Origin of the sequence: Leptospira chreensis, assembly GCF_016919165.1 — a bacterium.
In the GTDB taxonomy this organism is placed as follows: Bacteria; Spirochaetota; Leptospiria; order Leptospirales; family Leptospiraceae; genus Leptospira_A; species Leptospira_A chreensis.
Map to the genome: position 1 here is coordinate 56,923 of NZ_JAFFPS010000008.1, position 56,212 is coordinate 113,134.

The following is a 56,212-nucleotide window of genomic DNA, read 5'->3' on the forward strand; positions in this document are numbered from 1 at the left end:
AAATGCAGCCATCCTGCACAATACTCGATATCTTTATAGCCACCTAGGTGACCAAGAGATCGTAACTAAACTTTTGAAAGATCTTGCTAATCGTTATGCAGAAAGAGTCGGCGGATATACAAGAATTATCCGTTTGGTAAACCGTCCTTCTGACAACACAGCAATGGGAATTTTGGAACTCGTGGACCGCAAAACTCAAGATGAGTTAAAAGCGGAGACAAAAGCAAAACGCGAAGAAAAGAAACCTGCTAAAAAAGAAGAAAAACCAAAAAAAGCCAAAAAAGAAAAAGTCGCTTCTAAATAAGAAGAATCCCTAATCTAACTTGGACGAAAAGCCTGCTCATCTTGAGTGGGCTTTTTTTTTATTGCATTCGTTTGGTTTTCCTATTAAATTCTACATTCCGAACGAATGACTCCCTCCCTTTCTACATCTAATTCTATTTGGCACACCGCCTTTAGTTCGAGTCCCATTGGGATGGCTCTCACCGATATGGAGAATGGGCTCTATGTCGATGCCAATGATGTGTACTGTTCTTGGCTTGGGCGGACCAGGGAAGAGGTGATTGGTAAATCCACTCTAGATTTAGGGATTTATTCCAACGTCAATGACCGCGAATTCATATTAGTTGGCCTAAAAAAGGATGGTTATGTATCGAATTACGAGGTTCCCCTGATTTCCAAAACCGGAGCCACTGTCACCATTCTTTTTAGCGGGCGTATTGTCGAAAATGGTAAGTATCTTCTTTCTGCCGGGCAAAATATTACGGCCTTAAAAGAGAAGGAATACCTCGCTGCTGTTTTGCAGAATGAACTTGTGATCAGCAAAGAGTTATTCGAAAGTGTTTTCCGTTTGAATCCCGCAGCAGTCAGTCTCTCCAATGCGGAAACAGCTGTTTATGATGATGTCAACGACGCCTATTGCCGACTCATTGGGTATTCTCGGGAAGAAATCATCGGACGAGCTTCCTATGATCTAAACATTTGGATTACTAAATTTGATCGAGAACGATTGTTAGGAGAGATTTTAAAGAAAGGTTGGAGTACCGGAATGGAGGCGAGCATTCGGATGAAATCCGGAGAAATTCGTCACGTAGTATCGGGAAATACTATCTTACATACTAAGGGCCGACCGACACTTCTCGCCATTCTCATCGATGTTACAGAGTCCAAACAAAGCAAAGAAGCTCTTGAATTTGCTGTAAAGGAAAGGACTAAGGAATTAAATCGGATTTTGGAAGACCTCCAAAAAACCCAGGACCAATTGATTCTTTCTGAAAAAATGGCCACCTTGGGACAGTTAGTTGCAAGTGTAGCTCACGAAATCAATAACCCACTTGCTGCCATCGCGGCCTTTAGTGAACAAATCCACAACCGTATGGGAAATTTTGGAAACAGGTTGTTTCAAATCAAAGAATGTTTTTCTAAACATTCAGATACAGAAATCAATGAAACCATATCCTTTGTTATTGAATTATTTACGATCAAACCGAAGTCTTATGCGTTTGCCGAATCAAGAAAGGCCAAAAAAAACTTAGAAGGAATTTTTGTTCAGCTTGGAATCGATTCTGCTTATGATTTGGCGGATCGGATTGTCGATTTAGGTGTTTCCGATTTCTTTTTAGAGAATGAAAGTTTTTTATCACATTTTAAATCTTCCCCCTTACTCGAGTTAGTGCTTTCTGAACTCAATACCTTACGAAGTATTGAATCAATTCGTTTGGCGGTGGAGAGAACTTCCAAAATTGTGTATAGTTTAAAGAATTACGGGCGAGTTGATCGCAATGAAGCAAAATCTCAAATCAACTTGGTGGATACAATTGAGACTGTGCTGACTCTTTACCAAAGTAAAATGAAATCAGGGGTGGAGTGCATCCGATTGTATAACGCAAGTCCTTTGATTGCAGGTTATCCCGATGAACTCATCCAAATTTGGACCAATCTCATTTACAATGCCTTACAAGCGATGGCATTCAAAGGAATTCTCACCATCCAAGTGGACGAGTTAGAAACAGAAATTGTCGTGCGGATTATAGACAATGGACCGGGAATTCCGGTTTCCATTCAAAAGAGAATTTTTGAGCCGTTTTATACAACGAAGGAAAAAGGGGAGGGAACCGGGCTTGGGCTTGGGATTGTGAAACAATCCGTAGAAGAAAGGCACCGTGGCCGGATCCAATTCCAATCGGAACCCGGCAACACAGAGTTTTTGGTTTTTCTTCCTAAAATCTAGCCAACTGCATTTGCAGTTTTTCTGCCACTAAATCAAAGTCTTCGTTTTGGATCACAGTTCGGTAGGCTGCGGTCACAATTGGATGCCTTTTTTCATCTAGTTGGATTAGGTTTGGTAGGACTTTTAATCCATAAAATCCATTGGTGATCTTTTCTGGTCTTGTCCCGTAGGCAAGGTCGTAGCCATACTTTCTATCTCTTGTATCTGAGCCGAAACAAGCCAACATAAAGTCGGTCATTCCCGATAAACCATTGAAGGTCGTTGGATCCCCCCCGAGTAAAACTCCAATGGATACCATTTCATTGAAAAAACGATTGCTCAAATGAAAGAGAGTATTGTCCACATTACCACCTAACTCTCGTTTGAAATACCCTTCCACGAGACCCATAGCAACGGCATAGACTGTTTTTAAAGCACCACCGAGTTGGACTCCTTTGGTGTCACGGGAGTTAATGGCAGCTCTTGTAAACACATAGTTATTACTCAGTAAGTCTTTTAGTTTGGGAATGAGCGAATCTTCAAAAGCTGAGATTTCAAATCCGGAAATTTTTCGTTCCATAATTTGGTCGGGGTAACACGCACCGGATACTACGGCAAGGCGCTCTCTTTCGATCAGTAACAATTCATGTAAGTCCTCTAAAATCAGGCCTTTTTTGGAGCCAGTAAATCCTTTGATCACATTGACCATAGGGGATTTATTTTTTTGGAGGTAGGTTCTGATTTTTGAGTAGATGGTATCAAATTCCCAAGGATTGGTTCCTTGGATGAATAAGGTCGCTGATTCGAGAATTTCTGGTTTGTCCGAAAAATCAATGTTTGGTGGTAATTTGTAAATAGGATAGTGAACCACATCCCGCTTTTCTTCATTACACTGCTGCACCATTTCTGAATCAGGGCTGTAGATGGTCACTTTTACATTTTTATTTGCCATTACACAAGCAAAGGCGACGGACATATTGGAAGAACCGATGATGACAACATGTTCCTCTGGTTTTTTAGCCAGTGTGATGAGTTGGTTAGTTTCCCTCACGTCTCCCTTGTATAAGTTACGATAGGTGCCATGTTTGTGTTTGTTTAGATTACTTCCCACAAGAAGTGCTAAGTTATCGATGATGAACTGTTTTTTGTCTCCAATCCCTGGAAAAGAAATCTGTTCAATATGAGATGGGAAGGTTAACATTTCCTTCTTTGTCAGTTCCCCCACAAGTACTGGTTTCCCGATGACAAGTTTACCAACCGCTTGGTTGAAGAGTAAACCTTCAATGGGGAGAATTTTTTCTGTACCTTCCAGGGAGATGGGGAGGATGACTTTATTGGCAACATAGTGGTACACTGTGTCCACAAAGGGCATAAGCCTTCCATCTCGAGAGCGAGTTCCTTCTGGGAAGATGGAGATCACCTTTCCATCAGCTTGTAATTTCTGCGAATTCCGAAAGGCACGCATATTGATTTTGGTCATCACATCAGAAAGAGATGGATTATCGGCCATATCCTTTTTGGAACAAACAAGAAGGGTTCCAAACATATAGAGTCCAAGCCGAGTAAAGTCTGGTTCAAATGCCAAACGTCCCGCAATGAACACTAGTGATTCAGCAATCTTTCTTCCTTCAGGACCAGCATTGTACAAAAGAGTAAAGATGGCCGGAGCATCTAAATGACTTAAGTGGTTGGAGATGAGAGTGACAGGATATTTGCCAATGACTCCATCCAAAAGTTTTAAGTTTTCTGCCCCTTCCACTTTGAATTTCTTCATAATGGGATCGAGGAACTTCAACATAAAATCGCGAGGTTGGGGGCGAATGTCGGTAAAGACCCCAATTTCTTCCAAACGTTCCGGCTCTTGGAAGATTTCCATGACCTTGGGTTTGGGTGTGCTTTGTGAAAGAACTAAAAACTCTTCTAAAATGGACTTTGCTTCGGATTCAGAAAGACCCGATTTTACAAATAGGTGAATGTTCTCAAAAAATTCTTTATGCCAGCGTCCCAAAGTGGCTTCTTTTTCTGTCATGTATGCCTCTAAACCGACATTAAATTACTGAAAACTTTCGATTTGTCTATTCGATTTTTACAATTGATTGCGTAAATCCAGGATTTCTCTAAGCTGACTTCTTGGGTGATCGAGATCCCGGTATGAATCAAAAAAACAAATCAATTTCCTCGGAACAAAAATGGATTCCGGATGGATTTCACTTTCTAGGCCCCGAAGAAAGCAAAAACCGGCGGATTTTACTACAAAGATTTTCGGATCTCTTTCTCGGCGAAGGGTATTCTGAAATCAACCTACCTTCCTTTGATTATTCTAATTCGTTTCGTTCTCATCTAGAGCAAGGTGTGGAGAGTTTACTTGTCGCCAAAGATTGGGATGGGAATGAACTTTCTCCTGGAGTTGACTTAACCCTACAAGTAGTGAAGGGAATGGCGGCTCGTTCCCATTGGGAAGAGAACCAAAACGTATTTTACTTTGCTCGCAAAATTCGAGACCACAAAAAACGCAATGCTTCCCGAAGAGAGATTTTACAAATCGGGGTGGAGTCTTTAGGAAAGAGCGATACAACTCATATCATTTCACAGATCCAGATTTTAAAAAAACTTTGGAATCTTTCTGTGCCAAAAGTTCCTTTCACCATTGTTTTTGGTCATTCTTCTTTTTTTAGAACGGTTTTGGATATTCTTGGTTGGAATGAGGAACAAACAAAGGTTCTACGCCAACTTCTCTATACAAAGAATGTACAAGAACTGGTATCTCTTGCGGCTCGGGCCAATACAAAAGACTCCCATATGCAGATGATCCAAATCCTTCTGCGACCGATCCCTGTGGCTGAAATTGCTAAGTTCAAAGAATCTCTACACCAAATTTTGGATTCCGCGGAATGGGAAAAACTAAAAGGGGACTTAGAATCCATCACTTCCTTTTTTGCCGAATGGACAAAGGATCGGGATGGAATTCCTAGCATTTGGGATCCCTCTCTTGTCCGAGACCTTTCTTATTATACCGGGTTTATGTTTCAAGGTTATGTGGCCGGGGATCCGGAACCGGTATTTGCCGGTGGTGTTTATAATGAATTGTATGAAAGTTTTACCGGAATCCCAAAAGATGCCTGTGGTTTTGCCCTGCATCTCGATTCCATTGAAGAATTAATAAATAAAGTTAAATGAGGGAATTATGCCTGCAAATTTAGTTGTCGGAGCACAATGGGGTGATGAGGGAAAGGCAAAGGTTATCGATTACCTTTCCAAAGATACAGATATCATTGTTCGATACCAAGGTGGTGCGAACGCAGGTCATACTGTGGTGGTGGGTGGAAAAAAATACATTTTCCATTTAGTGCCATCGGGAATCATCTATGACAATACCACTTGTGTGATTGGAAATGGAGTGGTTCTTGATCCTGAATATTTTTTGAAAGAATGTGCAGACTTGGAATCCCATGGTTTCCGAGTGAAGGAAAAATTACTCATCAGTGATTCTTGTCATATCCTACTTCCTTACCACCGTCTGATCGACGAAGCAAGGGAAGCTGGTTCTTCTCCTGAAAGAAAGATCGGAACCACTAAAAAAGGAATCGGAATGTGTTACGCAGACAAGATGCTTCGTAACGGTGTTCGTGCTGGTGACCTTCTCGACAAAGAAAATCTGAAAAAGAAACTCACACATATCTTGGAAGTAAAAAACCAAGAACTAGTGAAATACTATGATTTGGAACCTGTGAATATCAATGAAATGTATGATTTCCTTTTGGACTTTGCTGACAAAATCGGAAAAAACATCGTAAACACAGTGTACTATTTAAATTCCGAATTGGAAAAGGGCAAACGAGTCCTTCTCGAAGGGGCGCAAGGAACAGGACTTGATATTGATTTTGGAACGTATCCTTATGTAACAAGCTCCAATCCGACCACCGGTGGAGCTCTTGCCGGTTCTGGTGTGAGTTTTCGTTATTTAAAGGATGTCATCGGAATCACGAAGGCTTATGCCACACGAGTGGGAGAGGGTCCTTTCCCTTCTGAAATTTTTGGAGAACCGGGAGACGTGCTACGGAAGTTAGGTGGTGAGTATGGATCTACTACCGGAAGGCCTAGACGTTGTGGTTGGTTTGATGTACAAATGATCAAACATGCTGTGACTGTGAATGGAATCAATTCCCTAGTTCTCACTAAAATTGATGTACTCAGTCATTATGATTCGATTCCTGTTGTCATCGGTTACGAATACAAAGGTAAGAAGTTAGATTTTTTCCCATCCCAAGGATTGGAAGACGTCAAACCGTTGTTTGCTGAGTTCAAAGGTTGGAAGGATGATATTTCGGGAATTAGTTCTTTCTCTAAGTTACCTCCACTTTGCCAATCGTACATTAAGTCCTTACAGGAATTGGTGCATACTAAGATTGGTATTGTTTCGACCGGACCGGATCGTGAGCACACGATCATCATGGATTAAAAAAAACGAGGAGCTTTGAATCTTTTTTTTAAGTAGTTGTTGACCGAGAAAGGTCGTTCGATATTCTTGGCTACAGAACGAGTCGTTAGCTCAGCTGGTAGAGCAATTCCCTTTTAAGGAATGGGTCCGGGGTTCGAATCCCCGACGACTCACATAAGAGTTCCAACAACTCTTTAGAGCGTTCTCCTAAAACGGTGCCATCGTCTAATGGTTAGGACACAAGGTTTTCATCCTTGCAATCGGGGTTCAATTCCCCGTGGCACTACCAAACAAACCTCCTTTAAATAACAATTCTCACAAACTCTTTTCTGATACTCAGCTTTGCATTTTTCTATAATACCCACTCTCGTTAAATAGAAGTCGTATAACAAAGGATCGTCGGGTTTGATTTTCAGAAAAAAATCTTTGATAAGGTATGCCTCTTTCGATCCAAAACTTTTGCGATTGGTGATCCCTAAGATCTGGATTAATTTTTGGATATGAACATCCAAAGGAAAGGGGATTTGGTTTGGTTTTATCTTTTTGTAGATTCCAAAATCAGGATAGGAGGTTCGCACCATCCATCGTAAAAATAAAGAGAGTCTTTTTTTAGGGGACTTGGATGTAGATTTACCAATTAAGAATTGGAGGCCGTAAGAGAGGGGTTTCTTCCCAGTTGTTTTCTTTAGTTCCTCTTCCCAAAAACTCTGAAACTTTTGAAAGGAGACTGTGTCTTTAAATTCTCCGTTTGGACCTAGGAAGAGAGACTCCATTAGAGGGGATTTTTGTTTTGTTTCTCCGACGACTCGTGCCAATGTTTGAAAGAAAACCTGATTGTCCTTTTTGGTTTGGAAGCGGTAGACATTTAAGTCTTTTAGAAAAGAGTGAAATGAGTTCCCGGATTCTTTTAAAGTTTGGTAGGGCGAGGGCCCAAGTGTCGCAAAGATAGGTTTTAAAAATCCTTGGATGCTTTTGACATTCCCATAGGCATAAAGGCAAGCGATTAAGGAAACTACCTCGATATCCAAAGGATCTTTGTATTGTTTGGGAAAACAAATGGGATCGGTATCGAGATAGGTAAGGTTTTGGTATTTGTTTTTTAAGTCTTCTAATTTAGAATGGAGGAGTTCTAAATCAATCGGCATTTTTCATTGCGATATAAGTTCTTGATGTCAGTTTACGTCCTATCCTTTCTTCCATAAACCGACTGGCATGGAGAAGTGAATTGAGGCTAATTCCTGTATCATATCCTTCCTTATGAAGAAAATAGACCAGATCTTCTGTGGCCACATTGCCTGCAGCACCTTTGGCATAAGGGCAACCTCCGAGTCCTCCAGCGGAACTATCAAAACTTCGGATTCCCATACTCAGTGCTTGTTTGATATTGGCAATGGCCATTCCGTAAGTATCATGAAAATGACCTGCGAAGTAATCCTTCGGAATTTTTTTCAAAAGCACTTCTAGGAGGGACTCCACCTCAGAAGGAACAGCAACTCCAATGGTTTCTCCAAGTGAGATTTCATAAGCACCAGCATCTAATAATCGTTCTGCGATCTCGAGAGTTTGTTCCGGTTTGATTTTTCCTTCATAGGGACAGGCAATCACTGTGGAGATGTAACCTCGCACCTTGATTCCATCTGCTTTCGCTTCGGCGAAGATAGGTTTAAAAAAATCCAAACTCTCTTCGATGGACATATTGATATTTTTTTTGGTAAATGTTTCTGAGGTTGCGGTGAAGACGGCAACTTCGGTAAAACCAGATTCTTTGGCTCCTTGATAGCCTTTGGCATTGGGAGTTAGAGATGAGAATTGGACTTGGTTTTGGAACTTAGGAAGGACAAGACCTGCCAGTTCGATCGCATCGCCCATTTGCGGAATCCGATCCTTGCGGACAAAAGAAGTGAGTTCTATATTTTTGATTCCGCTTTCTACTAGACGAGATACGAATTCGAATTTATCCTGAGTGGAGAGAATGGTTTTTTCGTTTTGGAGTCCATCTCTTGGTCCCACTTCTGTGATTTTAATTTGTTCCAATTCCCAAGTCTCCTTCCCTTTCACCTTCCCTTTGGAAATAAGAAACGCAATGATTTTATGGATTGAATCTGATGTTTGCTCTTAAAAATATTTCTGTTAAAATCGGGACTCGTTCGTTGTTAACGGATATTGATCTCTCAGCGGAGTCTAAGCAAATCACGGGCCTTGTGGGAAAGTCCGGTTCGGGAAAGTCTACCTTGTTTCGATTGGCACTAGGACTTTTGGATTCGGCGGACGGGTATGAGTGGACTGGTTCCTTATTATGGAATGGGGAAGGGCTCACGGCAAAACAAAATCCCAAACTCCAACCAGTCTTCCAAGACCCGCATGCTAGTTTTTCTCCCTTTGGCAAAATGAGAGATTTGTTACTGGAACCGGTAAGAATCAAAAATCATTATTTTTTAAGCGATGAAATAAAAGAGAAAGAACGGGAAAGGATCGAATCTTTCTGCGTCCGACTAAACCTTTCTAAAGTTCTGTTAAGTAAAACAAAGCAAGAGTTAAGTGGTGGTCAGTTGCAAAGATTTGCCATCCTTCGAGCTTTACTTATGAATCCCGAATATTTACTTTTGGATGAACCCGTCACTGCTTTGGATGTGCTTGTCCAAAAAAAAATTGCCGAAGAACTGAAACAAATCAACAAAGCAGAAAGTCTCGGAATGTTCATTGTGTCCCATGATTTAGGATTTTTATCTTATATGTGTGATCAGATTTTTGTTTTGGATGAGGGTCGGATCGTCGAGTCGGGTGCGACAGAAAAAATCCTTTCCCATCCTAAATCTCAATTGTTACAAAGTTTACTGAATGCCAGAAATCATTCGTTTGGCGGTGCGGTTTCTTCTTCCGAATCATCCAACTGAGTTCGTTTGGCCTCGGCAAATTTTTTGGCAATGTCTCTTCTTCTTGCGATGACTTTGGAAGAGACGGTGGCAAAGAAGGGATCGTTGGTAAAACTTAACATCTTAGTATACTCTTCTTCTGCCGTTTCATAATCAGTCACTTTCGATGCCGTCTCTGCAAAATAATAATGAAATTTTTTATCGTAAGGTTTGGGTTTCCCTTCGGCCGTTGTGAGTGTGGTTCGGTTGAAGATTTTATAGGCAATATGGAAATTTCCCTTTTCCATTTCCAATCTTGCAAATCCTAATTTGACATTCGGACTTTCTTCTTCTATGGTGAGCGCTTTTTTTAAATAGAGAAGGGCGCGGTTTTTAAGTCCTGTCGCTAGGTAATGATCGGCAAGGCGGATGAGAGCTTCTGTATCATAAGGATTTTTTTCAACCGCCAATTTGTAATTCATGATCGCATAATACACTTGTCTTGTGATCTCCGAAAGGATCGCAATGTGGAGATAGGTTTTGAAATACTCAGGCATTTCTGCTTTGGCATATTCGAATTCCACGAGTGCCTTTTCATACTTCATCTCGAGCGAATACAAGCGTCCTAAATTGTAACGAAAGGGAAAAAACTGGGGATCAAAACGAATCCCGGCTTCTAAGCGTTTGATGACTTCCGCCCGCATGTTTGGTTTTCCATTCAGTAAAATTTCTATGGTATCGTTATTCCACTTTCCGGAATTGGTGATGGTTTCTGCTCCATAAGTAAAACTTCCATTGGATTTGGGTGGGTCTCCTTGGAAGAGTTTTCCCCGCGCCAGAATGAAGTCTTCTTTGTGGTAAATAAAGGAACCATTCGGAAAGTCAGAGGTATCAAACTCCTGGTCTTTTCCCCAGAGGATCTCTGGGTATTCCTGGTTCCCTATGAGTTTTTGTCCCCAAATGATTGTGGGAAATAAAAACAGAAGTGCGAGACTGAAGCTACGGAAGAACATGGTGTAGAATGAACCAAACCCTTTTGGAAACAAAAGCGCTTACTATTACTGTCGGCGAAAAGGTCTTACTGAGAGAGATCAATCTTTCTTTTTTTCAGACCGGTCTTGTCGCAGTCATTGGTGAGAATGGAGCTGGGAAGTCCACCCTTCTGAAAGAAATCTATCACCATTCGTCTTCTTCAGCAAAATGGAAATGGAATCAGGGCAAAAAAAAACTCGCCTACCTTGGGCATGAACTCGGATTCTATGCCTCTCTCAGTTTAGAAGAAAATTTGGACTATTTTTCCAAGTTAGATGGGACCACACCCGATCTTACCAAAAGAACGAAAGGATTAGAAGCTTTCCGATTGCAGAAACGAATTTGGGATCCCATCCATACTTTTTCCCGGGGGATGAAACAGAAAGCGGCAATCCTTCGTGTTTTTCTTTCCTCTGCTGAAATCATTCTCTTTGATGAACCGTATACAGGTCTCGATGCCGATTCCTCAAAAATCCTCACGGACCTTTTGAATGCCGAATCGAAATCCAGACTCATTCTAATTGTCCTCCATTCCATACCGCAGGACCTGCAGTGCACCTCTCAATTAAAGATAGAGAAGGGAGGCGTTTATGTTACTGACCTTACTTAAAAAAGAATTTTATCTGATTGGCCGATCTCTTGGGGGAATTGTCTCTCTTTTCACTTTAAGTGTCTCTGTGGTTTTTATATTTTATACCTCGATCGAAGTGAATGAGATGTTATCCGAAAGAAGCATTCGCGGAATCAAATGGGCGATTATCTTTTTACTCAACTTTGTGATTGTGAGCCAAAGTCTTTGGGAAGAAAGAGAGTCCATGGGATGGGAGGCGAGTCTTTCCTTTGTGAGTCCCATTTCCCTCTATCTGGCAAAATCTTTGGCCATTTGGTTTTGTACCATCATAGTGAACGCAAGCCTTGTCCTCGTCCTTTCTGTTTTTTTTCAAAACATGAGTTTGGATCGGTACTGGGGAGAATGGCTATTTGCTAACTTGGGGAGTGGGTGTTTGGTATTTCTCGGAGTCTCTCTCGGCCTCATAGCCTTTGAAAGCCGCCTCAAAGAAATCATCATTCCTCTCTTGCAACTTCCCTTTTCCATCCCGCTCTTTCTTTTTGGATTGGAGGCGGAACATCGGTATTGGCTGGAACCCGGGTTTTACCTACCTTCGGTCGGCCTCCTTTTGTTTTTTATGTTATTTTATGCAACTCTCGGTTCGGTGATGATTGAGATTCTAAGGAATGAGCATTGAGACCTTGTTTTCTCCTCGAATTTCTGCCAATCTTTGAAAATCTGGAAAAAAATGGAACGTAAGATTCGGATATTCCACCCTGTTTTCGACATCGGTTTTTATCTCGTTGTATGTACGTCACTGGTCTTTGCCGTGATTGTTTCGTTAGTTTATCCGAATGTCATTTTAGAGCAGGGCCTAAGCCACAGAATTTTTTATTTACATGTTCCGGTCGCCTGGGTCGCGTTATATGGCCCTATCCTTTCCTTTCTTTTTTCTTTAATCTTCCTTTTTACGCGAAATATGATTTGGGACAGGCTTGCTTTTACGGCAAACCAACTTGCCTTTTTGTTTGCGCTTGGAGTTTTGTTTTCTGGTCCCATTTGGGCTTACAGTGCTTGGGGAGTCCCTTGGGACAAAACGGATGCTAGGTTGCAGTCCTTTTTCATTCTTTGTATTTCCCTTGTTAGTTATTTTATCTTTCGTTATCTAGTTCCTGCAAAAACAAAAAAAGCCATCCTTTCCGCTTACCTTTCCGTACTTTGTGCGGTGAGCGCCATTCTCACTTGGGGAGCCATTCGTTGGATTGAAAATCCAGGAAACCACCCGGGCAGTGTGCTTGGGAAGGGAGGGATGGACTCGGATATGAAACAAAGTATGTGGCTTGGGGTGATTGCCTTCCACTTCCTGTTTCTTTTTCTTTTTCTTGTATCCAACCGCAGTGAAAAGATCCAAGATATCAGATCGAAACTGAAATCGGAACTGGACTAATCCATGGCAGAAGTCGAATCCATTCATACCATCCTCATTGTGGATGATGTTCCCGAAAACGTGGAACTTTTGAAATACCTTTTGCAACAAGAAGGATTCAAAACCTATACAGCTTATTCTGCAGAAGAGGCACGCCTTGTTCTTTTAAATACTGCCATAGATACACTTTTGTTAGATGTCAATATGCCGGTTCAAGACGGGTTTTCTTTTTGTCGGGAACTGCGCACTATGGACCAGTTCAAACTCCTTCCTATACTTTTTATCACCTCCATTGAAAGAGAAGTGGGATTCCAAGAAGCGATGAAAAATGGTGGGGATGATTTTATCAACAAACCATTCAACAAAAGGGAATTGGTTGCCAAAATCCATTCCGTCATCCGTTTGAAAGACCTACAGGACGAGTTGTACAGACAAAAAAGTAAATACGAAAAAGAATTACAAACGGCAAGACGGGTCCAAGACCAACTCATTCCAGAAAAAAGTTTTATTTGGAATGGAATCAAAGCCCAAACCTTATTCCATCCTTATTTACAAATTGGTGGCGACTTCGTTGATTCCTGGATTGAAGAAAAAAAACTTCATATCGTGATAGCCGACTGCTCGGGACATGGACCGAGTGCGGCCCTCATTGGTGCCATGTTCAAAATGCAATTATTCAACTTGGTATCGACTATGGGCCTACGGGAACGAGTGGAACATTTACGAAAAAACATGGAGCTCGTACTTCCTGAAGACTATGCCATTACTTTTTGTTATGCGATCATTGACCAAGAACTCAAACTTTCTTATATCAATGGGGGTCATCCCGCACCCATTGTTTATATCGATGGCGAAACAAAATTTTTAAAAGGGATGAGTCCGATGATCATGGGGATCAACTTTACAGCTAACGATGAAGTACAAACCGTCCAACTAAAAAATGGATCTTTGTTTTTTATGTACACGGATGGGGCCAGTGAAGCGATGAATTCTAGATCGGAATACATTACCGAAGAAGGAATGAAAGAGATCTTCCACGAGTCAGTAAAATCGGGAACGGACATTTTACCAACAGTGCAGAGTAAAATTTTAGAATTCTGCGGAGCTTCGACTCCGAGTGATGATATGGCTATGGTGTGTATACAGTTATGATTCCGACCCCTACGTATAAAGGTAAAGTCAGAGATGTTTATGATTTGGGAAACTCCCTCCTTCTTGTGGCAACCGATAGAATCTCTGCCTTTGATGTGGTTTTTGAAGAACCAGTTCCCGACAAAGGAAAGATCCTCACTCGTATTTCCACTGCCTGGTTTCATCATTTTCCTGAAATTGCCAACCACTTGATTACCGACAATGTCTCTTTGTTTCCCCCGCCTTTTCAAAATAATCAATCATTGGAAGGTCGCTCGGTGCTTGTCAAAAAAGCAAAGCGAATCGACTTCGAATGTGTGGTGCGTGGGTATTTGACAGGCTCAGCTTGGAAGGAATACAAAGCAGATGGTACCATTGCCCATGTTCCTTACCCCAAAGGAATTTTGGAATCTCACAAGTTCGAAACTCCCATCTTCACCCCGGCTCGTAAAAATGACTCCGGTCACGATGAAAACGTAAGTGAATCCACAATGGAAGCGGAAGTCGGAAAAGAACTTTTTTTGGAACTAAAAAACCTCTCCTTGAATTTATACAACAAAGCCCATGCTCTGATGGCCAAACAAGGAATCCTACTTTGTGATACAAAATTTGAATTTGGTCTTATCGATGGAAAACCCATCTTAATTGATGAAATCCTAACTCCCGATTCTTCTCGGTATTGGGACGGAACTACCTACGAACTCGGAAAAACTCCGGCAAGCTTCGATAAACAAATCCTCAGGAATTGGCTCGAATCTACGGATTGGGACAAAAATCCACCGCCTCCCGCTTTGCCCGAATCCTTGATCCTAGAACTACGTAAAAAATACTTGGAATTGGAAGATAAAATCACGCTATGTTTGTCGCAAAAATAAACGTTACTCTCAAAGAATCCGTTCTTGACCCGCAAGGCCAAACGGTTCTCCGTACCCTTCATGACCAAGGGAAAACTTCTGTCTCTGACCTAAGAGTGGGAAAATACATCGAAATGAAGATAGATGCCAGCTCCCCAGCGGAAGCAGAAAAGTTGGCAAAAGAAATTTGTGAATCAGTGCTTGTGAACCAAGTGATTGAAACTTACCGTTTGGTTGTGGAAAAGATATGAAAGTCCGTGTGGTCACTTTTCCTGGTTCCAATTGTGATAAGGATGTGGGAACGGTTTTCGCATCCGAATTTGGTGCTACGGTTGAGTATACTTGGTATAAAGATTCTTTTTCTGACCTTCCTGACCTTGTAGTTCTTCCCGGTGGCTTTTCTTTTGGTGATTATTTACGCTGTGGTGCTATGGCAAAGTTTTCTAATGCTATGGAGTCCGTTGTTACTTATGCAAACAAAGGTGGAAAGGTTTTAGGAGTTTGTAATGGATTCCAAATTTTAACAGAATCCGGCCTCCTTCCTGGAGCTCTCCTTCACAACAGAACCTTAAAGTATATTTGTAAAGATGTAGATCTCGTTCCTGTTGCAGAAAACAAAATTGCAAAAGGACTAAAGGGAGATTTAAGCATTCCTATCGCTCATGGAGAAGGGGCTTACTTTGCTGATGCAGAAACTTTAGAACGATTAGAAAAAAATGGCCAAGTGGTCTTTCGTTATAAAGAAAATCCGAATGGATCCTTACATGATATCGCAGGCATTTGTAATGAGGCGGGAAATGTTTTAGGAATGATGCCTCATCCGGAACGTGCCATCAATCCCTATACAGGAAAGATGGACGGAAAACAAATCTTAGAAGCTCTATTAAAAAAATAAAAATCTTTTTAACCTTTTCTTGCTTTTTCGTCAAATTCGAATACAAGGGAAGGTATGCGTTTTTTAGAAGACTCCATTGATTGTGTCGACTTCATACTCAAAAAAGATGAAGTATTGACTATCATTTTGGGTGGAGGGAAAGGAACTCGTTTATTACCCCTAACAGAAAAAAGATCCAAACCTGCCGTAAGTTTCGGAGGAAAATACCGACTCATCGACATTCCCATTTCCAATTCGCTTAACAGTGGTTTTGAAAAGATATTCATCCTCACCCAGTTTAACTCCTATTCGCTAAACCGTCATATCAACCGAACTTACGCGAGTAACAATATCCACCAAAAGAGTTTTGTCGAAATCATTGCCGCGGAACAAACGGTATCCAGTGCCAATTGGTTTGAAGGTACTGCCGACGCGGTAAGAAAAGTCCTTCCTTATATCCGAGAACAAAAACCCAAATATGTTCTTATCCTTTCGGGGGACCAACTTTACAATATGGACCTTTCTGATTTTATGCAAAGCCATCTTATGGATCCCGAAACAGAAATCTCTGTGGCAACCAATGCCATTCCCGAAGACCAAGTCTATGGGCTAGGGATTGTGAAAGCGGGAGTGGGTGGGTTCATCCAAGAGTTCATTGAGAAACCACAAGAGATCTCTCAAGTAGAATCCTGTCGGACACAGAATGGATCCTTTCTTGCCAATATGGGAATTTATATTTTCAATACCTCCACTCTGATCGATGTATTGGAAGATCGCAGTATGGCTGACTTTGGAAAGGAGATCCTCCCCAAGGCCATCCGTGAACGAAAGGTAAAGGCTTATACTTACGATGGTTATTGGGAAGATATTGGAACCATCAAAGCATTTTACGAAGCCAATTTGATGTTAACCGATCATATCCCCAAGTTCAATCTCTACTTAGAAAAAACTCCAATCTACACCAGGGCACGGGCTCTACCTCCGTCTAAGATCAATCAGGCGGTGGTCAACCAAGCTCTGATTTCGGAAGGAACCATTCTAAACCAATGTGAGGTGCACCGGTCTATCATTGGGGTGCGCCAACTCATTGATTCGGGAACTAAAATCTACGACTCCATCATTATGGGCCTCGATCATTACGGATACTTTGATCGGAAGTCGGGAAAGATTCCCATTGGGATCGGGCCTAACTGCGAAATACGACGGACAATTGTCGACAAAGACTGCGCGATCGGTGCCAACGTTCGGCTGTTAAACGAACAGAACCTCCAAGAATACGAGGATGAATATGTGCGGATTCGGGAGGGAATTATCGTGGTTCCTCGTCATACGGCCGTTCCGGATGGGTATACAATTTAGGATAAATTGACATATTTAGGTCAAAATTAAGTCAAAATTCCTTGGTATTGTCTCAAATTTAGGGATTTTGACTTGTCAGTTTTGAACTTAGTTCTAAGGTGGACGAAAGGGAACCATGTTCACAACGGAATCAACGGAAGGAAACCAGTTTTGGAACGAGACATATTTTGTCCCTCATTTCCAACCCATAGTCAACGCCATCAATCGCTCCATTTCTGCTTACGAAGTATTGGGCCGGCAGTTCAATCCTAAGGAAAACACTTATGAGTCTCTCGGGAGTCTTTTCCACAATCGGGATCAGGATCCAGTTCCAGTTTATAATATTGACCGCATCCTTAGGGAAAAGGCAGTCCAGACACTAAAGGAAAGTTCTCTTCGCACCAAACTCTTTTTCAATATGATGCCGAACTTCCTCTCCAGGGTGCATCATACCGATTTATTTGCCGAAAACTTCCACATCATCCAACTCATCGAAAAGTATGGAATTGATCGCAACCAAGTAGTCATCGAAATTACAGAAGATGAGTTTGACGGATCCATCGACCGCCTCATCCAAATCGTTCAGATCTTTCGGGATTATGGACTGAAAATTGCCATCGATGATTTGGGAACTGGATTTTCTAATTTAGAGAGAATCGGTTATTTACATCCCGATATCATGAAGGTCGACATTCGGATCATGAGAGAGAGTTTGAATAAAAATTCTTTCAAACAAGTTCTCGGAGCCATTTCTGAAATGTCCCAAAAGCTCGGAAGCCAACTTCTTTTTGAAGGGATTGAAACCGAAGAAGAGGTGAACCTGGCCCTTTCTATGGGAGCCAATCTCTTACAAGGATTCTACTTTTCGACTCCGAATCCTCATTTTCTCAATCGCAATACTTTCTCTGATAAAATGAAAACTGTTTTAGAAAACTTCTCCGGTGTCCGCTCTCGGGAACTTCGGGAAAAGGGAGTTCGGGAACAGAGAATCATTGACCAACTCCAAGACCTTTTCTATGAACTTTCCGATGCCAAAGAAGAGGACTTTTCTTATCGTTTCGGTCAAATCCTGGGTTCCTTACCAAGAGAGATCTTAAAGGTCTTTGTTTGTGATGCAGAAGGGTATCAAATCACTCCTACTTACGACTTGGATCGGCTGAATGGTGGGTATTTGGAACGTTCTCGCCAAATTGGCAACAACTACGCTTGGAAACCATACTTTCTGAAACACAAAGAGGAGTCGGAGCGGTTCCGCAAAAAATGGGGGGTGACCTACCCATTGTATGATATTTCCAACCAAAACCAGTATGTGATTTTTACCTTCTCTCTGATGGACGGAAAGATCCTCATCGCACAGGTAGGTTGGTCGGAATAGAATCTTGTTTTTTTTGAGTGGTGCATTTTCCTGGTAGAAGGGATTCGTCTAAAATATAGAATCATTCTAAATATATACAAAACAGGAAACCACCTTGTCCGCTATTCTCGAAATTAAATCTCTACACGCTAATGTAGGGGACAAAACGATCCTCCGAGGGGTCAATCTGACCATCGGGGCTGGTGAAGTTCACGCCATTATGGGCCCCAATGGATCGGGAAAGAGTACTCTTTCCAACGTAATTCTTGGCCATCCAAAATATACCATTACCTCGGGAGATATCCTCTTTCGAGGCGAATCCATTTTAAATAAATCCACAGATGAAAGGGCAAGACTCGGACTCTTTTTGTCCTTCCAGTATCCCACAGCACTTCCGGGAGTTACGATTGGAAACTTTCTAAAATCCATCCTCAAAGCACATAGAGGAAAGGATGTTCCGGTGAAAGAATTCAAAGCGGAACTAAAACAATCCATGGATCTTTTGGATGTTCCTCAGTCGTTTATTGGCCGTTATGTGAACGATGGGTTTTCTGGTGGTGAAAAAAAACGTGCTGAAATTTTACAAATGAGTTTATTAAAGCCGGTTCTTTCTATTTTGGATGAAACCGATTCTGGGCTTGATATTGATGCTTTACGAATTGTATCGGAAGGAATTAATTCCAATAGAAATCCAGAACGTTCGATTTTACTCATCACTCACTACCAACGGATGTTGAATTATATTGTTCCTGATTTTGTACACGTGTTTGCTGATGGTCGGATTCTAGAAACCGGTGGCAAAGACCTTTCCTTAAAATTAGAAGAAGTCGGTTATGACTGGATTTTGGAGAGAGAAGGAGTCAAATGAATTCTTCACTCACACGCAATCGTTTTGTTCTCTCAAAAGAACGAACCGAAGTGTTTCGTAAATCTCTGCTCGAAGTTTGGAATGAACTAACAATCCCGGCTGACACAAATGAGGCTTGGAGAAAATTTCCCATTGGATCTGTGGATTGGAAAGAATTACAGTTTGATCCCAAATCCATTTCTACGGAAACTAAAGGGGAATGGGAAAGCGAACACTCGTTACCAGAAGAAACCATAAACGGAATCCTCGCTGATATCGTAAAGTTTACTCCTAAAGATTATTTTGCTATTTTAAGTTTGATTGCGGCACCTTATATCGAATTTTTTCTCTTAGAAGAAGGAGAAAGTGAGTTTGATTTTGAAGAGTTGGGTGATGAACCTAAATTTTCAGTTCGTATCTTCTATTTGAAATCGGGACGAACTGCGAAAACCCAAGTGAGAATGGAAAGTATCCATGAAACAGAAGTGCTTCATATGTCGTCATCACTTGACTTTTATATTGCAGAAGATTCTTCCTACTTAGAAATTTTGGACAAGGAAACCAGCGATTTAGATTTATACCGGTTTCGCAATGTTTGTATTCTTTCTCGTTCCGATTCCCATGTGAAATACCATCTTTATCCAATAGGTGGGTTTCGTTCTAAACTGTTTTTACATGCCCACTTGCTTGGTAAAGGTGCTGATGTCATTGTGGATGGTGTTTCGGCCCTTGGCGGACGAAATCTAAAAGATTTGGATATGGGAATGTACCACCATGCGGACCATACCACAAGTAAAATCACTTATAAAGCCATAGTTACAGATAAGTCTCATCATATCTTTACAGGGAATTTGATTATCCCACCAAACTTAAAAAAGGTGACTGCCCACCAAGAATCTTTCAATCTTTCTTTGAATAAAAAAGCTAGAGCGGAAGCCAATCCAAAATTGGAAGTTCTGGCGGAAGATGTATCTTGCACCCATGGCGCCACTGTGGGTGATATTGATGAAGAACAGTATTTTTACCTTCTCTCTCGCGGCCTAACGCCTGCAGAATCCAAGTCCTTACTTGTGACTGCATTTTATGGAGAGACCATCCACTCCATTGGATTTTCGGAAGAAGTGAAATTGTCTTTGGAATCTAGAATCAAAGAGATTCTTGTGGGAGGCAAGTAGTGGCCTTTAAAAAATTGATCTCCGTTTCAGAAGTAGCAGAAGGTAGTCTTGTCGTTGTCAAAACTCGTAACTTCAATGTGGTTGTGACCCGCGTCGAAGGAGACTATTTTGCTTTCGAAGATTCTTGTACCCATGATGGGGAAGAAATCTCTTGCGGAAAATTAGAAGGTTCTGTCATTACTTGTCCTAGACATTTTGCAAAATTTGATATTCGTAGTGGAAAGGTTTTGGCCTTACCGGCAACCGAACCACTTGTGATCTTTCCCGTTCGTGTGGTTGGGGAAGATTTGGAAGTGGATTTGGAGGCGGTATGAGTTTAGATCCTTACCAAATTCGAAAGGACTTCCCGATATTATCTCGGATTTTGCCAAATGGAAAGCCACTTGTGTACTTAGACAATGGTGCCTCCTCTCAAAAACCGCAGTCTGTGATTGATGCCACTAGCGAATATTATGCGAACGACAACGCCAATATTCACAGGGGAGTGTATTACCTTTCTCAACATGCAACAGAGATGTTTGAACGTACAAGAATCAAAACCTCTCATTTTTTTCAGGCACAATGTGCCAAAGCCATTATCTTTACTCGTGGAACTACAGATGCCATCAACTTAGTGGCTCAAGCCTGGGGTAGAACCAATATCAGTGAAGGGGATGAAATTGTTTTATCAGTTCAGGAACACCATTCCAATTTGGTGCCTTGGCAGATGTTGGCCTTAGAAAAAAAAGCCTTCTTAAAATTCATTCCGATCAAAGCGGACACCACTTACGATTTATCGAACTTAAATGAAATCATTACCAAACGAACGAAACTGGTAGCGATTAGCCAAATGTCCAATGTGACAGGAACCATTCACGACCTAACAAAGATTATTGACCGAGTCCGCCAAGTAGGAGCAAAGATCTTAGTTGATGGAGCGCAAGCCGCTTGCCATATGCCGATCCATTTGGTAGATATGGATGTAGACTTTTATGCATTTTCCAGTCACAAGATGCTTGGACCCACAGGAGTGGGAGTTCTTTTTGGAAAGGAAGAAATTCTAGAAGCCATGCCTCCTTGGCTTGGTGGTGGGGATATGATTGAATCAGTGGAATTAGAAAGTTCTACTTATGCGGCCCTTCCTGCCAAACTCGAAGCCGGTACTCCCAACATTGCTGGAGTCATTGGATTTAGTCATGCTTTGGATTATTTACAAAAAGTCGGGATGAAAAATATCAAAGAACACGAACGTATGTTAGTTGAATATGCGTTGGAACGATTGAATCGAATTGGTGGTCTTCAGATTTATGGAACGGAGGATTTGGACAAAAGGGGTGGGGTGGTATCATTCACTATGGACGGAATCCATCCTCATGATGTCGGCTCTATTTTAGATGAAGAAGGTGTCGCAATTCGAGTGGGTCACCACTGTTGCCAACCACTGATGAAACAATTGTCGATTCCGGGAACTTGTCGTGCTTCGTTTTATCTCTACAATACAAAAGAAGATATCGATGCACTCGTCCATTCCATTGATAAAGTAAAATCAATATTCGGTCGTGTCGCAAGAAAGTAACTTTGAAGATTTCCTTCGTTGGAAATCCTTTGCGGTTTGGGAAAAACCATCGGTAGACCACAAAGTAGTGAAGGGTTTAAATCCTCTTTGTGGTGATGAAATTCTTATCTACTATCATATCGATAAAAACCAATCCTTGGAAATTTTAGGACTCGGTGGTGAGTCCTGTTCTATTTGTTCTGCCGCCGCAGGACTTCTTTTTCGAAATAAAACCGCACTGCAGTGGAAAAACTATCAGTCTTATCTGCAAGAGCGGAAAAATTTTTTGGATGGGGTGGATTCTGACTTGTTTCAAGATCCAGAAGAGATATCCTTTTTTAGAACTCTTCGAACACATCCTGGTCGTTATCGTTGTGGACTTTTGCCTTGGCAAACCTTAGTGAAATTGAGTGAGGAAATGAGATGATTCGTGATCCTGAAACAGAGAAAGAATGGGAAGTATTCCATAGTGTCCGTATGGTAGAGGATCCAGAAATTGGAATCTCACTGATCGAACTGGGTTTGATTTATGATATCAAAGTGGAAGGGGAAAAGGCGGACATCACCATGACCTACACTTCTCTTGCCTGCCCGGCCGGTCCACAAATGAAACAAGACATTGAAAACCATGCCCTTCGTGTGGATGGAATCAGTGAGGCTGTTGTGCATGTAGTATGGAATCCCAAATGGGAACCTCGCGCGATGGCCAGTGAAGAAGCCAAAATGCAAATGGGGATCTTCGATTGAAATTCAATTTCCGAACTAGTATTTTACTAGTTCTGTTATTTTCCTTTAACAGTTGTGAGTCGATTCCCTTCTTTCGAGATTCCTTTACCTCAAAGATCACGGAGTTTGGCTCCGTCCCTCAAATTGAAGGTGCCAAAAGCAAACGCGATCGTTATGAATTTTCTGGACGGGAAATCATCATCTCCTCCGACCATCCTCTTGCCTCCCAAGCCGGAATGGAAGTTTGGAAACAAGGGGGGAATGTGGTGGATGTATTTTCTGCGGCAAGTTTTGCCATCTCCGTCCTTCGACCTCATTCCACTAGTCTTTTCGGGGGTGGGTTTGCCGTAGTGTATTTGCCATCGAAGGGTAAGTGGGCTTATGACTTTCGGGAACGTTCTCCGAAAAAAGGAACCGCTTCTTTTTACGTAAATGAAGACGGATCTGTCATTCCTGATAAAACTTTAAAAGGTCCTTATAGTGCTGGGGTTCCAGGAACTGTACAAGGGATTTTACAAATCCAGAAACAACATGGAAAACTTCCGTTAAACGCAATCATAGCACCAGCACTTCGTTATGCGAGAAATGGATATTCCGTATATGGAGATCTCGCGACTGCCATATCCAAAACCTGGCCACAAATGAACCCGGCCATGCAGAAGGTATTTGGGATCGACAACCGGGCCATCAGAGAAGGGGAACTTCTCATCCAAGAGGATTTGGCAAAAACCTTAGAGCGTATCATTGAAAATCCAGAGAATGAATTTTTGGATGGGGAGACGGTTCGATTGGTTTCGGGATATTATTCTGAGTTTCAGGATTTTATCACAACAGAGGACTTTAAAACCTACCAAGTCAAAACCAGTGATCCCTTGGTCAGTTCTGTTTGGGGTCATACCATTTTCACCATGCCACCTCCGAGCTCTGGCGTACACCTTGTCACAATGATGAATTTGTATTCGGAAATGCAAAAACGAAATACTTTTCCGAAAGGGGATGTGGGTGAAATCATTCGCATTACGGAAGCTATGCGAGTTTCCTATCGGGATCGTGCGGAACTTGGTGGTGATCCACTTTTTACAACGGTTCCTGTAACCAAACTTTTGTCCCAAACTTATGCCAAAGAAGAAACGAATGAAATTGAAAAGAAGGTAGTCTCTGGAAGTTGGCCTGCGGTAAAGGAAGAAGAAAAGAAACCGGAATCCTATAATACCACTCATATTTCCATTTTAGATAAAGATGGAAATGCTGTTTCGACAACCCAGTCAGTCAATGGGATCTTTGGTGGGGCAGAGATGGTTCCAGGAACGGGACTTGTACTGAACAATACCATGGACGACTTTGCCGTGGCCCCCGGGGTTCCGAATCTTTACGGCCTTGTTGGATCGAAAGCCAATGCTATTGAACCTGGGAAAACTCCTCTTTCGAGTATGAGTCCGAGTATCCTTCTGGATGCTTTTGGGAAAACGAAAATGGTGATCGGGGCTCCCGGTGGTTCCCAAATCCCCACTTCCATTTTTAATACCCTCTATCGGTATTTGATCCAAAAACAGGACCTTTATGAAAGTGTCTCCTACCCAAGGATCCACCACCAATTCCGGCCCGATCGGATTTTTTTAGATCCTGAAATAAAAGAGAGTTATCCCCAGTCGGATTTACCATTTTATCAAGTCCAATATATTAGGCATCGTGCTAAAGTATTTGCCGTTACGAGAGAGGGCGACCGCTTGATCGGTGTGTCTGATCCCAAAGGGGAAGGAGTCCCTTTAGGTTTTTAAACCATGAAATCAAAGTTATTAACATCAACAAAAAAGAATTCTACACGTAATTTACTATCAGAAGAATATAGAGTTTGTTTACTCAGCGCCAAACATGGATTAGAACGAGAAAGTGTAAGGGTGGATGGGAAATCCCAAATTTCCACAAAACCCCATCCAAAAGCCTTGGGATCTAGTCTCACCCATCCATTGATTAAAACCGATTTTGCCGAAGCTCAAATTGAATATGCCACCAATATCCATAAGTCCATTCCGGATGCGCTAAAAGAACTCACTGAGTTACATGCGTTTACGGCGGGTCAGTTGGATTCGGAATATTTATGGCCCTTCAGCATGCCACCAGTTTTACCTGGGGACAATAAAATCGAAGTGGCCAATTACGGAACCTCGAGCGAAGGAAGAAAAAAAATCATCTATCGCAATGGACTCGGACATCGTTATGGAAAGAAGATGCAAACCATCTCAGGAGTACATTACAATATTTCCTTTGATACCTGTATGTTATCCATTGTTTCTGAAAAGAGGTTCAAAAAACCTTTAAGCCCTGCTACAAAATCACAGATTTATTTTGATACCATTCGTAATTTTTACCGGATCTCACCCGCGCTTTTGTATTTATTTGGATCTTCTAGTTTAACCGATGTTACCTTTACGGAACCAACAAAACAAATCCAGAAATTGGATTCGAAAACACTGAAGGCACCTTATGCCACGACCCTTCGTTTGTCTGGTATTGGTTATACTAGCAAAGTGCAAGGTAAGTATCCCATATCTGTAAATTCACTCGAAGAATATGCTTATGGAATGTGCCAAGTGGTTTCGAAACCCTATGCCACCTACAAACAGTATAATGGGAAATCGACGAACCAATTGAATGATCATATCTTACAATTGGAAAACGAATACTACTCTCTCGTTCGACCCAAACAAGTTCCGAAAGGTGAGGAACGAGTGGTGGATGCCCTTGTGGAACGAGGAGTGGAATATTTAGAAATTCGACTTTTGGATTTGGATCCATTCTCTGCGATTGGAGTCGAAGAAAACCGCCTATATTTTATCCATATGGTTCTACTCTATTGTATGTTGAACGAATCACCTAAATCTGATTTGGTGGAGATGGCAGATTGGAGAAAAAACCAAGAAGTCACCACTTGGTTTGGAAGAAAGGAAGATATAAAGATTAAATTTTTAGGGGAAGAGATGCCTCTTCGGGATATGATTCACCAACTCTTTGTGGAGATCCAACCCATAGCCGATCTATTAGATGAAAATGATGCGAGCGGGCCTTTTAGCAAAGCCTGGGAAGCCCAATGGGAAAAATGGGATGATCCGAGTCATTTGGGTTCTGAGATGTCTGAATTGGATTTAGAAATTCACAAATCTAGTTTCCGTGAATTTGGGCTCACTCTCGCCAAATCTCATAAGGAAGAATTACTCCAATACCCACTTCCACCAAACAAAATCAAATATTACGAAGACCTAAGTGTTCAGTCCATTTATGAACAACAAAAGATAGAAACTTTGGAAGGCAGTCATCTGAAAAAAAACCAAAAGCCAATCCAAATCAAACCCTTAAAACTTTGTAGCGGAACCTAATCGCAGTGCCAGAGACAAAAGCTTTACCTCTCGGATTTGAGGATTTAGAAATCTCTACGCAAATCATCATTCGCGATGCCTTGGCCCGGGGAATCGAAGTTGCGATGGTAGATCGGAAGGAAAACTTCCTTCGTCTAAAACAAGGTAATCATTTTGAATTTGTAAAAGAAGCAAGTAAAACCCGCCTAGATAGTCTTATGACTTACCTTGTGATGGAAAATAAAATTGCCTCCAAATTGGTGTTAGATGAAAAGGAAATCCGAGTTCCTATCGGAAGAAATTATTCTGCGTTAGAAGAGGCAATGGCTGATTATGAATTCTTTTTAGACAAAAAGAAAGTAATCAAACCAGTGACCACAAATTTTGGTCTTGGGATTGGAATCTCTGATCCTGGTGACAAAATCGAAAAATTTGAATCCTTTGTAAAAATTGCACTGGGACTTTCGAACTCCATCATCATTGAAGAGTTTATTGAAGGCCCTGAATATCGTTTTTTGGTATTAGGTGACGAAGTGATCGCCGTTTGTAATCGGGTGCCAGCCAATGTGGTGGGTGATGGAAAAAGTTCCATTAGGCAACTGATTCAAAAAAAGAATGACGACCCGAGACGCGGGGAAGGTCATAAAACGGCCCTTGAAAAAATTCAAATGTCCGAGGTGGAAGCTGCCATTCTCAAAGATCAGGGACTGAATTTTGAATCAATCCCAACGTCCGGAAAACAGATTTTCCTGAGAAAGAATTCGAATATTTCTACGGGAGGGGATTCACTTGATGTTACCGATCTCGTGCATCCGGAATTCAAATCCATCGCGCTTTCTGCGGCAAAAGCAGCAGGTGCTGTCATTTGCGGAATTGATATCATATCATCCCAAATCGAATCGAAACCAGACCCAAAAACTTATGCCATTTTAGAAATTAACTTTAATCCAGTCTTATACATCCATGAATTTCCATATTCCGGCAAACCAAGGTTTGTGGGTGATAAAATTTTGGATTTACTCGGGTTTGATTGATCGTTGGACTTACCGACGGAATGTCTTAAAGATTTTAAAATTTAAAAATTAGAGATATTTTTTGATTCAAGGACTGAAAGCTAAATCGAAAAAGAAAGTCTGCGATTTCCGAGACTCAGGTCGGCAATCGAATAGGAATTTAAGAATATTTAGATCTTAGGTAGGCGATAATGTCTGCTGATTCATACATATGAACCGATCCATCCACAAGAAATGGGACTTGGGATTGTCCTCCAAGTCGAACCACTTCGGCCCGACCGGGAGTCCCTTGAAAAGCCTCTACGTATTCTATGTCTTTCCCTGCGACAAGGCCTAGAGATTCCGCAGCGCGAATCACTCGTTGGCAGTAGGGGCACGTATCATATTGGTAGAGGCGAACCATTGATTATTAACCTGCTTTTTTAGTCAATTCACCCGACTGGGCCATTTGGATGGTGATGTCATGACCACCGACAAATTCACCCTTAACGTAAAGTTGGGGAATGGTGGGCCAGTTGGTGTATTCTTTGATTCCTTCTCGTATTTTCATATCTGAAAGAACATTAAAGGACCCAAAAGGAATTCCTAGTTGTTTGAGTGTGGTCACAACACCTGCAGAGAATCCGCATTGTGGCATTTCCGGCGTACCTTTCATAAATAAAAATACGTTTTCCGATTTGATTAAGGATTCGATTTTATCCTTTAACTCTTGTTCCATGGTTATTCACTCCTAGTTTCCAATGCCAAAGCATGGATTTCTTCTTTTAATTCATCTTTCAAAGTGGCATACACCATTCGGTGTTGCTCAATGAGACCTTTGCCTGAAAATCCGGAAAAGGTCACCACGGCTTTGATATGTACTCCGTCCCGATAGGGATCTAAAATTTCCACTTTGGAGCCAGGAAGGCCCTCTTCAATTTTCTTTTGGATCTCAGGGATTGTCATCCTATAGTATTCCTCCCATCCAGGAATGGTGGGCTTTGATAAATTCAATATATTCTTTAGGCACTTCCGGTAAAACAGAATTCTTTACCGAAGGCAGTGAAAGTAGAGTTTCACTCCATTTTTGAATCTTGGGAAAATCACCGAGTAGATAAAAATCAGAGTTATGGTCAGCCAAGAATTGTTGGCGCATAAAGAAAGGAGCAAAGGCGGTGTCGACTAAATGCATCTGAGAGCCTGCAAAATAGAGTTGGTTTCCGGAAGGAGTGGGAAGTGTGGCTTCCAAAATTTTGAATTTAGAAATTAGTTCTCCCCGTTTTTTATCGGAGTCGGCTTTTTCCTTGGCCATAGTCCAGCCGTATTGGTCGACAAGAAGGGCACTGGCAAATTCTGTCCAAGAGCGGTGTTTGGCTTTTTGGATGGGGTCACTCGGATGAAGGGCAGGTGCATTGGTTTCATCTAGATATTCATTGATGACAGCGGATTCAAAAATAACATCGTCTCCTACTTGTAAGACGGGAACCTTACCAAAGGGAGAGATTTTTAAAAACCAATCTGGTTTGTTGGCAAGATCAACGTATTTGATATCATAATCGACCTTTTTCTCTAAAAGATTGATTACGGAGCGTTGGACAAAAGGGCAGAGTTTAAAACTAACAAGTACGGGTTTGGTCATAATATTTAGACGGTCTTTATGGGGCCGAAAGATCCATTTCCAAGGCATGGAGGCCTTTTTTGAATTCCGGGGCGAGTTCCGAGTAGACCGCTCGGTGGTTTTCCACTGTGGATTTACCGGCAAACTTTGCCGATACCATTTGCAACCGGAAGTGGGTTTCTTTCGAATCCTTAGTCATTCCCGGATGCCCCGCATGTTCTAAGGAGACATCCTTAAGGTTTAGAACCTTTGGTGCAAATTTCTCTGTTAGGACGGATTCCATCCTGGTTTGTCTCGTGGTTTTAGTTTCTGATTCCATAACCGATTTTCATTAACCTCACATTGATCAAAAATAAAATTACAGAAAGTAGGATGATAAATCCAAAGGAAAAAAATAAATTCACATCGGTAACTCCAATAAACCCGTAACGGAATAAATTTACCATATAAAGGATGGGATTGAAATAAGAAACTGTCTGCCAAAACCCAGGTAAATTTTTTACGGAATAAAATACTCCCCCCAGATAAGTGAGAGGGGTTAGGATGAAGGTCGGAATGATGGTGACGTCATCGAATTTTTTAGCGAATAGGGCGTTAAAAAAACCACCGAGAGAAAACAGAATCGCTGTCATGAAAACTGTGAAAAAAATCACTAAAGGGTTATGGAACCGAAGGTTCGTAAAAAATAGAGAAGTGAGAGTAACAAGGATTCCCACAAAAAGCCCACGAACCACACCGCCAAAGGTATAACCAATTACAATCGTATAAGGAGAAGTAGGCGAGACCAGTAACTCTTCAATATTTCTCTGGAACTTACTGGAGAAAAAAGAAGATACCACATTGTTGTAGGAATTGGTAATCACACTCATCATAATGAGGCCAGGGACAATGAATTCAATATAAGTGAATTCACCTACCTTCCCAATTTGGCGACCCACAAGTTCTCCAAAAATCAAAAAGTACAAAGCCATGGTAATGACTGGTGGGATGAGAGTTTGTACCCAAATGCGGATGATTCGAATCCATTCCCTTTTCACGATTGTTTGTAAGGCAGTAAAGTTACGTTTCCACATATTTAATTTTTCCCTGTAAGAGATAAAAAGAGTTCTTCCAAACGATTGGATTTGTTCCGAAGGCTTAAGACTTCTAAGCCAAGATTTGTGAGTTCCGTAAACAATTGGTTTATGGAATCATTTTTATCTAATTGCACTTCTAAACTATGATCATCGAGCCATACCCAAGTAAATTTTTTGGACTGGGGTTTTGTTTTGATCGATTTCTTTAAGTCGATGATAAAGGTTTCTTTATCCAAACGATGGAGTAATTTTTTCATCGAAGTGTTTTCTACGATTTCCCCTTTGTCAATGATTGCAATGTTCTTACAAAGAGATTCTGCTTCTTCTAGGTAATGGGTGGTAAGGATGATGGTTTTTCCGGCTTTGTTGAGTTCTTTTAAAAACTCCCACATAGACCTTCTGATTTCAATGTCTACGCCAGCGGTTGGTTCATCTAAAATCAAAAGTTTGGGGTCGTGAACGAGGGCTCTTGCAATCATAAGCCGACGTTTCATCCCACCACTAAGTTGGCCCGCCGCAGATTTTCTTTTGTCGATAAGGGATAGTTTTTCTAAATAGTATTCAACTTTGTCTTTTGCTTCGCGGTAAGGCATACCATAGAATCCTGCTTGGTTGATCAGGATTTGTTCTACAGCTTCAAAGATTCCAAAATTAAATTCTTGGGGAACAATTCCCAAAAAAGTTTTAGCAAGGTCTGGTTTTAAATCAATATCGGTTCCAAAGATTTTTGCCTTGCCTCCCGTTTTATTGATAAGGGAACTTAGGATTCCTATGGTAGTCGATTTTCCGGCACCGTTTGGGCCGAGGAGAGCAAAGAAGTCTCCTGATTCTACTTTTAAGTTGATGGAACGAAGGGCCTTGACCCCAGTTGAATAGGTTTTTTCCAAACCTTCCAATTCGATTGCATATTCTGGCATTTATTTCCCTACTAGTTTTCTTGTTAGGTGGTGTGTGGGATACTTTTTGTTTTCTCTATTTTCTTTGCGTAAGAGTTTTTGTTCCTCTTCTGGTAATAGAACTATGTTTTTACATTCTTCGGAACAACAATTGAGAAGATCCTTCGCGCACTCTTCACATTGCACAAGAAGAACATGGCATCCAAGATTGGCACAATTGGTATGGCGGTCACCGGGTTTCCCACAGACATAACAAACGGTGAGGACATCTTCTGTAATCCTTTCTCCAAGCCTGTCATCAAAAACAAAGTTTTTCCCTTTGAATTTGGAGGAGATTCCTGCATCCTGAATGGCTTTTGCATAATTGATGATTCCACCCTGGAGTTGGTGCACCTTGGAAAAACCTTTGTATTTTAAATAAGCACTGGCTTTTTCGCAGCGAATCCCACCGGTGCAGTAGAGTAGGATTTTTTTATCTTTATCGTCAGTTAACATATTTTCGACGATTGGCAATTCTTCTCGGAAAGTTCCGACATCGGGTAGGATGGCATTTTCAAAATGTCCCACTTCTGATTCGTAATTGTTGCGAAGGTCTACAACAATCACTCCTGGTTCTGCTAGGGCATCGTGGAATTCTAAAGGTGTTAGGTGGGTTCCTACATCAGAAGGATCGAACTTTGAGTCGTCCAAACCATCGGCCACGATTTTTTTGCGAACTTTGATGGCGAGTTTTATAAAACTTTCTTTTTTATCTTCCACAGCATCATTGAAATAAATTTTTGTCAGTTCGGGAATGGAATCCACTACGGATCGGAGAGCATCGTAGTTTTCAACAGGAATCGACACTTGCGCGTTGATCCCTTCTTTTGCTAAATAAATTCTCCCAAGGATAGAAAGATCTTCAAATACATCGTAGAGTTTGTCTCGGAAAGCGAGTGGGTCTTCAATTTTTACATAACGATAAAAGGATATGACCCTTCTTTCTCTTGGATCTTTGGAAACTTTTTTGAGTAAGGTATCCTTGTCATAACGATTGAATAAAAACTTTTTCATTTTTTTATCCTTTTCTTTTTCTCTTCTCTTACTTTACGAAATGCATTTCTAGTAATTTCCGAGATGGCAGGATGGATGTAGATCATTCCTAAATAGTCGTCTAACTTTGCTTTGAGATACATACCGAGAACAATTTGATGGAGTAGGTTTGCGGCTTCTTCCCCAATGATATGGGCACCTAAAACTTCCTCGGTTTCTTCGGAAACAAGGACTTTTACAAAACCAGAGTTAGACATCCTTGCCATACCCGTGGCACTAGAGGAATAGGGATTGACCCCTTTGTAATAAGGAATTTGTTTTTGGATGAGTTGCTCTTCTGTAAAACCGACACTCGCAATTTGTGGATGGGTGAATACCGCTTCCGGCATGGGTGGGTATTGGATGGGACCTTTCGCATCCGAGCCATACAAATGTTCGAAAAGATATTCCCCTTCGAAGTTGGCACTATGTCGAAAAAAATACCTTCCAATCACATCCCCAAAAGCATAAATCCCTGGCTCTGTGGTTTCCAAAGTATCATTAACAACAATGTATCCGGCATCATTTGTTTGGATCTTTGTATTTTCTAATCCTAAGTCATCAGTATTCGGACGGATTCCAGTGGCCACAAGCAATCGTTCTGCTGTATGCACTGTTGTTTTTCCTTCTTTGGAAAGACCTGTGACAGTAAACTTTCCATTTTCAAATTGGACTTTTTGAATTTGGTAATGGGATTCAATAGGGAAAGGTAGGTGGCCTACGAGTTCCTTTTGGATATCACCATCAGCAGTTCGCAGAATGTCTGTTCGCGTGAGGCCTGTCACTTCGCAACCGTAAGCGCTGTATGCCGCACCAAGCTCCAAGGAGATAAACCCTGCACCAATGATGAGAAGTGATTTTGGGAATTGGTCTGGAGAAAGGGCTTCTCTGGATGTCCAAAAAGGAGTTCCTTTTAATCCAGGGATTTCTGGAATTTGTGGCCTAGTTCCAGTAACAACAAATATATGTTTGGCGGTATAGGTATCGGTTCCGTCAGTTAAAACACGTTCACTCACAAACCGAACTTGTTTGGAATAAAAATCAATATTGGGATTTTTATCATAAGCTCTGGGAATGGAATCAGAATCTTGTTTTACCGAAGCATTCACTCGTTGAAAGATTTGTTCCACATCGGCAACGGGTTTTTCTTTAAAATGGACGGGAAACTTTTCTGTGTCCGTCGACATCCGAATGAGTTCGGAAGGATAAATGATCATTTTAGAAGGGATACAACCTCGGTTGAGGCAAGTCCCACCAGGGCTTTCTTTTTCGAAGACAGCCACTCGTTTGCCGATTTGCGATGGTGGGGTGACGAGTTTTGTCCCGGCACCGGCACCAATGACAATGATGTCATATTCTTTCATAGCAATTCCAGAATCCAATTCCGTAGTTTTCTGTAAATGAAGCAAAATCTCTTTTGGCAAATTTAAAAAAAACTAGGAACCTCATTCTCTCCTTTAAATGGATTTATAAACCCCTCCGTCGGCACGAACCGAAGCACCATGGATCATCGATGCCAGTTCACTGGCCAAAAAGACAATCACATTGGCGATTTCTTCTGGTTTGGCAAACCTCTGGACAAGAGAACTCGGGCGGTTTTCCCTTATGAAATCTCTCGCCATATCTTCGTTGGATTTTCCTTGGGCTTTCGCCAAACTTTGGATGAACTCTTCCACTCCTTCCGAAAGTGTGGGCCCGGGAAGAACCGAATTCACCGTCACTCGCGATCCCTTGGCAATTTCGGCGCTCCCTCGAGAAATAGAAAGTTGTGCGGTTTTACTCATCCCATAATGCACCATCTCCGCTGGAATGTTCAGCGCAGATTCACTAGAGACAAAAATTATCCTACCAGAATCCCTTTCTAACATTCCCTTGAGATAATGCTGTGTGAGTTCAGCACCACTGAGGACATTGGTTTCGTACATCTTTTTCCAATCCTCTCTTGTGATTTCAAAAAAAGGTTTGGGTTCAAAATACCCGGCGTTATTGATAAGAACATCCACATTGGGAATTTCTTTGATAAGTTTCAGGATTCCTTCTTCGGTAGCAAGATCTGCTGAAGAACCACCTAACTTTGATTCCGGTAGTTTGGATTTGATTTCTTTGATTGCCATATGAACCGCATCATCCTTTCTACCATGAATGATGACTTCTGCTCCTTCTTCTGCAAACTTAAGTGCGGTTTGGAATCCGATTCCTTTGGTAGATCCTGTGACTAAAACTTTTTTATTTTTAAGACCTGTGTTCATTTTGTAAATCCTCCGAGTACAATTTTACCGATTGTTTTTCCTGATTCTAATAGTTCGTGTGCCTTCGTCAGTGTTTCTTCTGTCATCTCTCCTAAATCGATATGATTTGTGGGGCTAATTTTCCCTTCCTCCACCAAATTTCCCACTTCTTCTAACAATTGTTTTTGTTTGATTCGATCTTCTGTTTGGAACATTGACTTTGTAAACATAAACTCATTTAGATATCCATTACTTTTCGATTTTAATAAGTTCATATTGAGTGGGGAGTCTGTTTCCACAATAGAACAAATATTTCCAAAAGGTAGGAGGACTTTGCTTATATTTTCAAAATGATCTTTGGGATCGCTGAAAAGTAAAACTTCATTGACCCCATTGAATCTCAAATCTTGGACTTGTTCCAGAAAGTCTTTTTTCGGATGGATGGCATAGTCAGCACCAAGTTTTTTTACCCAAGTGATCGACTCCTCTCTAGAGGCAGTGGCAAACACAGTGGCATTTGTCATTTGTTTTAAGATTTGGATGGCGATACTTCCCACACCTCCTGCACCGGCTATGATTAGAATCTTTGTCTCTGTTTTTGGATCTAATTTAAGTTTTTCAAAAATGGCTTCGTAGGCTGTAATCGTTGTTAAGGGAAGAGAGGCCGCTTCTTTGAAACTTAGATTTTTTGGTTTTTTACCTACAATCAATTCATCCACTACTTGGAATTCAGAGTTGCTACCAGGGCGTTTGATATCTCCCGCATAGAATACTTCCTCTCCTAACTTAAGGGTAGATACTTTTTTACCTATTTCTGTGACCACACCACTCGCATCCCAGCCAAGAACTCGTGGGCCTGGGTTTTCTGAATAGATGGATTTTTTAACTTTATAATCGACTGGATTGACCGAGACCGCTTTGACACTCACTCGAACATCATGGTCACCAAGAGGTAGGGGTTCGGCATCTAATGTTTGTAATATGGTTTTCTTTTGTTTGGGATCAAAAATGGCCGCTATCGTCTTCATCATTTCCTCACTGTTTTTCCGGGCGGATCAATTGCCTATAAGACCCTGTCTGGAATTATTTCTTAATTTGTAAACAAAAAATAAACTATAATAAAGAAAGTTGACTGATTGGATACTATTGGGATACAGTTAGATATATGATCGAGAGTATCCGGGACATAGAAGACCTAAAAACCTTCGTATTGGTAGTACAAGAGCGTAGTTTTACGCAAGCTGCGGCCAAAATGGGGATAACGAAAGCTGCTGTTGCCAAAAGGATTTTGGGGCTGGAAAAGATTTGGAAGACCCAGCTTTTCTACCGCAATACCAGAAAGGTGGTTCCGACAAGGGATGCAGAGATGATCTTACAAAAGGTGGCTTCCGTTTTAGACAGTGTCAAGGATCTGGAAAATTCCTTCGCCAACAAAGATGTATTAGAGGGAACACTTCGCGTCACTTGTGTGAGTTCGATGTCTAGTAACTTTGTTTCTGATATGATCGAACGGTTCCAAGAACAAAATCCCAAAATCAAAATTCAGCTCATCGTAACCGATAGTCTTTTGGATCTTATGGAAGAATCGATTGATATAGGAATTCGTGTGGGAATGGAAGTTCCCATTAACCTTGAAGGAACTTATCTTTTCCAAAATCGAATCGTTGCTGTCGTGAGTCCCGAATATGGGAAAACAAACCCCAAGGTGCAGTCTCCAAAAGATTTAGAAACTCATAACCTTTTGTATTTAGATTTCCATAAAGAGGTGCGTTTTTCGGAAACAGAGATTCGCCTATCGGATGTTACCAGGAATCGAAACTTTCTATCGAATGATGCGGCAAGTTTAGTGCAAATGGGTTTAAAGGGAAAAGGGGTTCTGATCCGTTCTTTTTGGGACATTGAAGATCATATCCAATCGGGGAGACTCATTCCCATCCTAAAAGAATTTCCTTTGGAGAATTTTGGAAGTGTTTGGCTTGTGCATCCCATGAACCGAACCCCGTCCCGTCGAGTCATGGCACTACGCAATTTTATAGAATCGGAATGTAACCTTCGGTTCAATCAATAAAAGGATTTTTAACAGACTGGATTTTTTCTATGATTTCGTTTTTACGAATTTCAAAGGTATCGGGTGGGTCGAGTTTGTTCCAGGCTTCATAGAGTTTACGCCTTCCCGCAGGAATTGCGATTCCATACTTCCATTCCATATAGAAATACGTACGAGCAATGTCTCCGCGAATCTTTGGCTCCGGTTCTGCCGTTTGTTCTTTAAAGTTCACTTCAAAATCACAAAGTCCATAGTTTCTTTCTTCGCCTTCAATTTCTCCATAAGAAAAAATGCCGCGGTCTGCGTTGATCTCTCCGGGAACAGGAACGATATTGTGTAAATCGGCTTCCATTTGGTTGAATTCTGGATCTATGGCTTGGCAACATTTACGTCCGCGCACGTGCTTTCCATTCAGTTCGCATTCTTTTTTAGTCCAACATTCCCGGTCTTTTCCAAAACTATGCGCAGGAACAATATGTTCCCATTCAATCCATGTTTGGCGGTGATTATCTTTACGGCTACTAAGCCCACAAGATTCAAAATTAATTTTGAGTCGTCCAGGAACCTCTGTGTCTTCTGCAAAAGAACAACCGCAATAAAAATCCGTTCCCACTTTTTTATAAAATCGTTTTAAGATTCGTTTGGCTTTTTGGAAGTCAGTGACTCGGTTTTGTTTTTCATTGAGCGGAGATTTTTCTTCTGTTTGGGAATACACAAAAAAACTCACAAAACAAAATAGGAAAAGGAAAATGCTAAAAGTTCGTAAGTGTTTCAATGTTTTCGTTTGGATTTTGTAAAATACAAAAATTACCAGTGGTCTCGCATTCTTCTTAAAGTCAAAAATACAGAACGGTCATCGGTGATGGGTTCATTCAATTCTCGAAGTCGGTCGCCCACAGAACTTGTTTTCCTTCTGAAAAATGGATTTAAGTTCTTTTCTGCACCCATTTCGGATACTTGAAAGGGTTTGAGAGAGGACTTATATTCTTCCCGGAAATCATTGTTTGGATCTACATGTTCAGCAAACTTGAGATTGTTTTCCCAATAATCATGACCTGGATACAACAAACAACTGTCAGGTAGTGTTTCATAACGAGACTTTATGGTATCATAAAGGGCATTCGGATCCCCACCGCGAAAACAGTTTCCTACGCCCACATTGAATAGGGTATCCCCAGAGAAAATTCCAAGAATGGTTTTGGGATTTCTATGAACAAAACTCAGATGAGAGAATGTATGTCCCGGTGTGTCCCAAACAAGAAGGGATTCTTCCTCTGCGGAGAAGGCAATATCACCTTCCTTAAGAATTTGATCGAGTCCCGGGATTTTATCTTTGGCATTCGAATGTCCGTAAACGATGGCCCTAGTTTCCTCTTTTAGTTCCAAATTTCCTTGGGTATGATCCCCGTGTTCATGGGTGTTGAGAATTCCCTTTATTTTCACACCCAATTGTTTTGTATGTGTTAGTATGGATTTTGCATCGAAGGGATCGATGGCATAGGCCTCACCCGTTCGGTTGGAATAAACAAGATAACTAAAGTTTCTAAGGGGAGAGTTTGTAAAGATGGGAAGGATTTCGATCATTTGGATTTTTCCTCCCCATCATTGTTAGTAGAGAATTCGAGTGCGAATCGAATGTTTATGGGCTTTGATTTTATCTTTTAATTCATCACCCAAGTTTTTGTCAATTTCCATACTCAAATAACCAATATTAGACGAGGTGCTTAAGTTTTGAGTTAAGATATTTCCCCCCAAATCAGAGATGATGGAGTTGATATCTCTTAAAAACCCTGGTTGGTTTTGGTGGATATTGAGGATTCTGTGGTATCCCGATTTCAAACTTCCTAGTTCAATATTGGGAAAGTTCACAGAGAAGGTTGTGGATCCATTGTTTACATACTTCAAAAGTTTTTCTGCGACTTCTGATCCAATATTCCTTTGAGCTTCTTCCGTAGAACCACCCACATGCGGTGTTAGAATGACATTCGGTAGGCCTTGGAGAGGGCTTGAGAATGGATCATCGTTAGACTTGGGTTCTTCCGGAAATACATCCACTCCGGCCCCAGCAAGTTTCCCGGATTTTAATCCTTCCACTAGAGCATCAATTTCTAATACCTTCCCACGAGAAAGGTTCAGTAAATAAGCACCTTGTTTGACAACATTCAGGTGTTCTTTGCGGAATAGATTTTTTGTTTCATCAGTTTCCGGAACATGAAAGGTAATAAAATCAGATTGTTGTAGTAGTTCTTCATAACTATGTACAGAAGAGGCATTTCCGAGTGGAAGTTTGGAAATGATATCAAAAAAGACAACCTTCATTCCCATAGATTCCGCAAGTACAGAGACTTGAGATCCAATATGTCCGTAACCAATGATTCCTAAGGTTTTTCCCCGTACTTCAAAACAACCCTTAGCAATTTTATTCCATTTTCCTAGATGAACGTCCCTGGACTGATCGGTTGCTTTTCTTGCAAGCATGATGATCTCAGCGATCACAAGTTCTGCCACAGACCGAGTATTGCTGTATGGGGCATTGAAAACAGGAACGGCGCGTTTTTCTGCGTCTTCCAGTTCCACTTGGTTGGTTCCAATACAGAAACATCCAATGGTCATTAATTTTTTAGCATTCTCTAAGGCCTTAGTTGTAACATTTGTTTTGCTACGAATGCCTAAAACATGTACATCGGCAATTCTTTCGATGAGTTCCGCTTCTTCCATCGCATCTTTGACGAGGGTAACGTCAAAACCGTCTCGATGGAAAAGTTCATATGCATCCTTGTGGATGTTTTCCAGAAGTAGGACTTTTATTTTTCCTTTAGGATAAGATACCATAGGAACAGGATTTTTTCCTTTGCTAAACCTTGCACCTCGAAAAAGGTTGAGCTTACCATGGAAAGAATTTTGTCCTTCACCCGAATTTCCGCCATTTTCCTCACTTTTCTGGTTTTTGTTTCCTGTTCAGGAACCAAGGCCTACGTGGTCACACCGGAACCAACCCTAGAGCAACAAACTGCCATTTCCAATGAGGTTTGTTTGAGAAAGTTTCTATTCGTTTTTGGAAAACGACCTTGTGTCTATTTCAAAGCGGAAAGGGACAATACCTCTGGCCTGGTTCAGTATTTTTTACTTTATGAAATTGGAACCTTTGATGTGGACCTTCCCATTGGTGTTTCCTTGAAACTAGGAGATACTTGGTACAATCTCAAACGCACCAATACCGACTATTCCGATACCATCATCATTACCTCAGCCATTTCTTCGGAGATCATTCCGAAAGTGGGTGAGAGTCAAAATATTGGAATCAGTTATACCAACAGAAAGGAAACGATCAACTACCACTTGAGTTCGGGCCAAACGGCTACCTTCCAATCCAATCTATCCAAATTGATCCGCACCATCGAATCCGAGCCAAAACTCAATATCAACAAAAAGTAATATTGTTAGTCTGCTAAAAAAGAAAAAGCCTCCAGGGATCTAATCCAGGGAGGCTTTTTTATGTTTAGAACGGATCTCTAAATTGTTTTAGTGAGCCGTTCCTTATCGTTTTTAAATCTTTGTAAGATTCTATTCCGGTCTCATCAGAGGGAAGAGAATGGTGTCACGGATGGAGTGAGAGTCTGTGAGTAACATCACAAGACGATCGATTCCAATTCCAAGTCCACCTGTGGGAGGAAGGCCATATTCCAAAGCGCGGATATAGTCATCGTCCATCATAAAGGCTTCGTCGTCACCGGCTTCTCTTTGTTTCACTTGTTCTTCAAATCGTTCTCTTTGGTCGAACGGATCGTTTAACTCTGTAAATGCGTTTCCAATTTCCCGACCAGCCACATAAGGTTCAAATCGTTCCACATATTTCGGATCATCTTCCCTAGATTTTGCAAGAGGAGAGAGTTCTTTCGGAAAATCTGTGATAAAGATGGGTTGGATGAGGTGGGGTTCCACAAGGGAACTAAAAACATCATCACATACCTTCCAAATCGAAACAGAATCAGAAGAGTCCACATCTTTGGCTTTCGCCTGAGCGATAGCATCTTTTAAATCAGTGATTTGGCTAAAATCAATTCCTGAATAGTCTTTGATGATATCAATGTATTTCACACGTTTCCATGGAGGAGAAAGATCGATTTGGTCTTTTCCATAAGCAAATTTCAAACCTTTGCCAATGGACTGGGCTACGGAAACAATCATTCTCTCGGTAAGAGACAACATGGCTTCCATATCACCGAATGCCATATAGGCTTCCATCATCGTAAATTCAGGATTGTGTTTTGTAGAGATTCCTTCGTTCCGAAAGTTTCTGTTTAGTTCAAAAACCCGGTCAAGGCCACCAACGATGAGTCGTTTCAAATAAAGTTCAGGAGCAATGCGAAGGAAAAGTTCCATATCCAATGTATTGTGGTGAGTGACAAATGGACGAGCCGCAGCACCACCAGCAATGGGTTGCATCATAGGAGTTTCTACTTCTAAAAATCCTTCATTTGTCAAAAATTTTCGAATTTCAGAAATGATTCGAGAACGCATTTTGAATGTTTCTCTTACGTTTTCATTCACAACCAGATCCACATAACGCATACGGTAGCGTTGTTCTACATCCGAGAAGGCATCATAAACAACACCGTCTTTTTCTTTCACAACAGGAAGAGGGCGAATGCATTTTGCAAGAAGTTGAACGCTTGTTAAGTGAAGCGTAGTTTCCCCTTTTTGGGTTTGAAAAAGCCATCCTTCAACACCAATCCAATCTCCCAAATCTAAAGATTTAAAAATAGAATAGTTTTCTTCTCCTAAATCGTCTCGAGTGGCATACAATTGGATGAGGCCTTCTGCGTCACGTAGGTGGGCAAAACTTGCTTTTCCCATCACACGTTTTGCATGCAATCGGCCACCTAATTTGAAGGATACTTTTTCTGTTTGGTTCGGATCAAATCCTGCAATCAGAGATTTGGAATCGGCATTGGGAAAAAAACGAAGTGGGTAGGGGTTGATTCCTTTTGTTTTTAAATCGTTAATCTTTTGAATGCGTTGTTCAATGAGTTCGTTGGAATCTTTAATTTCATCCATTTACAGGATACCTCTAATATAAGAATACAGATAACGTACAAATTCGCTGGTAATTTCTCGAACTCCATCTTCAGTCAAAAACCAATTGGAAACGGAGACGTCCGATGGAAACCCGTAAGCTGTCACCTTGATTGGCAAACTGGCTAAGGTTTTGCGATAGGTTCCTAAAACTCGTTTGGTTTCATATTCCCGACAGAGGAGTAAAATGCTTCCCAGATTGTCAGAAACAGCGATTTTTAATAGGTTTTTGGATGCCTCGTCTGTGTCACCCATTTTGGTTCCAGGGATGATGAGAGAGGATACTGTGCTTGGACTAATTCCTATCGAATTCAAATGTTCTTTGATTTTTGATTCGCGTTCCCCTGGCGAATAGAGAAGGTTTTGTGTTTTGTCTTCTCGTATAACAAGGAGTAGCTTTTTGAAATCACCACGTTGTGACAAAGTCGCGACTGCTTTTAGGATTTTTTTGGAAGGGAGTGGACTCGTAACTTCCAAAACAGCAAGATCTGATTTTTGATAGGTTTCGGATGATTTTAACCAATAAGGAGCAGAAAGGGTAAGGCCTACTAAAACAAGTAGAGGAGAAAGAAAACCCATAAATAGGAGTTTGAGTCGAAACGTAAGATCGGATACTTGCATACTTGACCCCTACAACCTACCTAATTGTGAGTGCAAGTGACAAGAGAAAATTCATCTCCTTGACGAAAGAACCTGTTTTCCTAACCTGTCCACATACACACCCGCTCGGATGGTGGAATTGGTAGACACGCTACTTTGAGGTGGTAGTGCCGCAAGGTGTGGGGGTTCGAGTCCCCCTTCGAGCAAATTCCCTTTTATCATAACCCAAACACTCAAATATACATAAAATCGACTCGAACAGTTTTGTGAGCCGAATCGTTGCGACCCATAGGGAGCAATGATTTGGACAAGCCGACCCGGAAGGGAGGCGACGAACAAAACCGCGCCTCTCCGCTGTTTGGACAGGATGTCCAAACAGCGGAGAGGTCGAAGTCCCCCAGCATCATTTACTCCTATAAACCATATAACTCTGATTAAATATTCCTTTTCATTCCAAACACCTACTTCAAATACTTCTGAAAGAAACCAACCGCACGCGATTCCGCCTCTTTCGGATCAAAATTCCAAAGCCTTTCATGCCGATTGCATTCCGGTGACCAAAGAGATTTCGGTTCTCCTGCTTTTGCGAATAGATCCTTCGCATGGTGGTAGTCCACGTAATCATCCATAGTACAATGGAAAAGAGCGACAGGCCTTGGACTAATGCTGGCAATTCTATCAATCGGTCTTACTGTATCGATGTCCATATCTCCTCGTAAATTGAGAGCCAATTTGACTACAGGGATGAGGGGATAGTAGGGAATTCCAAAATCACGATTGGCCGACTCTACAAGTACATCAATGGCACTCCCATAACCGCTGCTAAAGAGTCCGGCTTGAATTTCTGGATGGTCTGCCATGGCGATGATACTTGTTGCCGCACCCATAGAAAACCCAAAGATTCCAATTTTTTCATAACCTTTCTTTTTTAGAAAGTCGATTGCAGCTGATACATCCTTTTGTTCATGGAATCCCATAGAAGCAAAGCCACCATGGTTTCTTCGTAAACTTAGGAGGAGTAAATTGTATCCGGCAGCATGTAGACTTTTCGCAAACCGAATGCCTTCGTTTCGTTGTCCCCCATGTCCATGTACAAGGATGATAGAAGCTTTGGATTGTTTGGTGGGAATCCAGTAACTAACAAGGTTCAGTTTGTCCTCAGTTTCGAATTGGACTTCTTCGAAATCAAGACCCACTTCCTTGGGTCCTTGGCAAAAAACATGGTGGTCCGCTTTACAATTGACTTTGGGATATAGAACCAAACTAGAAAAATAATACGCAGCGGCGATGAGTAAGATGATACTTATAATCAATCCAGAAATTGTGAGTTTTTTGATGCCTTTCATGTGCCAATAAAAAACAGGAAATTCCAAAATTCTGCAAGTAAAAAATAGAGATCTGGATTTTTTGGAAGTTATGGAAGCTGCATTGAGTGTTTTCTTTATCTGTTGTATGAGTGTCTTAAGCCCACTCTCTGGAGTGAGTGACGGGGAACTACGGGGATGTCCACCATCACCTAACTGCGTTTCTAGTCAGAGTATGCAGTACAATATTGTTCACAAAGTAGATCCGATTCCATACACAACCTCACGTCGGGTGGCTTATGAACGGATTTCCAAATACTTTCATGAATCTGAAAACATTTGGATCAGTGAAGAGAAGGATGGAGAATACATCCGTGTGATTTTTTTTACAAAAGTATTTCGATTTCCTGATCGCGTGGAGATTTATTTTCCCGAAGACAAACAGGAAGCCCAAATTCGTTCCCAATCGATTCTCGGGTTATGGGATATTTTTGCCAATCGCAGGAGAGTGAACCAGTTTCGAGAGTTACTCGCCAAAGAAGAGTTAGAGTAAATTGTTGTGTGATAGAAAATATATCCCACCCACAATCCTTTCGATCTTTGCACCAAAGAACCAATCTCCAAGGATTGTAATTCCTGTTTGTTTACAAAGGTCTTTCCATTCTTCAAAAGTGACGGAGTCAAGTTGGAGGGGACCTTCTCGACCCAGAAGAGGCATCTGGGCTTGGGCATACTTCCACCGATGGTTCCAAATCAAGTTAGGTTCCGGAGCACCAAATTTTTCTTTTAATCCTTGGATGAGATATTCTTGAATCTCTGGATTCGGTTTTTTTTCCGAATCCATCCAATTCCCAAAATGAGATTCCGAAAAAATAGCACCAAATTGGACAAGGAGTGCGGAACCTTCCCGAAATTCGTTGGGATATTTTAAACTCTCCCAACTTTGGTATTCCCAATCACTGCCTCTCTGTAAAGAGGTGGTGATCGGAATCGGAGAATCGGGGTTTAAGTGGAATGCTTTCCAATTTGGTTTCCATTTGTCCCAGTAGAAGTAACTAACTAAAGTTTTGCGGTAGTCGTTAAAGGGTTCTAAAAAATCGGCCCAAAGTTTTAGTTTAGAATTTGTATCCGATCTATCGATAATTTCTAAAATTTGTGGTATGGGGAGGGTAAGAACCACAGAATGAGAACATACAGTCTCGATTTGTTTGGTTGCCGAGTTATGAAATTCCAAATTCCAAGTTTCCTCTCCTGATGCTTCTAGTTTTTTTAGAGTATGGCCTTGGACCGGTTTTACTTTGCCAAACATTCCCAAAACCAAATCCGACATACCGTTCACCGGATAGAAATGCAAGGGATCATAAATCGGTTTCGTTTGTATATCGACGGATTCGGACTTCCAAATTTCGGATAGGGAATACTTTGTTTCCTGACCGAGCCAATGTACATCCATAAGGTCACGGAACATGGTGGCTCCAAAGTCATAAGAAAGGGAATCGGATCCGAACTTACCAGATACCCTTCCTCCATAGGACCTTCCTTTGTCGTAAATGACAACACTCGGATCCAACATGGCGATGGCGGCACCCGAAATTCCAGAACCAACCACAACGGGAACTTGATAACAAAAAATGGGTTTCACGGCATTAGCGTAAGACGAATGAAATAAGAATTATAATTGTTTGATCAGGGCTTTCAAATCATTAATGAGAGAAAAGGGAACAGGTTTGATTTCTTCTGCCAATTGGATGGTTTCTTGGATGGTGCGAGTGAGAACTTGTTTTTCCGCAGCATAAGCAGCCTGCGGTAGTTTGGACTTGTTTTTCTTAAAAATGGTAACTTTGTTATCAATGATCTCAATCATTTGGTTCAAATACTGAATCTTTTGGTCCATAGGCCAATAGATGTAACACAAGGGAAAAAATGAGAAACCAATTTTTGGATCAGGGAAAGAAAATCAACGTAGGGGAACTGATGACAGATTCCTTATGGGATTCGTTTTTGCCAAAAAATTTCCAAACTCTTTCTCCTTTTCAGTGGACTCCGATTTCAGTAGTCGAACGGACATGGAAGTATCTGCAAACAGATATGCCTGAGTCCATCGTGGACTTGGGTTCGGGAGTGGGAAAGTTTTGTATTTATCTTTCTTTACTTTCGAAATCTACCATCAGTATTACTGGTGTGGAAGATCGCAAAGACTTAGTTCTTGTTTCCGAATCCTTAAAAGAACGTTGGAATACCCCGAAGGTGGAGTTCCAAAACATAAATTTTTTAAAACAATTTCCTTATGGTCATTCTCATTATTACTGTTTCAATCCCCTGTATGAGACGATGAAGGGAATTCATTCCATAGATACCCAAAAAGAAAAATCAGCGAATCAATTCCTAAAAGATTTACAAACCTTAAAACAAAACCTTTTGTTATTAAAACCAAAAACGAAACTCATCACCTTTCATGGATTTGGTGGAAATTATCTGCCGGGATTTCGAGTCATTATAAAAGAAGAAATATCGGGTGGTGAGTATCTTGTTTGGGAAAGGGAATAAACGCAAATCCCAAACAATGTAGAGAGGTTTAAATTCGAGAGAGAATCATTTGCTCTTTTTTAGATGTGGTTTAGCAATCAGTAAGTAAAGGAGTCCTGAGGAGATCACAACAAGGGTTGTAAATATCATTCCATAATTGATGTACCAAGGTTCTTCCGGAGTTCTTGGCCAAACCATATTGGCAACCGCTGTCACTCCATAAAATAGAGCCAGACCATTGATGTACACTCCTAGTTTTCCCAAGGTAAAGGACCCTTTGGGTTTCCAACCTTTCGATCGTGCATACAAAGCAGCGATGACAACCATTTGGAAGGCTACATAGATTCCGGCAGAAGCAAAACTAATGATGGTTGTTACCGCATCTTGTAACCAATGGCCCATACTCGCAATGATGATGGGAATGAGTCCCGTAATAATGAGTGCATTTACCGGAACCTTTCCCGATTTAGAAAGGTGGTTTAGGTGTTTACTTCCAAAAATCATTCCATCCCGTGCGAAGGAAAACAGAAGGCGACTGGCAGCCGCTTGTAAACTTAATAGGCAAGAGAGAAAGGAAACCATCACAACAACGATGACCATTCGGTAGCCCGTAACCCCCATAGCCGAAACCAGAGTTGTGGTCACAGGATCATTGTCTTCCCCTGAGATGGCTTTGTCTATATTGGGAAGGGCCAAGAGTAGCGCCAAACAAACGAAGGTGGCAGCACCCCCTCCAATATAAATCGTCATCCGCATGGATTTAGGGATTGCTACACTGGCGTTAGGTGTTTCTTCTGCCACATCTCCGCAAGCCTCAAATCCATAATAACAAAACATAGCTGCCACGGAAGAGGCAAGGAAAGCCGGGAAGTAGTCCACTCCTTCGCCGAGGGAAAATGTATTCCAAAGGATAGAAATGGAATTTACCTTAGCAAAGAGTAAAAGGTATCCACCCACAACAATGGCACCAATGAGTTCGCATAAAAATCCAAAAAATGCTACCTTGGCAAGAAGCCTTGTTCCACTTAAATTGAGAAGGGTGGAGATAAAAATCATGATGATGGCAATCCAGATAAAACCGGAATTTCCAAATTCGATTCCCAAAAGTTGGCTTAAGAAAGGGGCACCACCGACGGCAACAGCAGCGACTGTTGTAAACAGGGCCCAGGCATAAACCCAAGCGGACATCCAAGCCCAACGTTCTCCCACCAAACGGAGAGACCAAGGATAGATCCCGCCAGAGATGGGGTATTGGGATACAATTTCACCAAAGACCAGACAGACGAGGAATTGGCCAAAACCTACAAGGAGATAGTTCCAGATCATCGGCGGCCCACCGGCTTGGATGGCTAGGGCAAATACGGAATACACTCCGACAACGGGGGAGAGGTAAGTAAAACCGAAGGAAAAGTTTTCCCAAAAACTCATACTACGTTCAAATTCGGATTTGAGTCCGAGTGCTTCTAATTGTGCAGAATCCTTGTCATGAGCATTTTGATTCATGAAACATCCTTATACTTTCCTTGGAGTTTTGGATTGGTTTTAGAAGGAGCCTTGTTTTCTACAAACGATTTTGTTTTTCCATTGACGCAAAGACTTCGGAAATCTAAATTTTTTCCAGTTACGGATACTAGATATGAAACAAACAATATTTTTAGCAATGATGCTATCACTGGCACTCAGCTGTGCCAGTTCGGAATCAAAAGATGCGGGTTCGAATGAACCAGGTCTTGTGAATAAACTAATCGAAAAAGCCAATTCGGAAGAAGGGCAAAAAGCCATCCAAATGGGAAAGGAAAAACTCCAAGACCCGGCCACTCAAGAAAAACTCAAAGGTCTACTCTCTAAAGAGAAAAAGAAAAAAGAAGTTCCTGGCGTTCCCGCACAGTAAGTTTTTTTAACCCTTTCTATCCGCCCTATCTGAGTCTCTCAAGGCAAGATGGGGTTTGGATTTTCTTTCTAATTTAAAACCTTCCCAAGTCTTCATTCCCACCCGATTGTTTCGCAATTTCTTTTAAGATCCAATTTCGCACCAATCCCATATCACTGAGCTCGCAAAAGAAATGTAGCGAATAGGTTTTTGCGGAATGGTCATTCACAAGGTAAAGTGTATTGTTTTTCAAAAGGATCTCTTCATAGTCTTGGAAAGGATAGGCTTTTCCATTAAAAAATAGAGTATCTTTAGAAATTTGAATTTCTTTTCGTTTCCTTCTGTTCCACCAAACATAAATTAGAGGAGAAAAACCAATTCCTAAAGACAGGATGAAAAAGACAATCTGTTCGGTGTTCGGCGGAATTGATTCCCAGGAATCAAGAGATAAGTCTACAAGAGATCCAAAAACAAAATGAATGATCAGTGTAAGGGCTAAACTCACCGTGATGGCGATGATTGTATAGATCTTAGGACTGTAGTTGGATTTGAGTAGGGAAGTCCCACCCGTGCTCTCCATTAAAAGTTGGGACTTAGGACTAAAGGTTATCTCTGAGTCTAAAATCTCTTTAGGAACTTTTCGTTTGTGGATGGGAAGGTCGAGGTCTGTATAGGGAACTAGTTCTCCCGATTCCTGCTTGATGGATGTTTTTAATTGTTTGGCAATACTCTCCCCAAAGAGTCGCACTTCCGGATAGTTTGTAGATTCAGCGATGGCAAAGCTCTCTCCTTCTAATTGACCCATTACAGTATACACAGTTACAGTTCTTGATCCATTTTTTGATTTCACAGTGTAGCTGTATTCCGAGAAAGAAAGGAACTGGATACGATCAAACGGAATTGTTTTTACCGTTTTGTTTTTTTCCACCAAACGAATGGTTCGTGCATTCGAATCGATATCACTCCCTTTGGGTTTTTGTAAAACTTTGAGAAGGATATGAGGCATGATGCAGAAAGCAAAAATGATTCCTCCCACGATCACCACCAGAATGGGATCTAAAGTCAATAGTTCTGCTTCATAGAAGGTGGGGACAAAAATCCCAAGAACCACAAGGTCAAAAACAAACAACACCCAGTGGATGAGGGCATTGTGTTTGGACCGATGGTCCCTGTAATGTTTTACTAGTTCCACGGCGACTTATAGCTGTAAACTGCTCGCTTCCGGGAGTGAAGGCGAAGGTTTCATAAATAAATAACCTTGGGAGTATTCAATTCCTAAGGTTTCAATCATGTCTTGGATGGCGGGACGATCCACAAACTCCGCCACAACTTTGGCACCAATCCCACGTGCCAGTTCCACAATCCCTTGGACAAGAAGATAGGCAGTTCTGTTTTCCGGCAGGTTTTTGATGAACTGTCCATCAATTTTTAGATAGTCTGGATCCACTTCGAGCAAACGAGAAAGGTTGGAATATTGAACTCCAAAATCATCGATGGCAATTTGACAACCAATGGTTTTTAAATCGCGAATGGTATATAAACTGTTTTTATTTTCGGAAAAACTAATATCTTCTAAAATTTCAAAAGTCACTCGTTTGGGTTCAATTTTGTAATGTGTCAATCGGGTCTCGACCCATTTGCTAAAACTTTTGTATTCTAACTCGGACTCGGTCAGGTTGATTGAAAAATCATAAGGTTTGTCAGAGAAAAAATTCATAGACTCATCAATCATTTGCAAACCTATCATTCGAATGCTTCCCGTCACCTTTGCTAGTTTTAAAAACACGTCGGGTGTGAGGATGGTATCTTTGTCTTTGATTCTTGCTAGACATTCAAACTTTCGTATTTGTTTTGTTTGGTTGTCTAAAATGCCTTGGAAATATGGCACAATTTGTTTGTTCGTGATCGCAGTTTGAATCTTTTGGCTTCGTTGGAAGTTTTGTAAGTGGTGGTCTGTAGAAAGGTCATCCGTATAGGAAACAAAATCATTGGAACCTTGTGTTTCCGCACGGAAAAGGGCAAGTTTGGCTTTGTAGTAACAATCTTCTTGTCCAGAAGCAGAGGAATACCGGCATTCCAAATGGAATCCTACTTCATCCAAAATCAAATCGTCGGATTTTAGAATCATCCGAAAACTGCGCATCTTTTCAACGAGACCTTGTTCTGAAAGATTGGATAGGATGGCAATTTCATCGGAATAAATATGGTAGACCGTTTCTTCGTTTTGTAAGTGGACGGAGAGTAGTTGGAGGAGTTTTTTAAATATTTTTCTGTAAACTTCGATTCCGAAAGTTTTGATGATGCTCGGAAAACTAATAATTTTTATGAGCAGGATGGAATGTTCCGGGCGGTGACTTCCATCTCCCTTTAGTTGTTTCACTAAGGATTCAAAATTAGGGTATTTGGAGTCTCTGTGAAAGTACAAAGAGTCCGCTAGTTCTTTGTTTTTTTCCTCTAGAGATTTTTCCTGAAAGTAAGCATCGATGGCTTGTTTGATGGTAAGTTCTAAATCATGGGCATCCCAAGGTTTGGAAAGATACCGGTACAAACAACCATGATTCAGGGCATTCCCTATGGCTTGTGCGGGTGCTTGGCCCGTTAACATAATCTTTTTGGTACGAGGGTGGGTTTCCTGCATTTCAATCAGGAATTCGTCCCCTTTTTGTCCAGGCATCACATGATCGCAAATGACAACGGCTAAGTCTGCGGATGTACCCGCAATTTCTTTCATAATCTCTTTTGCTGTCTCTGCACTTTCTGCAGTTTCAATGGTGAAATTTGAACCAAACACTTTTTTTAATTGTTCTTTCAGGTTCCAGAGGATAAAGAATTCGTCGTCGATACAAAGGATATAAGGTTTTTCGTTCAAAGGGGTACCTAGAGAAGACATACAAATAATCTCTATCTTTCAGAATATGCAAGAAATATTTGATGTTGACAATTTCTTTCCATTGTGTCTAATCGACCCGTTCCAAGGACATTGGAACCTGCAGTTGGTTTTACGAGGACAGTAATGGTTTCTAACAAAATTTATGTAGGGAATTTAAAATTTTCCCTTAAGGAAGAAAATATACGCCAGATTTTCTCCGTTTACGGAGTGATTCAAGATCTGAAAATGATTCATGACCGGGAAACTGGTAATTTTAGAGGGTTTGCATTTATAACTTACGCCAATCCGGAAGAGGCAGAAGAGGCTGTCACCCAAATGAATGGCCAGCCTGTCGACGGGAGAAATCTAAAGGTGACCTTTGCCGAGGATAAAAGAAAAGAGAAACAGAACTAAAATTCACTTTTCCGATAGGGCCTATCCCTTAAAGAAGGAGGATGACGTTATCCTCCTTCTCTCCGATTCACAAACTAGAAGACTACCGCCCAAACCCATGGTTGACTCCTAAGTTAGATCTACGTTTTGATTTAGATTTGCACCTGACAGTTGTCAGGGCTGATTATGAAGTTGTCCTCCAATCAGAAAAAATCGAACCTCTCTTTTTGCATGGAGAATCTTTAGAATTTTTATCCCTTAGAATCGATGGAGCCATTGTGGATCCCGAAGATTACGAGGTTTCTCCCACTGGAATTCTCATTCCCGATCCCCCCAAAGAAAAATTTCGCCTCACTGTAGAAAATCGAATTTGTCCTGCTAAGAATACTTCTCTCGAAGGATTATATAAATCTGGTTCTATGTTGTGTACCCAAAATGAACCAGAAGGATTTCGTAAGATCGTTTATTCTATTGATAGACCAGACAATATGATGCGTTTTCGCGTGACCATTTCTGGAGAGGAAACACTTTTTCCAGTGATGTTGTCGAATGGAAATTTGGTCGGCAACAAACAACTAGAAGGTGGAAAACGAGAAGTAATTTGGGAAGATCCATTTCCAAAACCATCCTACTTATTTGCTCTTGTGGCAGGGGAATTACAAGAAACCCAAGATTCCTTTATTACAAAATCCGGAAGAGAAATTACCCTTAAGATATTCATTGAAAAAGGAAACGAGGAGAAGGTAGGTTTTGCTTTTGATTCTTTGAAAAAAGCAATGAAGTGGGATGAAGATACCTTTGGATTAGAATATGATTTAGATTTATTTATGATTGTGGCAGTGGAAGATTTCAATATGGGTGCTATGGAAAATAAGGGACTCAATCTCTTTAACGCCAAACTCGTACTCGCCAATAAAAAATCCGCTACCGATGAAAGTTTTGAAGCCATCCTTGCTGTGATTGCTCATGAATACTTTCACAATTGGACGGGAAACCGGGTCACACTCCGCAATTGGTTCAATCTAACTTTGAAAGAAGGACTCACTGTATTTCGGGACCAATGGTTTACAGAAGATATGACAGATCCTGCGGTCAAACGGATCAAAGATGTATTGTTTTTGAAAGAGTTCCAATTTCCGGAAGACCAAGGCCCCATGTCTCATCCCATCCTTCCTAAAACTTATAAGGAAATGAATAATTTTTATACAGTGACTGTATATGAAAAAGGAGCAGAAGTCATTCGGTTGATCTCGGAGCTTATCGGTCGGGAGAATTTCAAAAAAGGATTACAACTCTACCTTTCTAAATACGACGGACAAGGGGTGACCTTTGAAGAATTTGTTTCTTCTATGGAAGAAGTCATTGGTTCCTCCATTCCTTATCTTCGCAATTGGTACCACCGTAGTGGCACTCCTTTATTATCCGTCAAAGAAACTTATTCCAAAGATACAAACGAATGGATTTTGGAACTCGCCGATACTGGATCCAGCGAATATCCGTTAGTTTTTTCTAATTCTTTTGCGGTATTTGATAGGGAAGGAAGATTACTGACAGAAGAAAAACGTGTGATGTCCGGTGCCCGCGACCAGATTCGAATGCCAGCCCTTGACAACAAGGGAACGAAACCCATTGTTTCTTTGTTTCGTTCTCTTTCGAGTCCTGTGCGTTTGGATTACAAACAATCAGAAGAAGAAATCAAAATTTTAGCCAAAGTAGAAACTGATGGGGTCTCTCGATTTTTTGCCTTTCAGAATCTAATCTTTGAATGGTTTCGTCAGTCGATCCTTCTCGGGAAAGAGGAAAACTTCGAAGCCATACTAGAAACCATTGGAGAGTCCTTTGGGAGAAATTGGGATAAAACTTACCATAGTTTTTATCTTTCCTTTCCTGGACTCGCACAGATTAGCGAAAGTATCGGTTGTTATGAATTCACTAAAATTCAAAACTTAAGAGTTTGGGCCATCCAATCCATCTCTACAACCTTTACAAAAGAATTCCAAAATCTATTGGAAGAAAATCGGAAAACCATTCCTGTGCAAACCAAAGAGGAGATTGGGAAACGTCGATTGAAAAATATTGCTCTTTATTATCTTCTACATGATCCTTCTAAAAAGTTTGAACGATTGGCGGTTTTGGAACAAAGAGAAGCCAAACATATGAGCGAAGAAGTTTCTGCTATGAAGTTTCTTTTGGAAGTGGATTCCAAAGAGAAAGAGGCTTCTGTGAATTTATTTTTTGATAAATGGAAACAAGATCATTTGGTTTTGGATGTTTGGTTTGCCGCTCAGGTGGCTACCGGCGAAGACAGATGTACACTTGCGGAACGTTTAGAGAATCATCCACAGTTTAACATTCGTAATCCGAATAAGGTTCGGTCTTTGTACTTTAGTTTGGCAAGAAATCCACTTACATTTCATAAACAAGATGGAAGTGGGTATATCTTTCTCGCAGAACGAATCAAAAGATTGAATGAAATCAATCCGCAAATGGCCGCAGCTCTCACAAAACTTTTTTCCCCTGTTTCGAAACAAAAAGGGGATTTGCCAAAGATTGCCAAAAAAGAATTGGAAGGTTTGTCTAACCTCCCCAACCTTTCTAAGGAACTGGGGGAAGTTGTGGGAACCATTCTTAATTCACTTTAGTTGTACATTGATTTGATGAGATCTTTGTATTTGTCGTGAATGATGTTTCTTTTCATTTTAAAAAGATTGGTGAGTTCATCTCCCACTTCCATGGCTTTCGGTAAAAACCGGAAGTCAGAGAGTTTCTCAAAAGATTTAAATCCATTTTCTGAAGATATTTGTTTTTTGATGATATTTTGATAATACAATCGGACTTCTTTGTTTTGGTTTAGGTCTTCGCCTTCTTTGGGATTTAGACCTGCTTCTTTCATCCGATCTTTATCCGGCCAAACGAGAGCCGTGAGTGACTTTTGGTCTTGGCCGACTACAATCACTTGGTTGATGAGAGCATTTTCTAAAAGTAGATTTTCGATGGGAACTGGCTCTACGTTTTCACCACCTAGTAATACAATGGTATCTTTGACACGGCCACGAACAGAAAGTGTATCGTTAAAGGAAATGAATCCAAGGTCTCCTGTATTCATCCAACCGTCGTTGATCGTCTTCGCAGTGGCTTCTTCATTTTTGTAGTAGCCTTTCATGACCTGAGGCCCTTTGATATGGATGACACCCATTTTCCCTTTCGGAACAGATTCCCCTTGTTCATTGACTATTTTAACAGCCGTTCCATCTGGCCATTTTCCCACCGATCCTTGAACTACCTTTCCTACAGAACGAACGGAAATGATGGGAGCACATTCGGTCATTCCATAACCTTCATAAACTGGGATTCCGATCACGTTAAAAAACTCATCCACATGAGCGGGAAGGGCTCCCCCACCAGATATAGTTCCTGTTAGGTGGCCACCCAATACATCCCGAATTTTGGAAAACACAAGTCCATCTAAAACCTTAGCGAGTAAATACAAATTCAAAACATATCCAAGGGATACTGCTGTGTTCTTTGCTCGTTCAAATGGAGATTCTTCTTTGGTAAGGAGTTTGTTTCCAGCTAGATAGTCTTGTCCGTCTTTGAACTTTTTACAAATATCATAAGCGAAATCAAAAAGTTTGCGTTTGTTTTCCGGTGCCTTCTCTAACTTCTGTTTGATGCCAAGGTATAGGTTTTCCCAGAGCCTGGGAGCGGAAGCCATAAAACTAGGTTTGATTTTTTGAAAGTCGTCTCGCAGATCCCGAATGTTGGTATAAGCGATGGAGGCTCCTTCTGCAATGATCGCATAGTCGATGGCACGTTCAAAGATATGCCAAACAGGAAGAATGGAAAGAGTGCGATCGGAACTCTTTAATCCCACTCGGGCGGGAACTTTTACCACGTTGTAGACCATATTTTGGTGGGAGAGCATCACACCTTTCGGCATTCCTGTGGTTCCTGAAGTATAAATGATGGTAAATAGGTCGTCCGGTTTGACTTGTTTGGACCGGAGTTCAAGTGATGGTAAGTTTTTACGAAGTGGTTCGCCATCGGCAATCAGTGTATCCATGGGGATCGCTAAGTTGTCTTTGGATTTGAATCCTGGATCTAAGATGATGACCTTTTCTACTTTGGTATTGGAAAGGACAGGTTTCAAACTATCGTATAGTTTTTCGTGTTCTACAAAACAATACTTACTTTCTGAGTGGCTGAGGATGTATTCAATTTCTTGTGCTGTCGAGTCGGAACCACGAGGAACATTGATGGCTCCGTTTAACAGAGTGGCGATGTCGGCAATGGCCCATTCGGTTCTGTTGTCTGCCATAAGGCCCACTCGGTCTCCCGGTTGGAGGCCCAATTGTAAAAGAGAGAGGGCTAAGTTTTCCGCTTTGTGAAAGATATCTGAGAAGGTACGACCAATAAAGTTTTTTCCCGCATCCTTTCCAAGGAACATTTCCTTGGATCCATAAGTCCGGTTTGCATAATAAAAAACATCATTCAGGGTCGTAAAATTTTTCATTGATCGTGTATTCTCCGTAGGAGAACGACTATCATTGTTTTTTTTGTTTATTCAAGTAATATTTTCTTTTGTGCGTTTTCCCGTTAGGGGATTCAAAGAATCGTTCAAAGAAAGGATCGGAATCCATTTGTTCCATCAAATCAAAATCATACAATAAGGCTTGGTGGGTCCAAAGATTTCCTTCTTGTTCTCTGTTTGTGGCAAAGGAGGCTCTGCCTAATTTGTAGTAAACTACTGGTAAAAATTCACGTTCCCCACCGAGGATTTGTGCTCGTTTTAAATTGGTATAGGCATCCTCATAACGTCCAAGACTCATTTCACAGGAACCTCTATAGTAGAAGAGAAAAAAACGAGGGTAGGCTGTGAGTCGGCGACTATTCAATTTTTCTAAACTGGCCAAACAAGAGTTAGGGTCTTTATCCATAAATTGAGAATAGGCCAAATTCATTAAAATTTCTGGACTGATCTCGCCGTGGGTTTTGCGATAAATTTCAGCTGTTTTTTGGTAACTATCTTTAGCTGTTTTATAATCCCCAATTACATATAAATAATAATAAGATTTGTAGATGAGTACATCCAAAGAATCGGATTCACAAGCTCTATAAGAAAAAAACTCATCTAAGGTTTTGGTAAAAGAAACAAAATCTCTTTCGTTGTATTCGATGTTTGCAATTTTTTTTAAGAGAGAACAGGTTCGGGAAGTTCCATTGGATACTTCCTTTTTGTATTCTTTTAGAGATTTTCGATACGCTTTTAAAGCCTCAGTAAACTTTTGGTGAGATTCTAACTCGATGGCTTCTCTTTCTTCTTTTTCACCCACTCCTTCGCAGTAGGATTCTTTTCCATTTTCATAATGACAAATTCGCTCTCGAAATCCATTTTCATTGGAATCGTATTCTACCCGAACCAGTTGGCAATTTTTGAAATACCACCATTCATCCATGGCACCGAAATCATTTTTATCTTTTGTGATTTCTTTGGGGCAACCTGATTGAGAGTAATAAGTGAAACTATCTTTTTTGCCGTTTTTGGTTTCGTCCTCTTCGGTTAAAAACAATTGTCCTTTGGAATCATAATAATCCCAACGATAAGGGAAAAATTCTTCCTCGTTCAAAAAGAAAGAAAGTTTCAAAAGAGAACTTCCTTCCTTCCAACCCGAAAAACAAGAAAAGGAAAGTTTTCCGCTGAGGAAGTTTTGCGCCGGATCTCCGTATAAATCGGTTAGGTGAGATCTGATGTCTTCTTTGAATCGGGGGTAAGGGTAGTTTGTATGATACTTATCCAAATACTTTTGGCAGAACCAAAAAACTTCATGGTTGAGAGATTCTTTATGAAGGATTCCCGGAATTTCACCACCCAATCGAAAACTAAATCGTTTGGGGCTATGGTCAGAAATTTCGAATTTTTCTTTTGTGTTTTGAACTGCTTTCCAATAATCCT

Annotated in this window: 58 protein-coding genes and 3 tRNA genes (2 of these 61 running past the window's edge); 33 read left to right on the forward strand and 28 right to left on the reverse strand. The window is 41.1% G+C overall.

Going from position 1 to position 56,212, the window contains the following annotated elements:
• Nucleotides 1–304, forward strand: the 3' portion of a protein-coding gene (gene rplQ / locus JWG41_RS02025; RefSeq protein ID WP_205268296.1) for a 50S ribosomal protein L17. It extends 212 nt beyond the left edge of the window; 304 of the gene's 516 nt are visible here — the last part of the coding sequence; the start codon falls outside the window, past its left edge; the stop codon is at nucleotides 302–304.
• Between the two features lie 105 nt (nucleotides 305–409).
• Nucleotides 410–2,230: a PAS domain-containing sensor histidine kinase gene (locus JWG41_RS02030; RefSeq protein WP_205268297.1), complete on the forward strand. Its 1,821-nt coding sequence runs from the start codon at nucleotides 410–412 to the stop codon at nucleotides 2,228–2,230.
• Here the strand turns inward: JWG41_RS02030 and JWG41_RS02035 are convergent.
• Complete coding sequence (locus JWG41_RS02035; RefSeq protein ID WP_205268298.1) at nucleotides 2,220–4,238, reverse strand: 1-acyl-sn-glycerol-3-phosphate acyltransferase; 2,019 nt, start codon at nucleotides 4,236–4,238, stop codon at nucleotides 2,220–2,222. The two genes, JWG41_RS02030 and JWG41_RS02035, sit on opposite strands and share 11 nt — an antisense overlap.
• A 122-nt stretch (nucleotides 4,239–4,360) precedes the next feature.
• On the opposite strand from JWG41_RS02035, the gene JWG41_RS02040 reads away from it, so the two are divergent.
• The 4 genes from JWG41_RS02040 to JWG41_RS02055 all read left to right on the forward strand — a co-directional run bounded on the left by JWG41_RS02040 (nucleotide 4,361) and on the right by JWG41_RS02055 (nucleotide 6,936).
• A complete protein-coding gene (locus JWG41_RS02040; protein WP_205268299.1) occupies nucleotides 4,361–5,386 on the forward strand; it encodes an ATP phosphoribosyltransferase regulatory subunit in 1,026 nt (341 codons plus the stop codon).
• A gap of 7 nt (nucleotides 5,387–5,393) precedes the next feature.
• A complete protein-coding gene (locus JWG41_RS02045) occupies nucleotides 5,394–6,668 on the forward strand; it encodes an adenylosuccinate synthase (RefSeq protein ID WP_205268300.1) in 1,275 nt (424 codons plus the stop codon).
• A gap of 79 nt (nucleotides 6,669–6,747) precedes the next feature.
• A tRNA-Lys gene (locus JWG41_RS02050) sits at nucleotides 6,748–6,820 on the forward strand.
• A gap of 41 nt (nucleotides 6,821–6,861) precedes the next feature.
• Nucleotides 6,862–6,936: transfer RNA gene (locus tag JWG41_RS02055), tRNA-Glu, on the forward strand.
• Here the strand turns inward: JWG41_RS02055 and JWG41_RS02060 are convergent.
• Nucleotides 6,896–7,792, reverse strand: a complete 897-nt coding sequence (locus JWG41_RS02060; RefSeq protein WP_205268455.1) for a TIGR02757 family protein — start codon at nucleotides 7,790–7,792, stop codon at nucleotides 6,896–6,898. The genes JWG41_RS02055 and JWG41_RS02060 overlap by 41 nt on opposite strands.
• Complete coding sequence (locus JWG41_RS02065) at nucleotides 7,782–8,681, reverse strand: hydroxymethylglutaryl-CoA lyase (RefSeq protein ID WP_205268301.1); 900 nt, start codon at nucleotides 8,679–8,681, stop codon at nucleotides 7,782–7,784. Before JWG41_RS02065 ends, JWG41_RS02060 begins: the two co-directional genes overlap by 11 nt.
• A 71-nt stretch (nucleotides 8,682–8,752) precedes the next feature.
• Between JWG41_RS02065 and JWG41_RS02070 the strand changes: the two genes are divergently transcribed.
• Nucleotides 8,753–9,541 (forward strand): ABC transporter ATP-binding protein, encoded by a 789-nt coding sequence (locus tag JWG41_RS02070; RefSeq protein WP_205268302.1) that lies wholly within the window; start codon nucleotides 8,753–8,755, stop codon nucleotides 9,539–9,541.
• Here the strand turns inward: JWG41_RS02070 and JWG41_RS02075 are convergent.
• Nucleotides 9,496–10,512 (reverse strand): tetratricopeptide repeat protein, encoded by a 1,017-nt coding sequence (locus tag JWG41_RS02075; RefSeq protein WP_205268303.1) that lies wholly within the window; start codon nucleotides 10,510–10,512, stop codon nucleotides 9,496–9,498. The genes JWG41_RS02070 and JWG41_RS02075 overlap by 46 nt on opposite strands.
• 8 nt (nucleotides 10,513–10,520) lie before the next feature.
• Here JWG41_RS02075 and JWG41_RS02080 point away from each other — a divergent pair, with 8 nt between their 5' ends.
• The 18 genes from JWG41_RS02080 (at nucleotide 10,521) to gshAB (ending at nucleotide 26,727) form a co-directional block, all read left to right on the forward strand.
• Nucleotides 10,521–11,141, forward strand: coding sequence for an ABC transporter ATP-binding protein (locus tag JWG41_RS02080; protein ID WP_205268304.1), 621 nt, complete (start codon nucleotides 10,521–10,523; stop codon nucleotides 11,139–11,141).
• A complete protein-coding gene (locus tag JWG41_RS02085) occupies nucleotides 11,122–11,778 on the forward strand; it encodes a heme exporter protein CcmB (protein ID WP_205268305.1) in 657 nt (218 codons plus the stop codon). The genes JWG41_RS02080 and JWG41_RS02085 overlap by 20 nt, the downstream gene beginning before the upstream one ends.
• A 51-nt stretch (nucleotides 11,779–11,829) precedes the next feature.
• Nucleotides 11,830–12,528, forward strand: a complete 699-nt coding sequence (gene ccsA / locus JWG41_RS02090) for a cytochrome c biogenesis protein CcsA (RefSeq protein WP_205268306.1) — start codon at nucleotides 11,830–11,832, stop codon at nucleotides 12,526–12,528.
• Between the two features lie 3 nt (nucleotides 12,529–12,531).
• On the forward strand, nucleotides 12,532–13,659 hold the full coding sequence (locus JWG41_RS02095) for a PP2C family protein-serine/threonine phosphatase (protein WP_205268307.1): 1,128 nt from the start codon (nucleotides 12,532–12,534) through the stop codon (nucleotides 13,657–13,659).
• Nucleotides 13,656–14,513: a phosphoribosylaminoimidazolesuccinocarboxamide synthase gene (locus JWG41_RS02100; RefSeq protein ID WP_205268308.1), complete on the forward strand. Its 858-nt coding sequence runs from the start codon at nucleotides 13,656–13,658 to the stop codon at nucleotides 14,511–14,513. Before JWG41_RS02095 ends, JWG41_RS02100 begins: the two co-directional genes overlap by 4 nt.
• Nucleotides 14,495–14,743 (forward strand): phosphoribosylformylglycinamidine synthase subunit PurS, encoded by a 249-nt coding sequence (gene purS / locus JWG41_RS02105; RefSeq protein WP_205268309.1) that lies wholly within the window; start codon nucleotides 14,495–14,497, stop codon nucleotides 14,741–14,743. Before JWG41_RS02100 ends, purS begins: the two co-directional genes overlap by 19 nt.
• The gene (purQ, locus tag JWG41_RS02110; RefSeq protein WP_205268310.1) at nucleotides 14,740–15,387 is read left to right on the forward strand and encodes a phosphoribosylformylglycinamidine synthase subunit PurQ; all 648 of its coding nucleotides are present in this window, start codon (nucleotides 14,740–14,742) and stop codon (nucleotides 15,385–15,387) included. Before purS ends, purQ begins: the two co-directional genes overlap by 4 nt.
• A 54-nt stretch (nucleotides 15,388–15,441) precedes the next feature.
• Nucleotides 15,442–16,725, forward strand: a complete 1,284-nt coding sequence (locus JWG41_RS02115; RefSeq protein WP_205268311.1) for a sugar phosphate nucleotidyltransferase — start codon at nucleotides 15,442–15,444, stop codon at nucleotides 16,723–16,725.
• A gap of 115 nt (nucleotides 16,726–16,840) precedes the next feature.
• Nucleotides 16,841–18,079: an EAL domain-containing protein gene (locus tag JWG41_RS02120; RefSeq protein WP_205268312.1), complete on the forward strand. Its 1,239-nt coding sequence runs from the start codon at nucleotides 16,841–16,843 to the stop codon at nucleotides 18,077–18,079.
• A gap of 94 nt (nucleotides 18,080–18,173) precedes the next feature.
• Entirely contained in the window at nucleotides 18,174–18,926 is a 753-nt protein-coding gene (gene sufC / locus JWG41_RS02125) for a Fe-S cluster assembly ATPase SufC (RefSeq protein WP_205268313.1), read from the forward strand.
• The gene (locus JWG41_RS02130) at nucleotides 18,923–20,080 is read left to right on the forward strand and encodes a SufD family Fe-S cluster assembly protein (RefSeq protein ID WP_205268314.1); all 1,158 of its coding nucleotides are present in this window, start codon (nucleotides 18,923–18,925) and stop codon (nucleotides 20,078–20,080) included. The genes sufC and JWG41_RS02130 overlap by 4 nt, the downstream gene beginning before the upstream one ends.
• On the forward strand, nucleotides 20,080–20,394 hold the full coding sequence (locus tag JWG41_RS02135; protein WP_205268315.1) for a Rieske (2Fe-2S) protein: 315 nt from the start codon (nucleotides 20,080–20,082) through the stop codon (nucleotides 20,392–20,394). Before JWG41_RS02130 ends, JWG41_RS02135 begins: the two co-directional genes overlap by 1 nt.
• The gene (locus tag JWG41_RS02140) at nucleotides 20,391–21,635 is read left to right on the forward strand and encodes a cysteine desulfurase (RefSeq protein ID WP_205268316.1); all 1,245 of its coding nucleotides are present in this window, start codon (nucleotides 20,391–20,393) and stop codon (nucleotides 21,633–21,635) included. The genes JWG41_RS02135 and JWG41_RS02140 overlap by 4 nt, the downstream gene beginning before the upstream one ends.
• Nucleotides 21,619–22,041, forward strand: coding sequence for an iron-sulfur cluster assembly scaffold protein (locus JWG41_RS02145; protein ID WP_205268317.1), 423 nt, complete (start codon nucleotides 21,619–21,621; stop codon nucleotides 22,039–22,041). Before JWG41_RS02140 ends, JWG41_RS02145 begins: the two co-directional genes overlap by 17 nt.
• Complete coding sequence (locus JWG41_RS02150; protein ID WP_015679894.1) at nucleotides 22,038–22,361, forward strand: metal-sulfur cluster assembly factor; 324 nt, start codon at nucleotides 22,038–22,040, stop codon at nucleotides 22,359–22,361. Before JWG41_RS02145 ends, JWG41_RS02150 begins: the two co-directional genes overlap by 4 nt.
• Complete coding sequence (gene ggt, locus JWG41_RS02155) at nucleotides 22,358–24,118, forward strand: gamma-glutamyltransferase (protein ID WP_205268318.1); 1,761 nt, start codon at nucleotides 22,358–22,360, stop codon at nucleotides 24,116–24,118. The genes JWG41_RS02150 and ggt overlap by 4 nt, the downstream gene beginning before the upstream one ends.
• A 3-nt stretch (nucleotides 24,119–24,121) precedes the next feature.
• A complete protein-coding gene (gene gshA, locus JWG41_RS02160) occupies nucleotides 24,122–25,714 on the forward strand; it encodes a glutamate--cysteine ligase (protein ID WP_205268319.1) in 1,593 nt (530 codons plus the stop codon).
• 5 nt (nucleotides 25,715–25,719) lie between these two features.
• Entirely contained in the window at nucleotides 25,720–26,727 is a 1,008-nt protein-coding gene (gene gshAB / locus JWG41_RS02165) for a bifunctional glutamate--cysteine ligase GshA/glutathione synthetase GshB (protein ID WP_205268320.1), read from the forward strand.
• Nucleotides 26,728–26,866: 139 nt separating this feature from the next.
• Here the strand turns inward: gshAB and JWG41_RS02170 are convergent, their stop codons facing one another.
• From JWG41_RS02170 to JWG41_RS02220, 11 genes are all read right to left on the reverse strand, one after another.
• Nucleotides 26,867–27,109: a glutathione S-transferase N-terminal domain-containing protein gene (locus JWG41_RS02170; protein ID WP_205268321.1), complete on the reverse strand. Its 243-nt coding sequence runs from the start codon at nucleotides 27,107–27,109 to the stop codon at nucleotides 26,867–26,869.
• Nucleotides 27,110–27,115: 6 nt separating this feature from the next.
• On the reverse strand, nucleotides 27,116–27,424 hold the full coding sequence (gene grxD / locus JWG41_RS02175; protein ID WP_205268322.1) for a Grx4 family monothiol glutaredoxin: 309 nt from the start codon (nucleotides 27,422–27,424) through the stop codon (nucleotides 27,116–27,118).
• A 2-nt stretch (nucleotides 27,425–27,426) separates the two neighbouring features.
• Nucleotides 27,427–27,651 carry a BolA/IbaG family iron-sulfur metabolism protein gene (locus tag JWG41_RS02180; protein ID WP_205268323.1) on the reverse strand — a complete coding sequence of 75 codons (225 nt, stop codon included), beginning with the start codon at nucleotides 27,649–27,651 and terminating at the stop codon, nucleotides 27,427–27,429.
• Nucleotide 27,652: 1 nt separating this feature from the next.
• A complete protein-coding gene (locus tag JWG41_RS02185) occupies nucleotides 27,653–28,324 on the reverse strand; it encodes a glutathione S-transferase family protein (RefSeq protein ID WP_205268324.1) in 672 nt (223 codons plus the stop codon).
• A 16-nt stretch (nucleotides 28,325–28,340) separates the two neighbouring features.
• A complete protein-coding gene (locus tag JWG41_RS02190; RefSeq protein WP_205268325.1) occupies nucleotides 28,341–28,622 on the reverse strand; it encodes a BolA family protein in 282 nt (93 codons plus the stop codon).
• Complete coding sequence (locus tag JWG41_RS02195; RefSeq protein ID WP_205268326.1) at nucleotides 28,606–29,376, reverse strand: ABC transporter permease; 771 nt, start codon at nucleotides 29,374–29,376, stop codon at nucleotides 28,606–28,608. Before JWG41_RS02195 ends, JWG41_RS02190 begins: the two co-directional genes overlap by 17 nt.
• A 2-nt stretch (nucleotides 29,377–29,378) precedes the next feature.
• Nucleotides 29,379–30,296, reverse strand: coding sequence for an ABC transporter ATP-binding protein (locus JWG41_RS02200; protein WP_205268327.1), 918 nt, complete (start codon nucleotides 30,294–30,296; stop codon nucleotides 29,379–29,381).
• Nucleotides 30,297–31,328, reverse strand: a complete 1,032-nt coding sequence (trhO, locus tag JWG41_RS02205) for an oxygen-dependent tRNA uridine(34) hydroxylase TrhO (protein WP_205268328.1) — start codon at nucleotides 31,326–31,328, stop codon at nucleotides 30,297–30,299.
• Entirely contained in the window at nucleotides 31,325–32,710 is a 1,386-nt protein-coding gene (locus tag JWG41_RS02210) for a dihydrolipoyl dehydrogenase (RefSeq protein ID WP_205268329.1), read from the reverse strand. The genes trhO and JWG41_RS02210 overlap by 4 nt, the downstream gene beginning before the upstream one ends.
• Nucleotides 32,711–32,803: 93 nt before the next feature.
• Nucleotides 32,804–33,595 (reverse strand): SDR family NAD(P)-dependent oxidoreductase, encoded by a 792-nt coding sequence (locus JWG41_RS02215; RefSeq protein WP_205268330.1) that lies wholly within the window; start codon nucleotides 33,593–33,595, stop codon nucleotides 32,804–32,806.
• Nucleotides 33,592–34,605: a zinc-binding alcohol dehydrogenase family protein gene (locus tag JWG41_RS02220; RefSeq protein ID WP_232373621.1), complete on the reverse strand. Its 1,014-nt coding sequence runs from the start codon at nucleotides 34,603–34,605 to the stop codon at nucleotides 33,592–33,594. The genes JWG41_RS02215 and JWG41_RS02220 overlap by 4 nt, the downstream gene beginning before the upstream one ends.
• Before the next feature lie 134 nt (nucleotides 34,606–34,739).
• On the opposite strand from JWG41_RS02220, the gene JWG41_RS02225 reads away from it, so the two are divergent.
• On the forward strand, nucleotides 34,740–35,642 hold the full coding sequence (locus JWG41_RS02225; protein WP_205268331.1) for a LysR family transcriptional regulator: 903 nt from the start codon (nucleotides 34,740–34,742) through the stop codon (nucleotides 35,640–35,642).
• Here JWG41_RS02225 and JWG41_RS02230 read toward each other — a convergent pair.
• The 3 genes from JWG41_RS02230 to serA are packed head-to-tail and all read right to left on the reverse strand — an operon-like array spanning nucleotide 35,632 to nucleotide 38,453.
• Nucleotides 35,632–36,396: an endonuclease gene (locus JWG41_RS02230; RefSeq protein ID WP_205268332.1), complete on the reverse strand. Its 765-nt coding sequence runs from the start codon at nucleotides 36,394–36,396 to the stop codon at nucleotides 35,632–35,634. The genes JWG41_RS02225 and JWG41_RS02230 overlap by 11 nt on opposite strands.
• A gap of 32 nt (nucleotides 36,397–36,428) precedes the next feature.
• Nucleotides 36,429–37,205 (reverse strand): hydroxyacylglutathione hydrolase, encoded by a 777-nt coding sequence (locus JWG41_RS02235; protein ID WP_205268333.1) that lies wholly within the window; start codon nucleotides 37,203–37,205, stop codon nucleotides 36,429–36,431.
• Nucleotides 37,206–37,229: 24 nt separating this feature from the next.
• Nucleotides 37,230–38,453, reverse strand: a complete 1,224-nt coding sequence (serA, locus tag JWG41_RS02240; protein WP_205268334.1) for a phosphoglycerate dehydrogenase — start codon at nucleotides 38,451–38,453, stop codon at nucleotides 37,230–37,232.
• Nucleotides 38,454–38,510: 57 nt separating this feature from the next.
• Between serA and JWG41_RS02245 the strand changes: the two genes are divergently transcribed.
• Nucleotides 38,511–39,056: a hypothetical protein gene (locus JWG41_RS02245; protein ID WP_205268335.1), complete on the forward strand. Its 546-nt coding sequence runs from the start codon at nucleotides 38,511–38,513 to the stop codon at nucleotides 39,054–39,056.
• Between the two features lie 129 nt (nucleotides 39,057–39,185).
• Here JWG41_RS02245 and lysS read toward each other — a convergent pair whose 3' ends face one another.
• Both lysS and JWG41_RS02255 read right to left on the reverse strand, forming a co-directional pair.
• On the reverse strand, nucleotides 39,186–40,670 hold the full coding sequence (lysS, locus tag JWG41_RS02250; RefSeq protein WP_205268457.1) for a lysine--tRNA ligase: 1,485 nt from the start codon (nucleotides 40,668–40,670) through the stop codon (nucleotides 39,186–39,188).
• A 9-nt stretch (nucleotides 40,671–40,679) separates the two neighbouring features.
• Nucleotides 40,680–41,318 carry a hypothetical protein gene (locus JWG41_RS02255; RefSeq protein WP_205268336.1) on the reverse strand — a complete coding sequence of 213 codons (639 nt, stop codon included), beginning with the start codon at nucleotides 41,316–41,318 and terminating at the stop codon, nucleotides 40,680–40,682.
• 103 nt (nucleotides 41,319–41,421) lie between these two features.
• On the opposite strand from JWG41_RS02255, the gene JWG41_RS02260 reads away from it, so the two are divergent.
• Nucleotides 41,422–41,503 (forward strand) — tRNA-Leu (locus tag JWG41_RS02260).
• A gap of 255 nt (nucleotides 41,504–41,758) precedes the next feature.
• Here the strand turns inward: JWG41_RS02260 and JWG41_RS02265 are convergent.
• Nucleotides 41,759–42,643, reverse strand: a complete 885-nt coding sequence (locus JWG41_RS02265) for an alpha/beta hydrolase (RefSeq protein WP_205268337.1) — start codon at nucleotides 42,641–42,643, stop codon at nucleotides 41,759–41,761.
• 70 nt (nucleotides 42,644–42,713) lie between these two features.
• Between JWG41_RS02265 and JWG41_RS02270 the strand changes: the two genes are divergently transcribed.
• The gene (locus JWG41_RS02270; RefSeq protein WP_205268338.1) at nucleotides 42,714–43,154 is read left to right on the forward strand and encodes a DUF1499 domain-containing protein; all 441 of its coding nucleotides are present in this window, start codon (nucleotides 42,714–42,716) and stop codon (nucleotides 43,152–43,154) included.
• On the opposite strand, the gene JWG41_RS02275 is transcribed toward JWG41_RS02270, so the two are convergent.
• Nucleotides 43,146–44,243: an NAD(P)/FAD-dependent oxidoreductase gene (locus JWG41_RS02275; RefSeq protein WP_205268339.1), complete on the reverse strand. Its 1,098-nt coding sequence runs from the start codon at nucleotides 44,241–44,243 to the stop codon at nucleotides 43,146–43,148. The genes JWG41_RS02270 and JWG41_RS02275 overlap by 9 nt on opposite strands.
• 30 nt (nucleotides 44,244–44,273) lie before the next feature.
• The gene (locus JWG41_RS02280) at nucleotides 44,274–44,495 is read right to left on the reverse strand and encodes a hypothetical protein (protein WP_205268340.1); all 222 of its coding nucleotides are present in this window, start codon (nucleotides 44,493–44,495) and stop codon (nucleotides 44,274–44,276) included.
• 29 nt (nucleotides 44,496–44,524) lie between these two features.
• Between JWG41_RS02280 and JWG41_RS02285 the strand changes: the two genes are divergently transcribed.
• Complete coding sequence (locus tag JWG41_RS02285) at nucleotides 44,525–45,148, forward strand: methyltransferase (RefSeq protein WP_205268341.1); 624 nt, start codon at nucleotides 44,525–44,527, stop codon at nucleotides 45,146–45,148.
• Nucleotides 45,149–45,193: 45 nt separating this feature from the next.
• Here JWG41_RS02285 and JWG41_RS02290 read toward each other — a convergent pair whose 3' ends face one another.
• A complete protein-coding gene (locus JWG41_RS02290) occupies nucleotides 45,194–46,630 on the reverse strand; it encodes an APC family permease (RefSeq protein ID WP_205268342.1) in 1,437 nt (478 codons plus the stop codon).
• A gap of 133 nt (nucleotides 46,631–46,763) precedes the next feature.
• Between JWG41_RS02290 and JWG41_RS02295 the strand changes: the two genes are divergently transcribed.
• Nucleotides 46,764–47,018 carry a hypothetical protein gene (locus JWG41_RS02295; protein WP_205268343.1) on the forward strand — a complete coding sequence of 85 codons (255 nt, stop codon included), beginning with the start codon at nucleotides 46,764–46,766 and terminating at the stop codon, nucleotides 47,016–47,018.
• 73 nt (nucleotides 47,019–47,091) lie between these two features.
• On the opposite strand, the gene JWG41_RS02300 is transcribed toward JWG41_RS02295, so the two are convergent.
• Nucleotides 47,092–48,189 (reverse strand): hypothetical protein, encoded by a 1,098-nt coding sequence (locus tag JWG41_RS02300; RefSeq protein ID WP_332461273.1) that lies wholly within the window; start codon nucleotides 48,187–48,189, stop codon nucleotides 47,092–47,094.
• A 6-nt stretch (nucleotides 48,190–48,195) separates the two neighbouring features.
• Nucleotides 48,196–49,866 (reverse strand): EAL domain-containing response regulator, encoded by a 1,671-nt coding sequence (locus JWG41_RS02305; RefSeq protein WP_205268459.1) that lies wholly within the window; start codon nucleotides 49,864–49,866, stop codon nucleotides 48,196–48,198.
• A 144-nt stretch (nucleotides 49,867–50,010) separates the two neighbouring features.
• Here JWG41_RS02305 and JWG41_RS02310 point away from each other — a divergent pair, with 144 nt between their 5' ends.
• Together JWG41_RS02310 and pepN are read left to right on the forward strand one after the other, a co-directional pair.
• Nucleotides 50,011–50,280, forward strand: a complete 270-nt coding sequence (locus JWG41_RS02310; protein ID WP_002974517.1) for an RNA recognition motif domain-containing protein — start codon at nucleotides 50,011–50,013, stop codon at nucleotides 50,278–50,280.
• A gap of 41 nt (nucleotides 50,281–50,321) precedes the next feature.
• Entirely contained in the window at nucleotides 50,322–52,901 is a 2,580-nt protein-coding gene (pepN, locus tag JWG41_RS02315; RefSeq protein ID WP_205268344.1) for an aminopeptidase N, read from the forward strand.
• Here pepN and JWG41_RS02320 read toward each other — a convergent pair.
• Both JWG41_RS02320 and JWG41_RS02325 read right to left on the reverse strand, forming a co-directional pair.
• On the reverse strand, nucleotides 52,898–54,772 hold the full coding sequence (locus tag JWG41_RS02320) for an AMP-dependent synthetase/ligase (RefSeq protein ID WP_205268345.1): 1,875 nt from the start codon (nucleotides 54,770–54,772) through the stop codon (nucleotides 52,898–52,900). The two genes, pepN and JWG41_RS02320, sit on opposite strands and share 4 nt — an antisense overlap.
• A 31-nt stretch (nucleotides 54,773–54,803) precedes the next feature.
• A protein-coding gene (locus JWG41_RS02325; protein ID WP_205268460.1) for a tetratricopeptide repeat protein crosses the window boundary here: on the reverse strand, nucleotides 54,804–56,212 show its 3' portion. Its footprint extends 34 nt past the window's final position; only the last 1,409 of its 1,443 coding nucleotides appear in the window; the start codon falls outside the window, past its right edge; its stop codon occupies nucleotides 54,804–54,806.

What these genes read in the sequence shown, in the direction of transcription:
- JWG41_RS02030 (WP_205268297.1), top strand. Translation starts at nt 410, where the DNA reads ATGACTCCCTCCCTTTCTACATCTAATTCTATTTGGCACACCGCCTTT.
- JWG41_RS02035 (WP_205268298.1), bottom strand. Translation starts at nt 4,238, where the DNA reads ATGACAGAAAAAGAAGCCACTTTGGGACGCTGGCATAAAGAATTTTTT.
- JWG41_RS02040 (WP_205268299.1), top strand. Translation starts at nt 4,361, where the DNA reads ATGAATCAAAAAAACAAATCAATTTCCTCGGAACAAAAATGGATTCCG.
- JWG41_RS02045 (WP_205268300.1), top strand. Translation starts at nt 5,394, where the DNA reads ATGCCTGCAAATTTAGTTGTCGGAGCACAATGGGGTGATGAGGGAAAG.
- JWG41_RS02060 (WP_205268455.1), bottom strand. Translation starts at nt 7,792, where the DNA reads ATGCCGATTGATTTAGAACTCCTCCATTCTAAATTAGAAGACTTAAAA.
- JWG41_RS02070 (WP_205268302.1), top strand. Translation starts at nt 8,753, where the DNA reads ATGTTTGCTCTTAAAAATATTTCTGTTAAAATCGGGACTCGTTCGTTG.
- JWG41_RS02075 (WP_205268303.1), bottom strand. Translation starts at nt 10,512, where the DNA reads ATGTTCTTCCGTAGCTTCAGTCTCGCACTTCTGTTTTTATTTCCCACA.
- JWG41_RS02080 (WP_205268304.1), top strand. Translation starts at nt 10,521, where the DNA reads ATGAACCAAACCCTTTTGGAAACAAAAGCGCTTACTATTACTGTCGGC.
- JWG41_RS02085 (WP_205268305.1), top strand. Translation starts at nt 11,122, where the DNA reads ATGTTACTGACCTTACTTAAAAAAGAATTTTATCTGATTGGCCGATCT.
- ccsA (WP_205268306.1), top strand. Translation starts at nt 11,830, where the DNA reads ATGGAACGTAAGATTCGGATATTCCACCCTGTTTTCGACATCGGTTTT.
- JWG41_RS02095 (WP_205268307.1), top strand. Translation starts at nt 12,532, where the DNA reads ATGGCAGAAGTCGAATCCATTCATACCATCCTCATTGTGGATGATGTT.
- JWG41_RS02100 (WP_205268308.1), top strand. Translation starts at nt 13,656, where the DNA reads ATGATTCCGACCCCTACGTATAAAGGTAAAGTCAGAGATGTTTATGAT.
- purS (WP_205268309.1), top strand. Translation starts at nt 14,495, where the DNA reads ATGTTTGTCGCAAAAATAAACGTTACTCTCAAAGAATCCGTTCTTGAC.
- purQ (WP_205268310.1), top strand. Translation starts at nt 14,740, where the DNA reads ATGAAAGTCCGTGTGGTCACTTTTCCTGGTTCCAATTGTGATAAGGAT.
- JWG41_RS02115 (WP_205268311.1), top strand. Translation starts at nt 15,442, where the DNA reads ATGCGTTTTTTAGAAGACTCCATTGATTGTGTCGACTTCATACTCAAA.
- JWG41_RS02120 (WP_205268312.1), top strand. Translation starts at nt 16,841, where the DNA reads ATGTTCACAACGGAATCAACGGAAGGAAACCAGTTTTGGAACGAGACA.
- JWG41_RS02130 (WP_205268314.1), top strand. Translation starts at nt 18,923, where the DNA reads ATGAATTCTTCACTCACACGCAATCGTTTTGTTCTCTCAAAAGAACGA.
- JWG41_RS02140 (WP_205268316.1), top strand. Translation starts at nt 20,391, where the DNA reads ATGAGTTTAGATCCTTACCAAATTCGAAAGGACTTCCCGATATTATCT.
- JWG41_RS02150 (WP_015679894.1), top strand. Translation starts at nt 22,038, where the DNA reads ATGATTCGTGATCCTGAAACAGAGAAAGAATGGGAAGTATTCCATAGT.
- gshA (WP_205268319.1), top strand. Translation starts at nt 24,122, where the DNA reads ATGAAATCAAAGTTATTAACATCAACAAAAAAGAATTCTACACGTAAT.
- JWG41_RS02170 (WP_205268321.1), bottom strand. Translation starts at nt 27,109, where the DNA reads ATGGTTCGCCTCTACCAATATGATACGTGCCCCTACTGCCAACGAGTG.
- grxD (WP_205268322.1), bottom strand. Translation starts at nt 27,424, where the DNA reads ATGGAACAAGAGTTAAAGGATAAAATCGAATCCTTAATCAAATCGGAA.
- JWG41_RS02180 (WP_205268323.1), bottom strand. Translation starts at nt 27,651, where the DNA reads ATGACAATCCCTGAGATCCAAAAGAAAATTGAAGAGGGCCTTCCTGGC.
- JWG41_RS02185 (WP_205268324.1), bottom strand. Translation starts at nt 28,324, where the DNA reads ATGACCAAACCCGTACTTGTTAGTTTTAAACTCTGCCCTTTTGTCCAA.
- JWG41_RS02190 (WP_205268325.1), bottom strand. Translation starts at nt 28,622, where the DNA reads ATGGAATCAGAAACTAAAACCACGAGACAAACCAGGATGGAATCCGTC.
- JWG41_RS02195 (WP_205268326.1), bottom strand. Translation starts at nt 29,376, where the DNA reads ATGTGGAAACGTAACTTTACTGCCTTACAAACAATCGTGAAAAGGGAA.
- JWG41_RS02200 (WP_205268327.1), bottom strand. Translation starts at nt 30,296, where the DNA reads ATGCCAGAATATGCAATCGAATTGGAAGGTTTGGAAAAAACCTATTCA.
- trhO (WP_205268328.1), bottom strand. Translation starts at nt 31,328, where the DNA reads ATGAAAAAGTTTTTATTCAATCGTTATGACAAGGATACCTTACTCAAA.
- JWG41_RS02210 (WP_205268329.1), bottom strand. Translation starts at nt 32,710, where the DNA reads ATGAAAGAATATGACATCATTGTCATTGGTGCCGGTGCCGGGACAAAA.
- JWG41_RS02215 (WP_205268330.1), bottom strand. Translation starts at nt 33,595, where the DNA reads ATGAACACAGGTCTTAAAAATAAAAAAGTTTTAGTCACAGGATCTACC.
- JWG41_RS02220 (WP_232373621.1), bottom strand. Translation starts at nt 34,605, where the DNA reads ATGATGAAGACGATAGCGGCCATTTTTGATCCCAAACAAAAGAAAACC.
- JWG41_RS02225 (WP_205268331.1), top strand. Translation starts at nt 34,740, where the DNA reads ATGATCGAGAGTATCCGGGACATAGAAGACCTAAAAACCTTCGTATTG.
- JWG41_RS02235 (WP_205268333.1), bottom strand. Translation starts at nt 37,205, where the DNA reads ATGATCGAAATCCTTCCCATCTTTACAAACTCTCCCCTTAGAAACTTT.
- serA (WP_205268334.1), bottom strand. Translation starts at nt 38,453, where the DNA reads ATGGTATCTTATCCTAAAGGAAAAATAAAAGTCCTACTTCTGGAAAAC.
- JWG41_RS02245 (WP_205268335.1), top strand. Translation starts at nt 38,511, where the DNA reads ATGGAAAGAATTTTGTCCTTCACCCGAATTTCCGCCATTTTCCTCACT.
- JWG41_RS02255 (WP_205268336.1), bottom strand. Translation starts at nt 41,318, where the DNA reads ATGCAAGTATCCGATCTTACGTTTCGACTCAAACTCCTATTTATGGGT.
- JWG41_RS02265 (WP_205268337.1), bottom strand. Translation starts at nt 42,643, where the DNA reads ATGAAAGGCATCAAAAAACTCACAATTTCTGGATTGATTATAAGTATC.
- JWG41_RS02270 (WP_205268338.1), top strand. Translation starts at nt 42,714, where the DNA reads ATGGAAGCTGCATTGAGTGTTTTCTTTATCTGTTGTATGAGTGTCTTA.
- JWG41_RS02280 (WP_205268340.1), bottom strand. Translation starts at nt 44,495, where the DNA reads ATGGACCAAAAGATTCAGTATTTGAACCAAATGATTGAGATCATTGAT.
- JWG41_RS02285 (WP_205268341.1), top strand. Translation starts at nt 44,525, where the DNA reads ATGAGAAACCAATTTTTGGATCAGGGAAAGAAAATCAACGTAGGGGAA.
- JWG41_RS02290 (WP_205268342.1), bottom strand. Translation starts at nt 46,630, where the DNA reads ATGAATCAAAATGCTCATGACAAGGATTCTGCACAATTAGAAGCACTC.
- JWG41_RS02295 (WP_205268343.1), top strand. Translation starts at nt 46,764, where the DNA reads ATGAAACAAACAATATTTTTAGCAATGATGCTATCACTGGCACTCAGC.
- JWG41_RS02310 (WP_002974517.1), top strand. Translation starts at nt 50,011, where the DNA reads ATGGTTTCTAACAAAATTTATGTAGGGAATTTAAAATTTTCCCTTAAG.
- pepN (WP_205268344.1), top strand. Translation starts at nt 50,322, where the DNA reads ATGACGTTATCCTCCTTCTCTCCGATTCACAAACTAGAAGACTACCGC.
- JWG41_RS02320 (WP_205268345.1), bottom strand. Translation starts at nt 54,772, where the DNA reads ATGAAAAATTTTACGACCCTGAATGATGTTTTTTATTATGCAAACCGG.